Annotated in this window: 49 protein-coding genes (2 of these 49 cut by a window edge); 39 read left to right on the top strand and 10 right to left on the bottom strand. The window is 44.8% G+C overall.

Annotation, left to right across the window (positions count from 1 at the left end):
• Both ACN6MV_RS25425 and ACN6MV_RS25420 read left to right on the top strand, forming a co-directional pair.
• Nucleotides 1-1,637, top strand: the 3' portion of a protein-coding gene (locus ACN6MV_RS25425; protein ID WP_419885120.1) for a response regulator transcription factor. 46 nt of this gene lie to the left of the window's left edge; 1,637 of the gene's 1,683 nt are visible here — the last part of the coding sequence; its start codon lies beyond the left edge, outside the window; its stop codon occupies nt 1,635-1,637.
• A 92-nt stretch (nt 1,638-1,729) separates the two neighbouring features.
• A complete protein-coding gene (locus ACN6MV_RS25420) occupies nt 1,730-3,013 on the top strand; it encodes a Gfo/Idh/MocA family protein (protein WP_419885119.1) in 1,284 nt (427 codons plus the stop codon).
• Between the two features lie 218 nt (nt 3,014-3,231).
• Here the strand turns inward: ACN6MV_RS25420 and ACN6MV_RS25415 are convergent, their stop codons facing one another.
• Entirely contained in the window at nt 3,232-3,417 is a 186-nt protein-coding gene (locus ACN6MV_RS25415) for a hypothetical protein (protein WP_042130754.1), read from the bottom strand.
• Nucleotides 3,418-3,947: 530 nt separating this feature from the next.
• Here ACN6MV_RS25415 and ACN6MV_RS25410 point away from each other — a divergent pair.
• The 18 genes from ACN6MV_RS25410 to ACN6MV_RS25325 all read left to right on the top strand — a co-directional run bounded on the left by ACN6MV_RS25410 (nt 3,948) and on the right by ACN6MV_RS25325 (nt 20,980).
• A complete protein-coding gene (locus ACN6MV_RS25410) occupies nt 3,948-4,859 on the top strand; it encodes a dihydrodipicolinate synthase family protein (RefSeq protein WP_339287902.1) in 912 nt (303 codons plus the stop codon).
• Between the two features lie 4 nt (nt 4,860-4,863).
• A complete protein-coding gene (locus ACN6MV_RS25405) occupies nt 4,864-5,505 on the top strand; it encodes an SGNH/GDSL hydrolase family protein (protein ID WP_375103902.1) in 642 nt (213 codons plus the stop codon).
• Nucleotides 5,506-5,586: 81 nt separating this feature from the next.
• A complete protein-coding gene (locus ACN6MV_RS25400) occupies nt 5,587-6,993 on the top strand; it encodes an ABC transporter substrate-binding protein (protein WP_419885118.1) in 1,407 nt (468 codons plus the stop codon).
• Nucleotides 6,994-7,078: 85 nt separating this feature from the next.
• Entirely contained in the window at nt 7,079-7,954 is an 876-nt protein-coding gene (locus tag ACN6MV_RS25395; protein WP_042130747.1) for a carbohydrate ABC transporter permease, read from the top strand.
• 13 nt (nt 7,955-7,967) lie between these two features.
• Complete coding sequence (locus ACN6MV_RS25390) at nt 7,968-8,810, top strand: carbohydrate ABC transporter permease (RefSeq protein ID WP_081390001.1); 843 nt, start codon at nt 7,968-7,970, stop codon at nt 8,808-8,810.
• A 24-nt stretch (nt 8,811-8,834) separates the two neighbouring features.
• Nucleotides 8,835-9,524, top strand: a complete 690-nt coding sequence (locus tag ACN6MV_RS25385) for an N-acetylmannosamine-6-phosphate 2-epimerase (RefSeq protein WP_042130746.1) — start codon at nt 8,835-8,837, stop codon at nt 9,522-9,524.
• A gap of 23 nt (nt 9,525-9,547) precedes the next feature.
• Nucleotides 9,548-10,420, top strand: a complete 873-nt coding sequence (locus ACN6MV_RS25380; RefSeq protein WP_042130744.1) for an ROK family protein — start codon at nt 9,548-9,550, stop codon at nt 10,418-10,420.
• A gap of 23 nt (nt 10,421-10,443) precedes the next feature.
• Nucleotides 10,444-11,298, top strand: coding sequence for a MurR/RpiR family transcriptional regulator (locus ACN6MV_RS25375; protein WP_042130742.1), 855 nt, complete (start codon nt 10,444-10,446; stop codon nt 11,296-11,298).
• A 221-nt stretch (nt 11,299-11,519) separates the two neighbouring features.
• Entirely contained in the window at nt 11,520-11,993 is a 474-nt protein-coding gene (locus ACN6MV_RS25370; protein ID WP_419885117.1) for a YhcH/YjgK/YiaL family protein, read from the top strand.
• 401 nt (nt 11,994-12,394) lie between these two features.
• Nucleotides 12,395-13,507, top strand: coding sequence for an amidohydrolase/deacetylase family metallohydrolase (locus ACN6MV_RS25365; RefSeq protein ID WP_375103897.1), 1,113 nt, complete (start codon nt 12,395-12,397; stop codon nt 13,505-13,507).
• Nucleotides 13,473-14,576 carry a DgaE family pyridoxal phosphate-dependent ammonia lyase gene (locus tag ACN6MV_RS25360; RefSeq protein WP_375103896.1) on the top strand — a complete coding sequence of 368 codons (1,104 nt, stop codon included), beginning with the start codon at nt 13,473-13,475 and terminating at the stop codon, nt 14,574-14,576. Before ACN6MV_RS25365 ends, ACN6MV_RS25360 begins: the two co-directional genes overlap by 35 nt.
• 1 nt (nt 14,577) lies before the next feature.
• Nucleotides 14,578-15,333, top strand: a complete 756-nt coding sequence (gene dagF, locus ACN6MV_RS25355; RefSeq protein ID WP_375103895.1) for a 2-dehydro-3-deoxy-phosphogluconate aldolase — start codon at nt 14,578-14,580, stop codon at nt 15,331-15,333.
• Nucleotides 15,326-16,342: a sugar kinase gene (locus tag ACN6MV_RS25350; protein ID WP_076120798.1), complete on the top strand. Its 1,017-nt coding sequence runs from the start codon at nt 15,326-15,328 to the stop codon at nt 16,340-16,342. Before dagF ends, ACN6MV_RS25350 begins: the two co-directional genes overlap by 8 nt.
• Nucleotides 16,343-16,350: 8 nt before the next feature.
• Nucleotides 16,351-17,064 (top strand): GntR family transcriptional regulator, encoded by a 714-nt coding sequence (locus ACN6MV_RS25345; protein WP_375103893.1) that lies wholly within the window; start codon nt 16,351-16,353, stop codon nt 17,062-17,064.
• Nucleotides 17,065-17,310: 246 nt separating this feature from the next.
• On the top strand, nt 17,311-18,303 hold the full coding sequence (locus tag ACN6MV_RS25340) for an ABC transporter substrate-binding protein (RefSeq protein ID WP_042130732.1): 993 nt from the start codon (nt 17,311-17,313) through the stop codon (nt 18,301-18,303).
• Complete coding sequence (locus tag ACN6MV_RS25335) at nt 18,284-19,060, top strand: ABC transporter ATP-binding protein (protein ID WP_341114763.1); 777 nt, start codon at nt 18,284-18,286, stop codon at nt 19,058-19,060. The genes ACN6MV_RS25340 and ACN6MV_RS25335 overlap by 20 nt, the downstream gene beginning before the upstream one ends.
• Nucleotides 19,061-19,110: 50 nt before the next feature.
• On the top strand, nt 19,111-19,806 hold the full coding sequence (locus ACN6MV_RS25330) for an ABC transporter permease (RefSeq protein WP_249923615.1): 696 nt from the start codon (nt 19,111-19,113) through the stop codon (nt 19,804-19,806).
• Nucleotides 19,807-19,891: 85 nt separating this feature from the next.
• Nucleotides 19,892-20,980 carry a low temperature requirement protein A gene (locus tag ACN6MV_RS25325; RefSeq protein ID WP_042132430.1) on the top strand — a complete coding sequence of 363 codons (1,089 nt, stop codon included), beginning with the start codon at nt 19,892-19,894 and terminating at the stop codon, nt 20,978-20,980.
• Between the two features lie 211 nt (nt 20,981-21,191).
• On the opposite strand, the gene ACN6MV_RS25320 is transcribed toward ACN6MV_RS25325, so the two are convergent.
• Nucleotides 21,192-22,025, bottom strand: a complete 834-nt coding sequence (locus ACN6MV_RS25320; protein ID WP_419886815.1) for a serine hydrolase domain-containing protein — start codon at nt 22,023-22,025, stop codon at nt 21,192-21,194.
• A gap of 285 nt (nt 22,026-22,310) precedes the next feature.
• Here ACN6MV_RS25320 and ACN6MV_RS25315 point away from each other — a divergent pair, with 285 nt between their 5' ends.
• Nucleotides 22,311-24,674 (top strand): YcdB/YcdC domain-containing protein, encoded by a 2,364-nt coding sequence (locus ACN6MV_RS25315; RefSeq protein WP_419885116.1) that lies wholly within the window; start codon nt 22,311-22,313, stop codon nt 24,672-24,674.
• An 81-nt stretch (nt 24,675-24,755) separates the two neighbouring features.
• On the opposite strand, the gene ACN6MV_RS25310 is transcribed toward ACN6MV_RS25315, so the two are convergent.
• The 3 genes from ACN6MV_RS25310 to ACN6MV_RS25300 form a co-directional block, all read right to left on the bottom strand.
• Nucleotides 24,756-25,577, bottom strand: a complete 822-nt coding sequence (locus ACN6MV_RS25310) for a TerC family protein (protein WP_042130725.1) — start codon at nt 25,575-25,577, stop codon at nt 24,756-24,758.
• Nucleotides 25,578-25,932: 355 nt separating this feature from the next.
• On the bottom strand, nt 25,933-26,823 hold the full coding sequence (locus ACN6MV_RS25305; RefSeq protein ID WP_081954172.1) for a carbohydrate ABC transporter permease: 891 nt from the start codon (nt 26,821-26,823) through the stop codon (nt 25,933-25,935).
• A gap of 25 nt (nt 26,824-26,848) precedes the next feature.
• Nucleotides 26,849-27,649, bottom strand: a complete 801-nt coding sequence (locus ACN6MV_RS25300) for a carbohydrate ABC transporter permease (protein ID WP_419885115.1) — start codon at nt 27,647-27,649, stop codon at nt 26,849-26,851.
• Nucleotides 27,650-27,687: 38 nt separating this feature from the next.
• Between ACN6MV_RS25300 and ACN6MV_RS25295 the strand changes: the two genes are divergently transcribed.
• Nucleotides 27,688-28,959, top strand: coding sequence for an IS110 family transposase (locus tag ACN6MV_RS25295; RefSeq protein ID WP_094873128.1), 1,272 nt, complete (start codon nt 27,688-27,690; stop codon nt 28,957-28,959).
• A 367-nt stretch (nt 28,960-29,326) separates the two neighbouring features.
• Here ACN6MV_RS25295 and ACN6MV_RS25290 read toward each other — a convergent pair whose 3' ends face one another.
• Together ACN6MV_RS25290 and ACN6MV_RS25285 are read right to left on the bottom strand one after the other, a co-directional pair.
• Nucleotides 29,327-29,506 (bottom strand): hypothetical protein, encoded by a 180-nt coding sequence (locus ACN6MV_RS25290; protein WP_419885114.1) that lies wholly within the window; start codon nt 29,504-29,506, stop codon nt 29,327-29,329.
• A 254-nt stretch (nt 29,507-29,760) separates the two neighbouring features.
• Nucleotides 29,761-31,137, bottom strand: coding sequence for an ABC transporter substrate-binding protein (locus ACN6MV_RS25285; protein WP_419885113.1), 1,377 nt, complete (start codon nt 31,135-31,137; stop codon nt 29,761-29,763).
• A gap of 338 nt (nt 31,138-31,475) precedes the next feature.
• Here ACN6MV_RS25285 and ACN6MV_RS25280 point away from each other — a divergent pair, with 338 nt between their 5' ends.
• The 5 genes from ACN6MV_RS25280 (at nt 31,476) to ACN6MV_RS25260 (ending at nt 38,672) form a co-directional block, all read left to right on the top strand.
• Nucleotides 31,476-33,290 (top strand): sensor histidine kinase, encoded by a 1,815-nt coding sequence (locus ACN6MV_RS25280; protein WP_076120788.1) that lies wholly within the window; start codon nt 31,476-31,478, stop codon nt 33,288-33,290.
• The gene (locus ACN6MV_RS25275) at nt 33,291-34,940 is read left to right on the top strand and encodes a response regulator (protein WP_419885112.1); all 1,650 of its coding nucleotides are present in this window, start codon (nt 33,291-33,293) and stop codon (nt 34,938-34,940) included.
• A 71-nt stretch (nt 34,941-35,011) separates the two neighbouring features.
• The gene (locus ACN6MV_RS25270; protein WP_042130716.1) at nt 35,012-36,709 is read left to right on the top strand and encodes a glycoside hydrolase family 13 protein; all 1,698 of its coding nucleotides are present in this window, start codon (nt 35,012-35,014) and stop codon (nt 36,707-36,709) included.
• 148 nt (nt 36,710-36,857) lie between these two features.
• On the top strand, nt 36,858-37,592 hold the full coding sequence (locus ACN6MV_RS25265) for a class I SAM-dependent methyltransferase (RefSeq protein WP_419885111.1): 735 nt from the start codon (nt 36,858-36,860) through the stop codon (nt 37,590-37,592).
• Nucleotides 37,593-38,672, top strand: coding sequence for an MBL fold metallo-hydrolase (locus tag ACN6MV_RS25260; protein WP_419885110.1), 1,080 nt, complete (start codon nt 37,593-37,595; stop codon nt 38,670-38,672).
• Between the two features lie 273 nt (nt 38,673-38,945).
• Here ACN6MV_RS25260 and ACN6MV_RS25255 read toward each other — a convergent pair whose 3' ends face one another.
• Complete coding sequence (locus ACN6MV_RS25255) at nt 38,946-39,554, bottom strand: phosphatidylglycerophosphatase A (protein WP_042130715.1); 609 nt, start codon at nt 39,552-39,554, stop codon at nt 38,946-38,948.
• Between the two features lie 272 nt (nt 39,555-39,826).
• Between ACN6MV_RS25255 and ACN6MV_RS25250 the strand changes: the two genes are divergently transcribed.
• The 3 genes from ACN6MV_RS25250 to ACN6MV_RS25240 all read left to right on the top strand — a co-directional run bounded on the left by ACN6MV_RS25250 (nt 39,827) and on the right by ACN6MV_RS25240 (nt 42,530).
• Nucleotides 39,827-40,948, top strand: coding sequence for a GerMN domain-containing protein (locus tag ACN6MV_RS25250; RefSeq protein ID WP_419886814.1), 1,122 nt, complete (start codon nt 39,827-39,829; stop codon nt 40,946-40,948).
• Nucleotides 40,949-41,113: 165 nt separating this feature from the next.
• On the top strand, nt 41,114-41,872 hold the full coding sequence (gene rph, locus ACN6MV_RS25245) for a ribonuclease PH (protein ID WP_042130710.1): 759 nt from the start codon (nt 41,114-41,116) through the stop codon (nt 41,870-41,872).
• 1 nt (nt 41,873) lies between these two features.
• Nucleotides 41,874-42,530 (top strand): XTP/dITP diphosphatase, encoded by a 657-nt coding sequence (locus ACN6MV_RS25240; protein ID WP_042130708.1) that lies wholly within the window; start codon nt 41,874-41,876, stop codon nt 42,528-42,530.
• A 214-nt stretch (nt 42,531-42,744) separates the two neighbouring features.
• On the opposite strand, the gene ACN6MV_RS25235 is transcribed toward ACN6MV_RS25240, so the two are convergent.
• Together ACN6MV_RS25235 and ACN6MV_RS25230 are read right to left on the bottom strand one after the other, a co-directional pair.
• Nucleotides 42,745-45,177 (bottom strand): glycosyl hydrolase family 18 protein, encoded by a 2,433-nt coding sequence (locus ACN6MV_RS25235; protein WP_419885109.1) that lies wholly within the window; start codon nt 45,175-45,177, stop codon nt 42,745-42,747.
• 77 nt (nt 45,178-45,254) lie between these two features.
• A complete protein-coding gene (locus tag ACN6MV_RS25230) occupies nt 45,255-47,189 on the bottom strand; it encodes a glycosyl hydrolase family 18 protein (protein ID WP_419885108.1) in 1,935 nt (644 codons plus the stop codon).
• A 601-nt stretch (nt 47,190-47,790) separates the two neighbouring features.
• Between ACN6MV_RS25230 and ACN6MV_RS25225 the strand changes: the two genes are divergently transcribed.
• From ACN6MV_RS25225 to ACN6MV_RS25185, 9 genes are all read left to right on the top strand, one after another.
• Nucleotides 47,791-48,219, top strand: coding sequence for an NfeD family protein (locus ACN6MV_RS25225; RefSeq protein WP_419885107.1), 429 nt, complete (start codon nt 47,791-47,793; stop codon nt 48,217-48,219).
• Nucleotides 48,219-49,154 carry an SPFH domain-containing protein gene (locus ACN6MV_RS25220; protein ID WP_042130704.1) on the top strand — a complete coding sequence of 312 codons (936 nt, stop codon included), beginning with the start codon at nt 48,219-48,221 and terminating at the stop codon, nt 49,152-49,154. Before ACN6MV_RS25225 ends, ACN6MV_RS25220 begins: the two co-directional genes overlap by 1 nt.
• A 102-nt stretch (nt 49,155-49,256) precedes the next feature.
• Complete coding sequence (locus tag ACN6MV_RS25215; protein ID WP_042130702.1) at nt 49,257-49,712, top strand: cupin domain-containing protein; 456 nt, start codon at nt 49,257-49,259, stop codon at nt 49,710-49,712.
• A gap of 231 nt (nt 49,713-49,943) precedes the next feature.
• Nucleotides 49,944-50,894: a carbohydrate ABC transporter permease gene (locus ACN6MV_RS25210; protein WP_419885106.1), complete on the top strand. Its 951-nt coding sequence runs from the start codon at nt 49,944-49,946 to the stop codon at nt 50,892-50,894.
• Nucleotides 50,895-51,710, top strand: a complete 816-nt coding sequence (locus ACN6MV_RS25205) for a carbohydrate ABC transporter permease (RefSeq protein ID WP_042130701.1) — start codon at nt 50,895-50,897, stop codon at nt 51,708-51,710.
• Nucleotides 51,711-51,741: 31 nt separating this feature from the next.
• The gene (locus tag ACN6MV_RS25200; protein WP_419885105.1) at nt 51,742-54,102 is read left to right on the top strand and encodes a glycoside hydrolase family 65 protein; all 2,361 of its coding nucleotides are present in this window, start codon (nt 51,742-51,744) and stop codon (nt 54,100-54,102) included.
• Nucleotides 54,086-54,778: a beta-phosphoglucomutase gene (pgmB, locus tag ACN6MV_RS25195; protein WP_156114861.1), complete on the top strand. Its 693-nt coding sequence runs from the start codon at nt 54,086-54,088 to the stop codon at nt 54,776-54,778. Before ACN6MV_RS25200 ends, pgmB begins: the two co-directional genes overlap by 17 nt.
• 152 nt (nt 54,779-54,930) lie before the next feature.
• Nucleotides 54,931-56,727: a sensor histidine kinase gene (locus ACN6MV_RS25190; RefSeq protein ID WP_339287881.1), complete on the top strand. Its 1,797-nt coding sequence runs from the start codon at nt 54,931-54,933 to the stop codon at nt 56,725-56,727.
• A protein-coding gene (locus ACN6MV_RS25185) for a response regulator (RefSeq protein WP_419885104.1) crosses the window boundary here: on the top strand, nt 56,724-57,671 show its 5' portion. It continues 657 nt past the right edge of the window; the window shows 948 of its 1,605 coding nt (coding positions 1-948); it begins with the start codon at nt 56,724-56,726; the stop codon falls past the right edge of the window. Before ACN6MV_RS25190 ends, ACN6MV_RS25185 begins: the two co-directional genes overlap by 4 nt.

The raw sequence follows: 57,671 nt of genomic DNA, 5'->3' as shown, positions 1-57,671 counted from the left end.
GTCTTCTGGAGCTATTCGATGAGACCGATCATTTGCAACTCGAGGTTATGAAGGCGTATTCAGGTGAAGAAGCACTGGAGGTACTGTCTCATCATCGTATTGATATCGTGATTTCCGACATTAAGATGCCTGGACTGGAAGGGATTGAGCTGCTTCGGGAAATCAAATCCCAGTGGCCGGCCTGCAAAGTTATTTTCTTAACAGGATACAATGATTTTCATTATGCAAAGAGCGCAATTACGTACGGTGGGTTCGATTATATTCTGAAGGTCGAAAGTGATGAGAAAATTATTCAGTCCGTAGAACGGGCGATTGAGAAAATTGAAGAAGAAAATAACCAAGAACAGATGATCGCTAGAGCGCAATCCAAAATGAGACTGGCATTGCCCTCCCTGCAAAAAGAGTATGTGTGGGAGCTCTTTCAAGGCAAGCATGTATCGGATAGCCAATTAAAGCAGGCGTTCAAAGAAATCGATATCCGGCTTGATGCGACATTGCCGGTTTACTTGCTCATAGGCAGGGTAGACGCATGGAAAGAAATGTTCACGACGCCGGATAAAGCGTTGTTGACTTACGCCGTACAGAACATTTGCGATGAGTATTTGTCCATGCAGGTCAGATGTTATTCCGTTGTATTCGAGTTATCCAAAATCGTCTGGATGATTCAACCGAAAATCCCGGATGGATCGTCTACCGAATATGGGGATCAGGATTGGATCAGAGCTCATCGGTATACGAGCGGTATTCTGGAGACCGTGCAGGGAAATTGCAAGAGGTTGCTGAGTTTATCGGTTTCTTTCCTTCTTGGAAGTGAAGCAACGACATGGGATAACATATCTGATCGGTTTCACTCGATCAAATACGGCCTGGTACAAGGACATGGATTATTTAATGAGGTCATATTGACCGATAAAGACATTCAAAGAGAAGTGAACGGTGATCTGAGTGGGAACTACCACGATGCCTTCTATCACGCCCGTGTTCAATTGCTGATGTCTTGTCTCGAGAATAATCATCGGGAGCAATTCAACAAGCTGTATGCTGAACTAACGTTCATTTGGAATGATAAGGAGTCGCCGAATGAGCGGAAGATCGAACTGTATCATTCGCTTTCAGCTATTTTTCTGTTCTATATCCATAAGAATCGGGAAATTCGGGATTACATCAATACGCTGATGGATCTGGATAAGTTATATCGCTATGGAGATTCCGCATCATGGTCGGAGCTGATTCAATACTTCTCGCAAATGGCGGAGTGCTTCTTCGAATGGAATGCGCTGCGGGGTACGCAATTGCCGACAGAGGTCGTGAATAAGGTACATCGATATATTGAAGAACATATTTCCACTGATATTTCCTTAAATGCGCTGGCTGATTACGTGAGCTTGAATCCATCGTATTTGTCCCGGCTTTATAAGCAAATCACTGGAATAGGGTTATCTAAATATGTGAACGACTATCGTAATCTGATCGCAAAAAATATGCTGCTCAACACATCGATGAAAGTGAATGAAATTGCTGCTGCCCTGGGGTACAACTCAGCGCTTGCATTTATTCGCTTCTTCAAGAAGCAGAACGAAACAACGCCGCAAGATTTCCGTATGACAAGGACCCATATACAGAATCAAGGTCAATAAATGTATATGAAATGTCAGTAACGATCTCTTTTGCCTCCGTTCCTACCGCCTTACAATGGAAGTACATTAGGTGCGCAAGAGGAGGAGTAGTCTTGAGAACATTAACAGCTGTATTACTTGGCGCTGGCAGTCGAGGGAGATATATTTATGGGCCCTACGCGGAGAAGTTCCCGAATGAATTAAAGATTGTTGCCGTAGCTGAGCCGGATGATGAACGTAGAAATCGATTTGCAGAAATTCATAGAATTGCCCCAGAGCATGTCTACAATTCTTGGGAGAAAGTATTCGATCAGGGACAAATTGCGGACGTGATGATAATTGCTACGCTCGATCGGATGCATTATATTCCAGCGATGAAAGCGATGGAGCTAGGCTATCATGTCATGCTAGAGAAGCCGATGTCTCCTTCCATGGAAGAATGCATCGAATTGGAGCAAGCTTCGCTTCGGTATAAGCGACTGCTCGTAGTAACCCATGTCCTGCGATATTCCCCGTTCTGGTCTGGGATCAAAAAATGCATCGAAGACGGTGAACTCGGAACGATAGGTACGATTCAATTAACCGAAAATGTGGGCTACCTGCATATGACACACAGTTATGTCCGCGGGAATTGGCGCAATTCGGAGGAGACGAGTCCCATGATCCTGGCCAAATCATGCCATGATCTGGATCTCATCTCATGGCTTATGAATCAACCGTGTACAAGCGTGAGCTCGTACGGATCATTACTGCATTTCAGGGCGGAGAACGCTCCGGAAGGCTCCGCGGATCGCTGTATCAACGGCTGTGAGGTTGAGAAGGAATGCGCCTTCTCGGCGATGAAAATATATATTCAGCCTCCGGAACACCCTTGGGCACGCTATATGACGAATGATTTGTCGCAAGAGGGGATCTTGAAGGCGCTTAAGGAAGGACCGTGGGGTCGCTGCGTGTATCGCTGCGATAATAATGTCGTGGATCACCAGGTAGTCAACATGGAGTTCGAGAACGGAGCGAATGCATCGTTCATCATGTCAGGGCTGACACAGAGCGGCACACGTCGGGTTCAAATTATGGGAACACAAGGCGAGATCATCGGGGATATGGACAAAGGATCCTTCACGCTGTACCGCTATGTATCGGGTGAGAAGGTTGAGATTGGCTGCAATGTGGAAGGCGATGGTCATGGAGGCGGCGATGACCGTATGGTGAGCTCATTCCTGCGGATTGTGCGTCAATTTGACAGCAATCCATCGCAAGGCTTGACCTCGGCGACGGCATCCCTGCAGAGCCATTTGATCGCATTCGCGTCGGAACATTCGAGATTGAACGCAGGTCAGACGGTCAAGCTTTCGGACTTGCAGAAAAAAGAAGAAATGTCGTATAAGATAAAATGATGCTAGGAAGCCTCTTTCGAAGTGATGGGATGCTGTCATGGAGAGGGAGGTTTTTTGGTATGGATTTGATTCAAGTAATTGAGTCAATATGGAAAAGGTTATTCGTTGCATAATCTCAAGACATAATAAAAGACCGCTCTACTGGAATGACTTCCGGATCTGGCGGCCTTAGGACAAGATTCTATTATAGGGTCAATCTGTATCTAAATGTAGTGAGATTAATGGAATTTAACTGTCTTGATACGAGCTTCTTCTTCATAGGTAAGTGGTTTTGGGGATCTTGGAGTGTGCAAATGACGTTGCACGGAATATTCCATTTTTTGATAATCCTCATTACCTGAATTCATCGTTGGATTCCAATTTTCCGTTACCCAATTTTTAAGTTCCTTAAGACCTGCTAGCATTTCCTCCAGCCTCCTTTGGCGAAGAAACAATATATTTTATATTGTTTTGATTACGCTTTCATTATAACATAGATATTAGTTTTTTAAAGATATGTCCACCGTAAAAACACAGTTTTATTAGTGAACATTGTGTGTTAATTAGGTTTTGTATGCCGTTGAAAGAGAAGTGTCTCCCGGATAAGGACATTTTTGGCGGGATCAAATAAATAGAACATTATCCATAAAAGATATACTTAATATCCAATAAGCACCAAATAGGAAAACTGACTTTTAAGCTGCAGATAGTGATACTCTGATAATAACTAGGGCCGCATATATAGTACGATAATCTATTTATATAAAGGGAATAAGATCTTATTTTTGAGAAAGTTCACTTAAAAGAAAATGTTTTTCTATTAATAAACGTTTTCTGGTGGAAATAAATTTTATTTTATAAAAAATAGAGAAAATAATTTACAGAATTAAATTTAAGTGATATCTTGAATATGTAGAACAGAAACCGCTCACATCTTAAGGGGGATTAATAAACAATGACACTAACCAAGTTCCACGGAATTATACCTGCCTTCTATGCTTGCTATGACGATCAAGGGAATATTTCTGAATCCCGTACGCATGCCTTATGTGATTATTTATTTGAAAAAGGTGTTCAAGGTGTTTATGTGGGAGGCAGTTCTGGAGAATGTATCTACCAGAGTCTGGACGAACGCAAAGCGGTACTTAGCTACGTAGCTAACAACTTGAAAGGTAAAATGACGCTGATCGCTCATGTAGGTGCGCCTTCTACAAGAGATAGTATCGAATTAGCAAAACATGCGGCGAGCTTAGGATATGATGCACTATCCGCAATTCCCCCTATATATTTTAAATTACCAGATAGTGCAGTAACTAAATATTGGAGCGATATTATGGAGGCAACTCCTCTACCGTTCATCATTTACAACATCCCTCAGACTACGGGATATACACTAACCCCAGCTTTATTCGAGAAACTGCTTGCTAATAAAAAGGTTATCGGTGTTAAGAATTCTTCTATGCCACCTATGGATATTGAACGCTTCAAAAGAGTGGGCGGAAAAGATGTAGTGGTATTTAATGGACCGGATGAACAATATGTTGCGGGAAGAATTATGGGAGCTGATGCAGGTATTGGTGGCACTTATGCTGTTATGCCGGAGCTGTTCTTGCAAGCTAATAAATTTGTTCTTGCCGGCAAGTTTGAGGAAGCAGGACAACTTCAAAGTGATATCAACGATATCATCATCGCGCTTTGTTCCCTCAAGGGTTCTATGTATGCGGAAATTAAAGAGGTTCTGAGATTAAGAGGCGTAAACGTTGGTAGTGTAAGAGCACCACTTGAAGGGATAGCCGCTGAAGATGCTGGTCCAATCGCAGACATTATGAAATTGATTGATCAAGCGATCGAAAAATATTGTGGTTAATGCAATGAAGAGAACGATCGTATGCTTTGGCGATTCCAATACTTGGGGCTACGACGCAGAGACTGACCAAAGGTTTACGGATGAAATCCGTTGGACAGGACTTCTGGATACAGAACTGGGCAACTCTTATCGTGTCATAGAAGAAGGGCTTCCCGGTAGAACCAGTGTCAGTGAGGATCCGTTATTTGAAGGGTTAGCCGGAATTTCTTACCTCTATCCATGCCTCATGTCACATGCACCGCTTGACTTGGTTGTGATCATGCTTGGAACGAATGATACGAAAGAAAGATTTGCACTCACTTCATATAACATCGCTCAAGGTATCGTTAGACTTGCTCTTAAAGCTAAAGGGAGCGGGGCAGGACACGCGGGAAAAGCTCCAGAAGTGCTTGTGATCGCTCCTCCCCCTATTGGGGCAGAGTATATCCATACTCCCATTGGTAAGCCGATGGGAAGTAATTGTAGCGAGAAATCTATGGAGCTATCGCAGCATCTTGCAGCGTTGCTTAAGGGCACAGATATCCACTTTATGGATTCCAGAGAATATGTATCGATGAATGAAATTGACTACATGCATCTTGATATACAAGGACATCGAAACATGGCTGATCTGGTGCAAAATCATGTCAAACGGATTTTAGATTAGGATTTGTTTCTGGACTGGCTTATAAAACACGAAGCGATTCAGAAAAAATAATACTAACAAAACTTTTAGGGAGGATTATTAATGAAGAAGAAACGTTTACTCTCGACAATGGTTGCATTAATGGTAATTATTTCAATAATTTCAGGATGTTCTGGTAACAATGCAGCAAGCTCTAATAAATCCGATAATGCTTCTACATCAGGCAAGGAAAAAGTGGCAATTAAAGTATGGCTGACCCCTCAGTGGAAGGGTGTTGTGGATGCAACCGAAAGCGGTGCTGACTATGATAGTTTCCTTAAAGCCGCTGCTGAGAAGTTCAAAGCGCAATACGACAAATATGATGCTGACATTCAAGTCGAAGTCATTGCCGGGGATCAGCGCGACCAACTCCTCAATGTTAACTTGAGCGGAGGTACGCCGCCGAATGTCTTCTTTGAAAGCGTATTCCCTATGGGCGATTATGTTCACCGTGGTGCGTTGGAGCCTTTGACAGACATCATCGATGATAACGCAAAAAGTGATATCGCACAAAATTACTGGGATGCAGTAACGTTCGGAAAAGATGTGTACTTCTATCCATTCCAACATAATCCAGGTACTTTGGTCTATAACGCAGACATGTTTAAAGCGGCTGGTTTAGAAAAGTTCATCGGTGGAGAGTCCGAAATTAAGACTTGGAACTTGGATGAATATCAACAAATCTTGGACGGTCTGAAAAATGATCTTCCGAAGGATAAATATTCTAATGCTTATCCAATGGCACTGTACGCTGTGAATAACCAAGGAGATACTTGGAACCTTGCATACTTAAGAATGTTCGGCAATAAGTTCTTTGACGATCAAGGAAACATTATTCTGAATGATGCGAATGGTGTTAAAGCTGCTACATGGTTGAAAAAACTATATGACGGTGGATATACAAATCCAGGTGCAGAATCTGTATCCTCCAATGACGCCAATGCCATGTTCCAGAATCAGCAGCTAGCGATCAGTTTCACCAATCCAATCTTGTTCAATGGCTCAAAAGCAAATATGGAATCCGGCACTTCTCCTAAATTTGATATGCGTCTTGCTAATATTCCGTCTGAAAGCGGAGATCCTCTATCCTTTACTTATGTAGTGGGTGCTAGTGTATTTAAGTCCAAAGATGCGAAGAAGACTGAAGTCGCTAAAGATTTCGTGAAGTTCTTTTCAAGTGATCCTGAATTAGTTAAATCCTCTAAGAATGGTATCCCTGTGAGAAGCTCGGTGGCCGAAGAACTGAAGTCAGAGAATCCACTCTTTGCTGCTTATGACGCCAATTCAAAATATTTGTTCAACTTCACGGGTAACGTTCCAGGATATAGCCAATTAAGAGAAGTTTTGTACCCTGATCTGCAGGCGCTTTACATGGGAGCAAAGACACCAGAACAGTTTGTACAAGATTATCAGACCAATGGTAATAAAGTGATTGATACGAATAAAGCTAGCTCTGTCATTTTCCAATAATCTAAGAACAGGTAAACAATAAACGATTAACAGCCTTTAGAGTCTGAAGAGGCTCCAAGGGCTGTTAATTAGAAAGGTAAACGATATGAAACTACGTAGTAATTACCTAAAAGAGAATATTACAGGTTATCTGTTTATTTTACCTCAGATGATAGTATTCTTAGCCTTTCTTGTCTATCCGATCTTAGAAGGGATGCGCCTGAGTTTATACCAAATTAATTATGATAGTGAGAAGTTTGTGGGTCTGGCTAACTACACCACATTGTTTAATGATCCGGTATTCTTTAAAGCTACCTTTAATACGATTATATTCGTAGTCTTTATCGTTCTACTTACCGTGGGCTTTGCACTATTCGTTGCCTCGGCTGTATTTGATAAGAACGCTAAGTACGTCTCCTTTATAAGAGGAAGCTATTATATTCCGGTCATGGTATCCATGGTTGTTATGAGTATGGTGTGGAGCTTCCTGTTGAATCCCGCTAACGGACTTATTTCTTTTATCTATAAAGATATGGGTTTTGGGACGATCAATCTTCTAGGAAATCCAAAGACGGTTTTGCCGGTGGTTATCTTTGTGACCTTCGCAACGAACGTAGGCCAAGCCATTATTCTGTATATAGCTTCGATGATTGGTGTATCTAAAGAGCTTTTTGAAGCAGCAGAAATCGACGGTGCAAGCAGATGGCAAGTGATTTCGAAGATCCTCATTCCTTCTGTAGGACCTACAACGACCTATATTACGATTATCAATATTATTGCTGTTCTAAAAATATTTGTAGTCATCCAGCTATTAACCGGCGGCGGACCGAACAACTCATCGGTAACCTTGATGTACTACCTTTACAATAATGCATTTAAGTACAATCAACTCGGTGTAGCTTCTGCGGTAGGCGTTATCATGTTCGTGATTACATTATTATTATCTGTGCCTCAGCTGCGAAGCATGATTAAGGTGAAGTGAGGGGGAATACAACATGTCGAAAATTAGAAACAAGAAGAAGAGAGAGAAGTTTGATGTGATATCGAATGTTATCATTGTCCTCTTCGCGCTCCTTAATCTTTTTCCATTGTATTGGTTATTCACAAGCTCGCTCAAGAACAGTTCAGATGTTGTGAAGATGCCTCCAGACTGGTGGCCTAAATCGATTACATTCTCCAACTATGTAGATGTGTTTCAGAACCAACCGGCTTTGAGATGGACGTTTAATAGTATTTATGTCTCAGGTGTATCTACGATTATCGTTATTATTGTAGGCGCTATGGCAGCTTATGCTTTCTCAAAGATCAATTTTAAAGGTAAAGATATCATCTTCATTATCTTCATATCGAGCTTGATGATCCCTAAAGAAATTATGATTGTGCCTTTATTCCGGATTACACAGCAATTTGGAATGGTGAATTCCTATAACGGTATGATTTGGCCGAACGTCGCGGGTGCATTTGGAGTGTTCCTGTTAAAAGGATTCTTCGATTTAACGCCTAACGCTTTAAGAGAAGCTGGGAGAATAGATGGTGCAAATGAATGGAGAATCTTTACTCGCATCATGGTGCCAATTATTAAACCTGGTATTGGAGCCTTATTTATTCTGAATTTCGTGCAAGTCTGGAATGATTACTTGTGGCAGCTGGTTATAGGCCAAGAGAACAAAATGAAAACATTAATGGTTGGTACTGCGACCTTAATGCAGGATTTGAATCCTAATTTCGCATATAAAATGGCCGGAGCCACCATTGCTGCAATTCCGATGTTGCTAGTGTTCATGTTATTCCAACGGTTCTTCACCAATGGGATTACTGCAGGAGCAGTTAAAGAATAAATAAAAAAGTGGAGTGGGTTACTGATGAATACTGAAAATAATGTACTTAAAAAGATAAAACATAAACTAGTCGTCTCTAGTCAAGCCTTACCCGAAGAACCACTGCATAGTCCGTTTATTATGGGGAGAATGGCATATGCAGCATACTTGGGCGGTGCCTCCGGCATTCGGGCTAATAGCGTAGCTGATATTCAAGAAATCAAGAAAACAGTGAATCTACCCATCATCGGGATCATCAAGAGGGTATATGAAGGTTCAGAAGTATTTATAACACCAACCCTGAAGGAAGTAGATGAGCTTTACCGCGAAGGCGTAGATATCATTGCTATGGATGCGACGGACCGAATTAGACCAGATGGATCTACCATTTCAGAACTATTTCCTAACATAAGAGAGACCTACAAAGATCAGCTGTTTATGGCAGACTGCTCTACATTTGAAGAAGCGGCTAAAGCTGTCGAGCTGGGATTTGATCTTGTGGGAACGACCTTAAGCGGATATACAGCATACACTAAAGACCGTTCACTCCCAGACTTCGAGCTAGTCAAACAAATCGTAAGCAACTTCTCTGTGCCTGTGATAGCTGAAGGTGGCGTTTCTACGCCCGAAGAACTGAAGACGATGTTTGATTTAGGGGTCTATTCAGCGGTAGTTGGCTCAGCGATTACAAGACCAATGGAGATTACAAAAAGGTTTGTGAGCGCTATTCAGTAGAATGCCAGAGAGGGTAGATGGGAATGAGAATTGTAGCCGTAGATATTGGCGGTACCAACACCAAAATGTGTATTTGCGATGAGTATGGGAATGTTGATAATTTTAAAGAGTATGCAACAGAAAGTGATTTGGGCGGTCCGCATGTAGTCGCAAGATTGCTTGTGAAAATTGCAGAATATGATGATTTTGATGCCATCGCTATAAGCACGGCTGGTCAAGTCAATGCTGAAGAAGGATTTATTGTCTATGCTAACGAAAATATACCTAGATATACAGGGATGAAGATTAAGGAAATTGTAACAAATCATTTTCATAAACCTGTTATGGTAGAGAACGATGTGAATTCAGCAGCATTAGGTGAAGCTCATTATGGTGCTGCCCAGAACTTTAACAATTTCTTATGCTTGACGTTTGGCACGGGCATCGGCGGTGCAATTGTAATGAACCGCCAAATCTATAAAGGAGCAGATGGAGTGGCGGCCGAATTTGGCCATATCCTTACACATCCATTGTCAGATGCGGTGGAGGGACTGCCTTTTTATGAAAAGTATGCTTCAACCACCGCTTTAGTCAAGATGGCTCAGCAGGCAGATCCCGAATGTGTAGACGGGAAGGTTCTTTTTGATAAAATACACAACGGGGACGAAGCTCTGAAACAGATCTTGGATTCTTGGATAACTGAGGTGTCTGCGGGCTTAGCCTCTATTATTCATATTTTTAATCCATCCGCTATAATCATTGGGGGTGGTGTTATGGAGCAAGAAGATTTAGTTCAAAGGGTAGAAGAACGGACAAAGTCTTTAATTATGGAGAGTTTTGCAGGTGTAAGAATTGTTAAGGCCTCACTTGGGAATAAGGCAGGCTTGCTAGGAGCTTCCTCTTTATTCGCATATTAAACCATTGTAAAGGAGGGGCTTATTTGCGAACAATCAGTATTTTTACTTCTATTCATTCCAAGTACAATAATTTGACGAATACGGAGAAGAAGGTAGCGGACTACGTCCTGGAGAACACGAGAAGTGTTGTCTACATGTCCATTACTGATCTTGCAGATGCGTGCGATGTAGGGGAATCAAGTATCTTTCGATTTTGCAAATCTTTAAGTTATAAAGGGTACCAAGAGTTCAAGATTGCACTAGCTCATAGTATCACTGTGGAGAATGAGATCCCGCAGCTTACGGATCAAATTCTAATGGACGACACGACTGAAGCAGTGGCTTCCAAAGTGCTGACCACAAATGTAAGTGCACTGAACGAGACCTATAATTTAATTGATATAAAGAAGATCAATGAAGCTATTGATTATATGATTAACGCTGAACGTGTATTATTCTTCGGCGTTGGCTCTTCTCTAATCACGGCAATGGAAGCCAAAATTAAATTTATGCGCATTACAAACAAAACAGAATGTTTGATGGACTCACATCTTCAGATGATGTCAGCAGCGCTAATGTCTGAGCGAGACGTCGCTGTAATCATTTCTTATTCCGGCTCAACGAAGGATAGTATTGAGGTCGCAAGAAAGGCGAAGGAACGAGGCGCTAAAGTGGTGTCCATTACGAGATTTGAAAAGTCACCTTTAACATCGTATTCGGATCTAACCTTACTATGTGGTGCTAATGAGGGCCCTCTGCAGGGCGGTTCATTATCTGCTAAGATCTCACAGCTCTATCTGCTGGATATTTTATATGTGGAATATTTCAAAAAGACTAGCGAGCAGTCCATTATCAATAAAGAAACAACTGCTGCGGCAGTTAGTGAAAAGCTCCTATAAGTGCGAGCTCAAAAAGTATGGTTTTCAGCACCGAGAAGATTGGATGAAGGTAGAAACTGAGGAACGTAGCGTAGTGGAAGTGGAAGCTACGTGAGCACCGGAAGATTCGCCTGAATTCAATATTCGATGTCGAGTAAGCTTCTTAGGCTACTTCGTGGTCAAAAGCGGACTTTTTGAACAACCTCTGTAAGATAATTGAGATGTGGGGAGAATGAGACATTATGATCTTAGGTTCATTGTCATCTTGGGAAGAGCATAGCAGATATGAGAATTCAGTCATTGTAGAGGCTATTGAGGAATTGAAAGTCATCTTACAACACGAACCGGATCTCGGGCGAATCGAGATCCGCGGGAACGAGATCTATGTTTCGATTATGGCGCTTGAGGCGAAGTCGCTGGAGGAACAGGTTGCTGAAAAGCATGAGGCTTATATTGATGTGCATTATCTGATCGAAGGTGAAGAAACGATCGGTTGGTCCCCCCTGCAAGAAGGGATCGAGGCTACTAAGCCTTACGATGCCGATGCAGATTATGCGCTTTATCCTCCCTCAACTGAAGAAATTTTGTTAACTTTGAAGCCGGGTATGTTCGCTGTCTTTTTCCCGCATGATGTACACAGACCTGGGATGGGTCAACCGGGTATGAAGATTAAGAAGGCTGTTATTAAGATACATGTAGGGTTATTAAATTCATAGATTAAGAAAGCAGCGATTCTCCTTTGTATTGGAGGATCGCTGCTCTGCGTTTTCGGTCATTTGCAGCTTACCTCAGTAGATTGTGGGCAAGAGATGGCCAAACTGATAGATAATTAGGGAAAATCTCCCTCTAATTTATCTGATTCGGTGGTGAATATAGATATTACCCCGATTTTTAGGGAGGAATTCCCTAATTTTTTTCATTTAAAGCAATCATCGGCTATAATCAGGGAGATTTTCCCTAATTACTCTCAAAAAGAATTCTTCACATAAGTAGGCTGCTCTAATTTTGTGACAGTCCCGTCTATTTTTATCCATAAACATTATAACGTTATATTTACTTCCTGTACTATTCGTGGTATTTTAAACATTATAATGTTATATGGAAAAAGGTGAGAACAATGGATGAAAGATACGTGCTTCGTCAGGTGAAACGAGTTAGCGGAGAAGAGATCGACATTGTAATCGAGAATGGAAGAATCGCTGAGATCACTCCGGCAGATGAGGGTCGTGGGGGGCAGATGTGGGAAGGCTCAGGTGCATACGTATCCAGTGGTTGGATTGATATGCATGTGCATGCTTTTCGCGAATTTGATCCGTATGGCGATGAGATTGATGAGATCGGTGTCCGGCAAGGGGTGACAACTCTAGTAGATGCCGGTAGCTGTGGGGCGGATCGGATAGGTGATCTGGTTCAGGACGCATCTCTAGCTAAGACGAATGTGCTGGCGTTCTTGAATATCTCGCGGATTGGACTACTAAGAATTGATGAGTTATCCAACTTGGAATGGATTGATAAGGAGAAGGTTTTGGAGTCTGTCCGAACTTACGGGAAGATGATCGTAGGATTAAAGGCTAGGATCAGCAAGAGCGTTGTCGGGCCTAGCGGAATTGAGCCGCTGCATATTGCACGAAGCCTATCATTGGAGACAGGGCTGCCCTTAATGGTACATATCGGTTCAGCACCGCCAGATATCAGAGAGGTTATGCCTCTTTTGCAGCAAAAGGATATTGTTACCCATTATCTCAACGGAAAAGAGAATAATTTGTTTGCTGCAGACGGTCAGCCGCTTCAAGTACTGACTGAGGCTATCGAACGAGGAGTTCATCTAGATGTGGGGCATGGAACAGCAAGTTTCTCTTTTAAGGTAGCTGAGGCTGCTAAACGTAACGGCATAGGACTGAATACGATTAGCACGGATATCTATCGAGTGAACCGGATGAAGGGACCTGTCTTTAGCATGTCTAATGTACTTTCCAAGTTTCTATGTTTGGGCTATGCTCTGGATGAGATTATGGCAGCGGTTACTTCAAATGCGGCAGAATGGCTGGGCAGACCGGAGCTAGGCCGAATACAGGTAGGTGATCCTGCTAACCTGACCCTGTTCACCTTGCAGCATGAACCTACTGTACTTATTGATTCTGAAGGGGAAGAAAGAGTGGCGGATAAAGTAATTCACGCAAAAGGAGTGGTTATAGGTGGGGAATTCATTAAATGCGAAATACGGGCTTAAACGCGTAATTAATGCTAGCGGTCGAATGAGCATTCTGGGGGTGTCGGCTCCTACTGATACTGTGATGAATGCGATGAAGCAAGGTGGACAGAATTACGTAGAAATAGCGGATTTGGTAGATAAAGCCGGAGATTACACGGCGCGTATTCTCGGTGCTGAAGCAGCGATTATCGTCAACTCAGCCTCCAGTGGTATTGCGTTGTCCGTTGCGGCGCTAGTGACCCAAGGTAACCGCCGCCGCAGTGAACGTCTGCACCAAGAGGTCATTCCGCGCAATGAAATCATCATTCTAAAGGGTCATAATGTACAGTACGGAGCTCCGGTGGAAACGATGGTCTATCTAGGTGGAGGTAAACTAATTGAGGTAGGCTATGCGAATGAAGGCCGGGCTGAACATATAGAGGACGCTATTGGTGAGCAGACTGCTGCTATTCTGTATGTGAAGTCCCACCATGCGGTGCAGAAAAATATGTTGTCTGTTGAAGAAGCATGGGAGATCGCCAAGCGTAAAGGGGTGCCGCTAATCGTTGATGCTGCAGCGGAAGAAGACCTCTGTAAATATGTGAAATGCTCTGACCTGGCGATTTATAGTGGGTCCAAGGCCATTGAAGGGCCTACTTCCGGAATCATTGCCGGTAAACGTAGTTATGTGGAATGGGTTAAGGTCCAATTGTATGGAATAGGACGCAGTATGAAAGTGGGTAAAGAAACAACCTTTGGTCTGCTGCAAGCTTTGGAGGAATACATGGTGAAGGAAGACAGAAGTGACATCGAGCAAGCGTCTTTGCAGGCACTGATGGTGCTGAATGATCTTCCTGGTATTCGTGTAACCATTGTGCAGGATGAGGCGGGACGTGCCATCTATCGCGGCCGAGTTCAGGTGGATCCACAGCAGGCCGGTATTACGGCGAAGGAATTGGTAGAGGGGTTGCAGCAAGGCGAGGTTGCGATCTATACCCGCGACTATGGAGTGAAGCAGGGATATTTCGATATTGACCCACGGCCGCTTCTGGGGGATGATCTGCTCGTGATTGTAGACAGTATTCGTAAATTAATAGGGGGACAATAAGATGACGACGATTTCACAACGTTTTTATAAGGGCCGCACCGCATTAAATGTACTCGCAAAAGATATCGCTAATGCTAAAGCGATTTATGAAGCGGCGGAAGGATATGTGCTGGTCGGTGTGCTCTCTAAGGATTATAAGACAGCAGAAGAAGCCGTAACAGCCATGAAGCAGTATGGTCAAGAGATTGAAGATGCGGTATCGATTGGCTTAGGTGCAGGAGATAATCGCCAAGCGGCAATTGTTGCCGAGATTGCTAAGCATTATCCGGGGAGTCATATTAACCAGGTGTTCCCGGTGGTTGGAGCTACGCGCGCTAATCTTGGCGGGAAAGACAGCTGGATCAACAGCATGATCGCCCCTTCCGGTCACGCTGGTTATGTGAATATCTCTACAGGACCTTTCAGCGCTGCGCAGAGTGAAGCGGCGATTGTACCTATAGCATCAGCAATTGCGCTAGTTCGGGATATGGGTGGTAATGCACTGAAGTATTTCCCGATGGAGGGTTTAAGCCGTGAAGAGGAATACCGCTCTGTCGCTAAGGCCTGTGCTGAGGCAGGGTTTGCACTCGAACCTACCGGTGGGATTGATATGGACAATTTCGAGGCAATATTGGAAATTGCGCTTGAAGCAGGGGTGCCACATGTGATTCCGCATGTCTACTCATCCATTATCGATAAAGAATCGGGCCAGACCCGGATCCAGGATGTGCGTGATTTGCTTGGAATTATGAAAAGGCTGACAGATAAATATGCCTAAACGAATCGGGGCATTCGGAGAAGTGATGATGCGTCTGCAGGTGCCGGGAGTTCAGCTGCTATCACAAGGAAACAGCTTAAACTATTCATTCTCTGGCACCGGGGTTAATGTCAGCTCTGCACTGGCACGCTTCGGGCATGAAGGTGCTTTGGTTTCCCGTTTGCCGAATACTTCTTTGGGGGAAGCCGCTGCGGCGCATTTGCGTAAGCTGGGGATTTCTTCAAACTTCGTTATGCGAGGAGGAGAATATCTAGGCTTGTACTTCTTGGAGAATGGATTTGGTGCACGTCCAAGCAAGGTGACTTACAGCAATCGTCTGGAGAGCAGCTTCAACACGGCTCCTGAGGAAACATATCATTATGAAGAGATTGCGCGAAGTCTCGATGTGATCCATTTCTGCGGCATTACGCTGGCTATGAACGAAAGTGTGCGTCATCACATGAAATCTTTAGCTAGAGCGGTCAAGCAGCAGGGTGGAACAGTGATCTTTGATTGCAACTATCGTCCGTCCTTGTGGGGAGCGGAAGGATATTCACTAGCGAAGCCGCATTACGAGGAGATGCTGCAGCTGGCCGATATCGTAATGATGAATGAGAAGGACGCGATCCATATCTTAGGGATGAGTACTGCACAAGCTGAACGTGAAGAGCAATTGCTCGAACTTATTCCGGTAGTTGCGAAGCAGTACGATATCTCGGTGATCGCTGGCACCCATCGCAGTATTCATGGTGACAACTCACATTCACTGCGTGGTTTTCTTTATAAGAATCAGAGCTTCTTCTTTTCGGATACGCTGAGATTTCTCGTCTATGATAGAATAGGGGCTGGAGATGCCTATACGAGCGGAATTGTGCATGGCGAGCTAACAGGATTTACACCTGAGCAGACCGTACAGTTTGCCGCTGCCGCTAGTATGCTAGCTCATACTGTCGAGGGCGACACTCCCATGGCTTCAGAAGCGGATGTCCTTCGAGCTATGACTCTATCCGTAGGCGATGTAGAAAGGTAGTGAACCTCTTGAGTTTGTCCCGAAAAGATAAGCCCTTATATTTGCAAATCGCAAATATTATAAAGGATCGGATTCTACACGGAGTCTATCCTATAGGATTAAATATTCCTTCCGAACCTCAGCTAGAGCAGGAATTCAATGTCAGCAAGATCACAGTACGCGGTGCCATTCAGGAGCTTGTCCAAGAAGGATTTCTGGAGAAAGGGAGCGGCAAGGGGACGAAGGTGATCCGTAATACCTCATCCTCCAAGCTGTCCAAATGGAAAAAGTTCACGGAAATTCTGGTGGATGAAGGGCACCAAATTCGGAAGCAATGGCTGAAGGCGGAGCGAGTATTTAATGAGGTCGGAAGTGAACCTTACCGTTTATTCGGCGAACATTGTTTACGCTTGGAACGCATATACACTCTCAATGATATTCCATACGTTCATTACACGCATTATTTAGTAAATGGTATGGATGATTTGGATCTACTTGATTTGAATGCTCAGTCCTTGTATGAGCTGCTTGAAGAGCGGAGTGTTTCCCTTGAGAGGCTACGTGATGAATTTTCTGTTGCTGTCCCTCCGCCTGAGGTAGAAGAGATCCTACTATTGGAAAAGAAGTGTCCTTTGCTGAAGCGAACACGTTATTCTTATGATGAGCTGGGCAAGGTGACGGAGTATAGTATTGGTTTCTATAATACGGAGCTACAGAATTATGTAGTGAACTATGAGGTGTAGTTAGCGAAAATCCGGAGCAATTTGCAGGGGAGATTCCTTGCAGAATGGTTCGGATTTTTTGCATCTTAGTATGTGATAAATATAACTATTTAAATTTATGAATATACAAGATGTGATGACTGATGTAAAATTACAATACCTGAAGCGTCCTGGAACAGCTTAAGGGCTTTTTGCATGCTCTTTTGCAGATTGCAAAGAATAGAGGCATGTCTACTATAGAAAGATTAATGGAGGTAGGAGAGTTTTATGAAGAAAAAATCTTTAAAAAAGATGTTAATGTTGTCGATGATGGTCGTTGTCATTGCTGTACTTGCAGTAGGTTGTGGTTCAAAGAATAACACGAATACAACATCGACAGAGGGAAACGCAGCAGAGGCTTCAAAAGAACCTGTTACTTTGTCGCTTGGCTTACTGCCTTCGATTGATGCTATTCCTTTTGTGATTGCTCATGAGCAAGGCTTTGATAAGAAACATGGAGTGAACCTAGACATTCAAACGTTCAAGAGTGCAAAAGATCGTGATGTCGCTTTTCAAGCTGGTAAGCTAGAGGGGATCAGCGCTGATCTAGTTGCGATTTCTATCTACAATGAAGCTGGGCTGGATGTGAAGATCACTAGTACAACTTTTGGTGAATTCGATTTATTGACTGGGAATGATGCCATCCAAGATGTGAAGGATCTGAAAGGCAAAACCGTGATTTTGTCCAAAAATACTTCCACACAATATACGGTGGCGATGATGCTGAAACAAGCGGGTTTGACAGAAGACGATATTACGGTAACTGAGGTTCCGCAAATCCCTACCCGTTTAGAATTGCTTAAGAACAATAAGGCGGATGCAGCTATTTTGCCTGAACCATTTGTAACTATGGGTAAAACCTCAGGCTTGCGCGTGCTTAGCTCCACGCATACCGCGGGAGTGAATCCATTTGTATTGGCTTTCCCACAAAATGCTATTGATGCTAAGGCAGATGCGATTCGGAATATGTATGCTGCTTATGACGAGGCTGTAGCGTATATGAAATCTCATGATCAATCCGAATATATCGATCTTGTGATCAAAGAAGTTGGCTATCCAGAAACGTTGAAAGATGAGATTAAGGTGCCTGATTATGTTCCTGCCAATCAAGTGGATGTGAAAGAAGTAGAAGCTGCATTTGCATGGGCACGGGAAAAAGGTTTGCTTAGCAAAAATATCTCGGCTGAAGATGTGATTTCTGATGTCCAATTCAAAAAATAAGGGACTCGTCATTAAGGGTCTTAAAGTAGAGTACAAGACGGGTCAACTGGCCTTAGGACAGATGGATTTATCTTTGCCAGAGCATGGGATTTACACGATCATCGGACCCTCTGGCAGCGGGAAATCCACGTTACTACGGGCGATCGCAGGTTTGCTGCCGAGCTATAAGGGGCAAATACTTTTTAATGAAAAATCCGTGCATGATAAAGAAACTCTGATCGGTCTGGTACCACAAAACTATGGGCTTCTCCCATGGAAGACTGTACATGATAATATTCAAATCGCAATGAAAATCTCGCATACTGCGAGCACAACCAAGCAAGAACGGGAGAACCAGATTAATCAGTGGCTTTCATCAATGGGAATCTCTGATTTAGCTGATCGTTATCCTCTATCTCTCAGTGGAGGACAGCAGCAAAGAGTGGCAATCGCTAGAGCCTTCGCTATTTTGCCCACCATTTTGCTGCTGGACGAGCCATTCTCCGCACTGGATGCGATTACGCGGGAAACGCTGCAGCTTCTCTTTTTGGATAACTGGTTGACGCATCCGGCGACTACCCTATTTGTTACCCATGATGTGGAAGAAGCTATTCTGCTGGGACAGAAAATTATTGTCATGCCATCTAACAAAGAAGAAATACCGGAAATTATCGATAATCAATTGGTGTTTCATATGAAGCATGAGGATAAGCGGGACAGTGTAGATTTCTTTGAGCAGACTAAGCGAATCAGAAAGGTAATGCAGGAGATATGGTGAGAAAAAGTCGGATTCATCACATAATAAGACTGGTATTTGTGTTCTTTTGTATGAATGTGGTTTGGTATATTGCCTATTTGCTTATGAATCATTCGATTTTGCCTAGTCCATTCGCAGTGTATAACGCTATGTTTCACTTGGGTGCACAGGATATTGCTTTGAATGTGGGGTATAGCTTGTTCAGAATTTTTGCAGGTGTAGTGCTTGCGTTAATCATTGGGCTGCTCATTGGTCTTCTGATGGGACGTTCGCTGACTTGGAATAAGCTGCTGGACCCTGTGGTCTATTTAACCTATCCTGTTCCAAAAATTGCTCTGCTTCCCGTTGTGATGTTATTCTTCGGGCTTGGAGAAACATCTAAAATCTTAATGATTATGCTGATTCTCTTGTTCCAGATTATCATTTCGGTTAGGGATGGTGTGAAGGCTATTCCTGAGAATACCTATGATGTCTTAACGAGTATAGGGGCAAGTACAGTACAGAAATTCTGGCATGTGACACTGCCGGGTGCACTGTCAGTCATTCTGAGTACGATTCGTATTTCGCTTGGAACGGCGATATCTGTCCTCTTTTTCACGGAGATTTATGGTACCGAGCATGGCATGGGCTTTTTCATTATGGATGCTTGGTTAAGACTGGATTATCCGGAAATGTATGCGGGAATTATGCTGTTCAGCTTGGTGGGGTTTGTCCTCTTCTTGCTTGTTGATTTTCTGGATTACAAGTTTATGAAGTGGCGGAATTAGCTGTGTCAGGGATCCAACACATCCAAACCAAGGGAGCAAAACGATGAATAAGAGCACATCGGGAACTGAACACAGATCAACATCAATGGCTGAGAAGAAAGTGACCTGGCTGGAACTGTTTTATGATCTACTGTTTGTAGCTGCAGTTTCAAAAGCGAGTCATGTCTTATTGCATGTAGAGACGGGTACAATTCCACTTGAATACTTATCCAAGTTTATCTTAATCTTTGTTCCGATCTGGTGGGCTTGGGTGGGGCAATCGGTTTTTGTTAACAGGTTTGGACAAGACATTTTTTCACACCGAATATTTCTGATTCTACAATTATTCTTTGTATTAATCATGACAGCTAGCTTATCGGTTGATTTTGATCAACATTATGTACCATTCTTAGTAGGTTATGTTGGTTTAAGAGCCATGACAGCCATTCAATATCTTACGGTACATAAAAATGAAGAGGACGATAGAAAGAGCACTGCCTGGTATTTGGGAAGTCGATTTTGGATTGGTATAGTAATCTCTTCTTTATCACTTTTCTTCGATTCTTGGGTTCGTTATGCAGTGCTGTATGCAGGAATTACTGTAGACATCTTGCTCCCCTTAATCGGTCGGAAATACTTGGTGAAAAGTCCTATAAACACTCATCATTTATTAGAGCGCTTCTCATTGTTCACGCTCATTCTGCTTGGTGAATCAGTGGTCAGTATACTTGCAGTGCTGCAGTCCAGCCACTGGACCTGGCAATCTATTTTATTTGCATTATTAACTTTCTTATTAATTATTGCGATGTGGTGGCAATATTTTGATAATGTTGAGAAGAAAGTGGACAAGAGTATAGAGACTGCCGGGCAGACCATAATTTATGGACATTTGTTTATTTATATCTCCTTGAGTATGATCGCTGCTTCGATCCAATTGTTATTTCTGGAACAACTGGATTATATATTTATGGTGTTTTTTATTTTTGGGTCGGTGTTGCTCTACTTCTTCTCTACTTCGTTGGTCTTCCATAAATATAGACGTTCACAGCAAAGATTAGGGATGTTCCATTTAGTGTTATTATTAGGTTTACTTGGAGTGTTTTTCGCAGTAGATTTGCTGTTCCTTATACCTAATTACCTGATCATCGGAGAGATGATGTTGTTCTTTGGTGTATATGCCAAAGTAACGACTTGAGCAGCTTTACATCGCAGCTGAATCATAAGAAGAAGGAAGCCGGTCCATGTGATCGGCTTCCTTTTTGTTTAGATCCATGAAATATAATCTATTTAGTTAAGAACGAAATTAGTTCAAAGAAAACAGAGACAGCCTAAGACTTTATCCGTCTAGGGCTGCTGCAGCTCTATAGGTGGTATCCACACATAAAGCTGCATATAATCCCCTGTCCCTATCGCCCAAGAAGAGCAGGTACAATAAATCGGCCGAAGACATTTGCAGGTGAGCGTTTCTTATATTTATCCGCAGTGATGACTGCAACCAGCTCGTAGGCTGGAACCACAATAATGTGCTGACCCATGAAACCAAGCGCAAAATAATAAGGGATCTCATTCGGCTGCTGCTCTGTGCCTGCATTGAATGAGGATACCCACCAGTGCCAGCCGTAGAAGCCCTTCTGTGGAAGTGTGGCTTCAACATATGGGTGAGTGGACTTCTGAACCGTGTCTGAAAGAATAAGCTGCTGAGCCTTCCAGCGCCCCTCTTGCAAATAAAGGAGACCGAATTTCTGCATATCCTCTGGCTTCAGATAAAGGCCAAAACCACCAGTATGTATGCCTTGCGGATCACTATCCCAGCGATAGCTTTCGATGCCAAGCGGCTGAAACAGCTGATCTTCGGCAAAGGCAGCCACGTCTTGTCCAGAACAATCCCGCAGAATCGAGGATAAGAGCTGAGAGCATCCGGAGTTATAAGTCATCACGGTTCCAGGCGTATGCGCAAGCGGCTGCGCGAGCACAAACTTTATCCAGTCTGCGGTTTTGGTCATGGTCGGAAAAGAATTCTGCCCCCCAAACTCCGTCCAGTTAAAGCCAGCTGTCATTGTTAATAAGTGACCGATCGTGATCTCTCTTTTTCGGGGGTCCTGATCCTCTTTTAATAAAGGGAAAAAGAGTGAAATAGGGGTATCCGGTGGTGGAACGATTTGTTTATCTATGGCTATGCTGACTAGAGCGGCGAGTACACTTTTGGTGCATGAGTTAATTTTGCCAAGCTCTACTGCAATTTTAGGCTCGCGATAATGCTCCAGTATGGGTTTTCCATGTTGAACGATTAGACAACTGCGAATATCTAGGCCAGTAATACCGTCTATAAGCGGCTGAAGGTTCCAGTCAGTGATGTGGGTGGCCCCCTTTCATAGATGAGTTGAAGCTGTAGCTGCCTACCATTATAGCTTATATAGCATACATTACATAAATGTCGTAATTTCCTGTCGTTAATTAAATATGGAAAATATAAGAAATTATCTGTATAATGTTATGAATCACGTGTTAGAGGAGGATGAATTCTTTTGAAAAGCAATAACACGCACTTTGTTCATCAGACAGCTAAAACGGTATTGATTACTTCAGTGGCAATCGCATTATTGTTACCACCAAGCTTGGCTGCTGCCGATTCTACATCTGTTAGCAGCAACACTGTGGTAACCCAGGTTAGCGCACAAGCCCCGACTACTACAACGACGTCCGAGGCAGATATTACAAAAGTGAAATTCACGCAGGAGCAAGCGATTGCAAAGCTAAGAGAACTATTCCCATCCCTAAAAAATGCAACGGTAAACAATGTTCAACTGGGATCTAACCAAAGCTACCCCGCTCCAGCAAATCAAATGATCTGGAATATTCAGTGGCAAATGCAAGAAGGGAATATGGGATATGGCTTTAGCAGCGAGATAGATGCGATTAATGGAGATATCATCAGTACGTATATTTCATATCCACGTGAGAATAACGAATCCTATTATCCACCGAAAATATCGCAGGCGCAGGCACTGGAGATCGCCAAGGCTTTTGTGGCTAAGGCAGCTTCATCGGTTAAGAGCAGTGATCTGCAATTAAATGAAAATGTTGGTTATAATTATTTTTCGAGCGCTTTATTCGGTCCTATTCAATATGGCTATTTCTTCAATATCATGAAGAATGGTCTTCCCTCTGGATCGGATAGCATTAACATAGCTGTGGATGGGAACGGAGATGTAATTCAATTCTCTAAGTCTTCTCAAGGGCTTGAGTATCCGTCCGCACAGCCTAAGATTACCTTGGAGCAAGCACAGAAGCAATTTGCGGATCAGCTTGATGTAGGTCTTTTTTACATTCCTATTTATAAGAACGGAAAACCTAACAACTGGATTCTAGGCTGGCGTCCGGTGGATCAATCACTATATCCTATCGATGCATTGACCGGCAAGAGAATAGATTATGAAGGAAAAGAATCCGTATCCACTCCAGTCGTTTATTCAGATATTGCCAAGAGTAAGGATGTCTTTCAAGCAAGAAGCTCTACTACAGAGCTTTCTGCAAAAGAAGCGGAACAGCTTGTAAAGAAGGTAGCTTACATTCCAGCAGATCGTAAATTGATTTCTCAAAGCTTGAGAAATGACTATCAGGATACGAATCGGAAGATCTGGCAGTTATACTGGGGTGGTAATGGAAATGAACGTTTCATTGGTGCTGGTTTTCCAGAACAATCCTCTGCTGAAATAGATGCAAAGACCGGTGAAATATTGCAGTACCAAGTTCAAACCTATGGTGTTACTCAGGATAAAAAAGAAGAGCCGGCTCCTGTTGGAGGGAAGAAGCTTAGTGAGGCTGAAGCTAAGTCTAAAGCGCTTAGTATAATTAATAGCCTATATCCTCAGGCGAGCGAGAAGCTAAAGCTTGTTGAATATGGAGCTAATTCAAGCGTGACTTCAGACGGATCTGCATTCAGATACCAGTTTATTAGATATCATCAAGGGATTCCTGTGAGTGACAGCAATATTACGGTAAGCTTGGATCTTTACGGCAGACTGATTTCTTACATAGGGAATCGGATAAGCGGTATCGATGAGATCACATTATCGCCAGATGCTAAAATATCCAAGAAGGAAGCACTCGAAAGTTATAAACCCAAATATCAGACTAAGCTAAGATACACTCAGGTTGGCGGATACAATACTTATAGCAGTTATGTCGCGCCAAAGGTGAAGCTGGTATATGATACAACCTTTGATGAATCTAACGGATTGTATCAGGTTTTAGATGCAGCCACTGGAAAATGGACTGCGGTTTATGATTATCTCGGTCAGCAAGATACTCAAATATCTGCGACGGATATCAAAGGCCACGCAGCAGAACAGCCATTGTCAGAATTAGTAAAGTATCATGTGCTTACTCCGGATGCCGATGGTAAAGTGAACCCGGATCAAGAAATAACTGTTGGTGATTGGATAACCTATCTTGTTAAGGCTTCTAATCCGAATTTCAGCAATTATTATAATAATAATGAACGAAAAACTGTGGCTGGCGTGAAGCCTGAAAATTCATATTATGATGCTGTTACTTATGCGGCAGATCGTAAGTGGATCAATAAGGATGAAAGCCTCCAAATTGATAGTAAATTAACCCGGGAACAGCTTGCTGTTCTGCTGGCTAATTTTTTGAAATACAACAAACTCACAACCTATCTTGATAAAGATGTGACTGTAAGTCAATTTAGCGATAGTTCATCTATTAACAAAAAGGGTGCAGTGGCTCTTGTTGTGAAATTGGGAATCTTAAAGGATGACAACGGCAAGTTTAATCCGCAACAGACGGTATCGAAAGCGCTGGCGGCTACGGTGATTATGAAGCTGGTGGAGCTGCAAGGAAAGACCGATCAGATTATAGGTCAATAAGAAAATAACCCGAAAGACAAACACCTTTACAGTTCAGGGTATGTCTTTCGGGTTATATTTTTTTTTACAATACAAATACAATTAATGGAGCTGTTTATCTACTTCTTTAACTGGATTCTCTCCAACATTCTCTTCTACCTTGCTGCTCATAAACCAACCGATTGCAGCGATGAGCACGAGTACAACATAGAAGGTAACCTTCCAAATGGTACTATGCGCGAAATCCTCGGAAAGAACACCAAGTGAAGGGTGTGCCAAGGTAATGACTGCGAGCTTAACGCCGACCCAGCCTACGATGAAGAAGGCTGCAATTTCAAGACCTGGACGGGTGTGAAGCAGCTTAACGAAGAAGGAAGCTGCAAAACGCATAATAACCAATCCGATAAATCCGCCGGCAAAGATGACGAGGAATTGTCCGCCGTCAAGGCCTCCGATTTTTGGAAGACCACTTGCAGGAAGTGCAACCGCAAGTGCAACTGCGGCTAGGATGGAATCTACCGCGAAGGCGATGTCAGCAACTTCTACTTTAAAGACAGTAAACCAAAAGCTTGATTTCTTTTTGTTGACTGCGCCGTCCGTACCGCTTTCAGCTGCCTCATCCGTAACTGGTTTCTTGATTAATAGTTTTCGGAAGATATGGTTCCCCGCGATAAACAGTAAATAAAGTGCGCCGATGGCTTGTACTTGCCAAATATCAACCAGGTAAGAGATGACAAATAGTGAACCGAAGCGGAATACGAAGGCTCCGGCTAATCCGTAGAATAGTGCTTTTTTTCTTTCCTCATCAGGAAGGTGTTTAACCATAATTGCCAATACCAGTGCGTTATCTGCGGCTAGTAGTCCTTCAAGTGCTACAAGAACTAGTAATACCCAGCCGTACTCTAATAATAATCCCCAATCCATTACTGTTGTCCTCCCTTTTCTTATGCAAATATCTACTAAAAGATACTTACCTTACCATTTTAACCAATTTTATATAAAAAAGACCTTTACCAAACAGATTAGCCTTTGGAATAAAGGTCTAACCTGATTGGTAAAGGTCTCGCTAACAATGTTGAATTGCCAATAAAGCCGGAGAATATCCTCATATTCTCGTATTGACGACTTTATTTAACAGCTACTCCCCTTTACGGGATATATTAAATTTTTGATTTAATTCGTTGTGATTTTGCCTAAGGAGATCATATACGAGTTGAAAGTTAATGTCAATAAAATGTTGGAGAAAGAAGAGAAGCTAGAGTTCTCCGTGTTTTTTGTGTTATCCCTTAACCGCTCCGGCGGTAATTCCCTTGGTCATCTGTTCTGTGAAAAGCAGATAGATTAGGATGGTCGGGATGGCAATGATCGTCATAACCGCGAACTGAGCACCATAGTTGGACGAATATTCTCCGGCGAATTTCATAATGGAGAACGGAATGGTTTTGAGATCCTCTGAGGTGAGGAAGGTGTTCGCCATAATGAATTCATTCCAGGTGCTGATGAAATTGAGTACACAGATGGTAGCGAGTGCGGGTTTCGTAATTGGCAGGATGATGCGGAAGATCACACCGTAAATGCCACAGCCATCGATAACCGCCGATTCTTCAATCGCGCGAGGGATGGTCTCAAGAAAACCGGTCATAATGAGCACGCTCATTGGAATGACAATAGCCGAATAAGGCAGAATCAGCGTGTACATATTGTTCAGCATTCCGAGCTTGTTAAACAGGATAAAGTTCGGCAGCAATGTCGCATGAATAGGAATGATCATGCCCATCATGATGAGTGACAACACAATACCACTCAGCTTCCATTTCATGCGTGTGAACGCATATCCCATCATCAGTGACACTAGTGCGGACAGCGCAACGGTAATTACTGTAATGATAAGACTGTTGGCAAAATAGCGTGGTACACGCCCATAGGTAAAAGCGTTTCTATAATTCTCCCATTGCGGTGGCGATGGCCATTTCAGAAAAGAGCTTCCGAAGAAATCACCACTCTTTAGCAGGGAGTAATCGATCAGCCAGATGAGCGGAAATAACTGAATCAAAGCGATGAGACAAAGAAACACCATCATTAGGATTTTGCCAGTTGTAGGTTTACTGCGCTTCTGTTTATGAAGCTTCAGATTGGGGGGCGAAGCGGCAGGTGCTAATGAATTATTCATATGATTTCCTCCGGTTACAGGGATTCTAAAACTCTCCGATATCTTTCTTCAGAACCTTGTTGAGTATTACGGTCAGTACAAGGCAGAACACAATGAATAGGATGGATATGGCATTACCGTAGCCGTATAGCGACGATGAGAAGGCGGTTTTGTAAAGGTAGTTCCCTAAGAATTGCGTGCTGTTCGCCGGGCCGCCGTTAGTCATTAAGAACACGGTTTCCATTTGCTTAAGACAGGTTGTAACCGCGATGATAATGGCAACTCGCATCATAGGCGACAGAAGCGGAATGATGATGCGCGTGTAGAGGGTGTAGTTGTTCGCACCATCGATCTTTGCGGCCTCGCTTAAGTCACTTGGAATGCCTTGCAGACCTGAATAATAAAGCAGCAGTGCGTATCCAAAGCCTTGCCACATAACAACAATGATGATGCACCAGATCGCTGTCTTCGGATCTCCAAGCCAATCATGTGTGAGTGAATCCAGTCCAACGCCGCTTAGCAACTTGTTGAGCAATCCGTAATTGGGATGAAAAATCCCGCTCCACAGCTTGGCTGTAACCACAACAGAAATTACGGCTGGGATAAAGAAGATCGTCCGGAATATTTTTTCGTATTTGCCGGAATTGGTCAGGAAAATCCCTATGAGAATAGCAAAGGGATGCTGTAAGAATACAGTGGCAGCAGTCAGTAACAGGGCATTGCCCAGCGAAGTCCAGAATACTTTGTCATGAAATAGGATTTCACGATAGCATTCCTGTAGAGCGTTAATTATCAGCTTTGCAAAAAAACAAGCGCCTCGGTACGATGGGAGTACGCAACGGGTCATAGCCCTTTAAATCCCATCATCCAGGAGGACGCTCTACTATGAAGTTTAAATCGCAGGACAGACAAAATCAACTCATTGAAAAAATTACCGCCCAGCATCTAGTCGTAGGAATCGACATTGCTCAGCAAACGCATGTCGCTCGTGCTGTTAACTTTCGAGGAATCGTGGTCGGTAATCCTCTATCCTTTTCTAATGATGAAGAGGGTTTTCAATTCCTTCTTCGTTGGATTCAAACGTTGCAATCCACACACGCTTTAACGGAGGCTATTGTTGGTATGGAGCCTACCGGGCACTATTGGTTTAGCCTATCCAACTGGCTTTCGGATCGCCAGTTTGAAGTCGTTCTAGTCAATCCACATCTCGTGAGAAAAAATAAGGAGAACCGCGACAATACGCCATCCAAGAGCGACAAAAAGGATGCTCTGGTCATCGCTGATATGGTCAAAAACGGCTATTATTTGTTCATTCGCAACACACCAGAAGCCTTCGAAGAATTACGTGTCTTTCTCTCAAACCGCGACTCTGTCGTAACGAGACTCGTTAGTGCGAAGAACCAAATCCATCGCTGGGTCGACGTTGTTTTTCCTGAGCTGCGACAAGTCTTCAAAAACATCATGTGTACAGGTTCACTAGCCACACTTCGTCTTTTTCCTACACCCGAAGAATTGTATAAACTTCAGCCTCAAGACGTCCTGCAAGGTTGGAAATCGGTTATGAAACGGCATTCTGGTGAACCAAAGGCCAAAGCTCTTATCTCTTTTGCTAGCCGTTCTGTTGGCACTAAGCAAGCATTGCATGCCTACAAACTTCACTTGAAGCAACTTCTCGATGAGTACGACCTTGCTTGCCTGCAACTAAAAACGGTAGAGACAGAGATTGTTGCCGTTCTAAAACGTATTCCATTTGCTGAATCCATGCTTGCTGTCAAAGGGATAAGTGTTATTTCACTAGCCGGTATTCTAGGTGAGGCAGGGGATTTAAGCGGATTTGTGCACGGCAATGCCTTGCTGCGCCATGCTGGGCTAAACCTCGCAGAAGCTAGTTCAGGCAAATGGACTGGACAAATGAAGATTAGCAAACGAGGACGATCTCGTCTCCGCCGTTTCATCTTTATGATGACCATGAGTTTAGTAGCAAGTAATTCGGAGTTTAAAGCCATGCATACCTACAATGTACAAGTAAAGAAGATGAAGAAAATGAGGTCTATTATGAAACTGTGTGGAAAGTTAGCTCGAATACTTGTAGGGATGGCCCGCAGTGGCGAAGCTTACAACCCTCCAAAAACAATGCCTATTCAGCTCGCAGCTTAACCTATAACCTACCGTTTCGTAGCACGAGTATTGGCTTATTTGCAGGATTTCAAAGAAAGCACGGAGTACCGGATATATTTAACCAAAGGGCACAGACCCGTAACGATAGCAAGACCGGCCTCCACCCCTTGGACAGGCGTAACGAAGGAATGAGAGGGCACAGACCCGTTGAGACATGGGAGTGAAAACCTCCAAGGGAGGCGTGGAGAAAGCGTGCAGTAAATGGAATTATATGGGGCAGGATATGTTCCCCACTATTCCCGTGCGTCTTCATGTTGCCGAAGTCTAACACGGAGTTCCCCTTCTGATCTTTCACCCCTTACCCACCGGGCGAAATCCTGCGAATAAGCGAGTATTAGTGAGAAAACTATATCGTATCGAGGGAGTTATCAAAGCCGATAAAATTGTACTTCCCGATTCCGCCCCAGTCTGTAGAGCCGTAATAAGCGCTCATGAAGATAGGGATGCAAATCATAAAAGCAAACAGGAATAGCCCGGGTGCGATGAGTAGGAATATCGCTTTTTTGTCGCTTAACACTCTGTGCATGGAAATCTCCGTCCTTTGAAAGAGTAATCTATCTACTACCATCGTAACGGGAAGCCAGACCCTGGAACATGCCGTATATTTCAGATGATTGTACACATTTTTTAAATTATGGAATGATAATTTTCTCTGACGTCGAAGGCGCTTATGCCCGAACAACAAACCCCCGACCTCTGGGGGAAGTCGGGGGTTGTACGCCACTATTTATGATGTTAAATCAGAAGCGCCGTCATTCATATACCTAGTAGTATTAGTGTTTATTTACCAGCCAATTTATCGGACGCAGCGTCAAGCGCTTTGGCGAATTCCGCTGTATTCATAGCGCCGGAGAGCAGGCTTTGGTGAGCCTCCATTACCTTTTGCTTGAACTCGTCGTTACCAATATCCTGCAGCGGAGTTCCGCTGGAAGAGGTCATTGAGCTGAAGACATCTACTAGTTCTTTTTGGAGTTGAGTTTCATTACCCGTTAAGAATTCATCGAATTTTTGCGCAGGTGTACCCGCGCCAGCTTGCCATAACATCTTGGACCAGTTCTCAGGCGCGAAGAAATATTTCAAGAAATCAACAGCAGCATCAGGATGCTTGGAGTTCTTACTTACTGCATACCCACCACCGTACCAAGCAGCATCATCCGTTGATTTACCTTTATCTGAACCAGGGAAAGCGAATGCGCCTACATTATTACGGAATTCTTCAGAGAAGTTCATATCTGTAGCTAGGCCGGACTCCCAAGCGCCCATAAAGAACATAGCGGCTTGTCCTTGTCCGAACAAGTTACGTGCTGCGCCATAATCAGCGGTTAACCAGCCATCGGCAAAGCCTTTAGCATTTGCGAAATCTTGCATTTCCGTTGCAGCTGCAACAAGGCTAGGATCATTAAAGGATATTTTACGTGCAACAGCTTCATCCATCTTATTGAAATCACCATTTTGACGTTGAGCAACGAACTCATACCAGATTGGCAGCGTCCATGCATCCATACCATTCATAGCAATCGGGTTAATTTTGTTGGCACGCAATGTTTTGACAGCTGCCAGCAGGTCAGCAGTAGTCTTTGGAACCTCGATGCCGTTGTCAGCAAAGATTTTTTTGTTATAGAACATGACCATATAGTCGGCACTGCGTGGCAATCCATACAGCTTGCCATCTTTGCTGAAGCCGTCCATGGAACCGGAAACAAATTGATCGCCTTCGAAGTCAGCGCTGTTCAGCTCAAGCAGCAAGTCATTATCGAGTAGTGGACTCAGGAAAGAAGGCTGACCCCAAGCTTGAATGATATCAGGCATCTGATTGCTGGAAGCATATACTTTAATTTTTGATTTATAAGGCTCATCTTGAAGCGCTTCCACTTCTATCTTGACGTTAGGGTGCTCTTTCATATAAGCGTCGATAATGTCTTGCTCCACCTTGCCTGAACCGTTTGCCCGATCCGCAAGTGCGGTAAAGAACTTCAGTGTAATTTTTTCGGCTGGTGCGTTTTCCGCTGCGTTCGCTGTTGCCTCGGCAGTAGCTTCGGCTTTGTCATTCGCAGGAGCGTTTGTAGCTTTCGCATTGTTATTTCCGCCACCGCAGCCTGCAAGCAGAGCTGGAAGCATTAGACTCATAAGCATTAGCTTGATTCCTTTATTTCTCATCAAAAACCCACCTTTTTAGAATGATGTATTTTGAAGAAACGATTGTTATCTATCGAGGAAGCCGACAACGTCGTTTCTTCTTGAAATATAAGAATGTATAAGTTTCACGCTATACATTATCCTTATATTTCTCGCATAAACGCTGACCGTCTATAAGAGACGTCGAAGGCGTTTTTGCTTGCATCCTCATCTTAAGAGTTTCTAGCTAATAGAAACATGGTCCATATTTAAGAATAATGTAGGCATTTTTTAGCGAATGTAAAAAGCCGGTTCAGGGCTGAATGATTTCAGTTATACTTGGTTTACACATCTTTCTAATATAAATGAAGGTGGTTCTCATGAATCGGAATTTTCGCTTACTCAGCCGTTATCGCCATCTTCCGCTCCAATTTAAGCTGTTGTTATGGTTCGTTCCTCTGCTTCTGGTGACCATATTTGCTATGGGTTGGAACTCTTATCAGATCTCTTCGCAGCAGGTTGTGGAGAAAATGAAGCAGTCACAGGATCATCTTACCAAAAAAACAGCAGAGCAGATCGATGAAATGGTGCGAGGCATGATATCTTTTTCGAATACACTCTTTCTGGATGAAAGTGTGCAGCGGCTTTTAGCATCGTCTGAAGCGCAAAAGGAACGTAATTCTGTATTTAAGACCGTTACCAATCTTATGGTTGCAGGCAATTCTATTCAATCTCTGATTCTATACTCTTTAGAAGATAACAATGGAGCAGAGCCTTTTGCTGCGAATCAGGCAGGATTGACGACAGGTATGAAGTACTCGGATTTTATCAAAACCTCGTATTATCAGGAAGCTATTAAAGCAGCAGGGAGCCCAACCTTTGGTCTCTCCAGACCCACGGACGGTATTTTTGTAGGCGATCATTATCATAAGATTGTCCTTTCCAGAATCATCAAGAATATTTACACCTTAAAGCCGGCAGGACTCGCTGTGATCGGTGTAGATGCAGGGAAGATTGGGAGTCAATATCTCGACAATGCTGAAGATGATGTGGATATGTTCGTGATTGATCGGAACGGGCTGATTATTACGGCTTCGAACCCGAGCTGGATTGGCAAAAGAGATCTGGAACTTCCGTATTTTGCAGACAGCGATCCTAATCTGACTGTGAAGAAAAGGCTGGAATCTACAGCGGATCATAAGCAGTGGATTGTGTCGCATCTTCAGTCGGAGACGACGGGCTGGTATGTGGTGGTGGCTCATTCCAAGCGGCAGCTTGTTAAAGAGCTTGGTCAGATTTTACAGGTCACAATGACGATCGCTGTTCTGTGTTTAGTAGTTAGCCTAATGGTTACTTGGCTGGCAGCTGCCGCTATTACGAAACCGCTGAAGAAGCTTTCCCGTTCGATGCGCAGACTGCAGACAGGTGATTTTACGCAGCGGGTATTTTTTGAAGGAAATGACGAGATCGGCTTACTCGGGCATGGTTATAATCTAATGGTGCAGCGGATCAAATCGCTCATCAATGATGTATACGCCTCAAGAATGAAGCAACAGGAAGCAGAATTGAAAACGCTTCAAGCTCAAATTAGGCCGCACTTTTTATATAACACGTTAAATACAATTTGTTGGGAAGCCGAGAAAAAGGGAGATAAAGAAATTGCCGATATGGTGTATTCTCTCTCTCAAGTGTTTCGGCTGAGCTTAAATGATGGACGCGATACGTTTACCTTGGAGCAGGAAGTGGAGCTGGTGACCAATTACTTGTTCCTGCAGAAAAATCGCTTTAAGGAGCGTTTTGAATTCGAAATTTCTCTGGATGAGAGTATCAAGGATTTTACTGTACCAAAGCTGCTGCTGCAGCCACTAGCCGAGAACGCAGTGATTCACGGGATTGAGCCGTTGTCTGGCAGTGGACTGATATCGGTTCGTGCTTATCGTATAGAGAAAACTATTGTGCTTGAAGTGCAGGATAATGGTGTGGGGATCACAGCAGATAGACTTTTAGAGCTACATCAACGTTTAGCGAGGGGAAACTCTTTAGCTGAAGAAGAGAATGTTGGACGTACAGGATTTGCGCTCATGAATGTGCAGGAACGACTGTCCTTATTTTTTGCGGGAGCCTCTTTGCAACTGGAGAGTGTAGAAGGGGCTGGCACACGTATTATTATTCATATCACGGTGGAGGGTCCATAAATGATGAAGCTGCTGATTGCCGAAGACGAAGATACGATTCGTGAGGGCATCGTAAATATGATTGATTGGAAGTCTCATCAGATTGAGGTAATGGGTGAGGCGGGGAACGGAAGTGAAGCGCTGGCTTTGATGGAGAAAGAACAGCCCGATCTTTTGTTAACGGATATCCGTATGCCGCAAATGGATGGTCTGGAGCTGATTGAAGTCGCGCGGCGCAGAGGGTACGGCTTCCGGTCGATTATTTTATCCGGCTATAATGAGTTTTCTTATGCGAAGCAAGCGATCTCCCTAGGCGTTGTTGATTATGTGCTGAAGCCCTGCCGCCCTGAGGAAATTTTGAAGACGGTACTGAAGGCCAAGGAACTCATTGAAAGACAACGCAATCAAGAGGATGAGCAGCTTAAACGAGACCGTTCCTGGCATAAAAATGCACCGCTTGTCAAAAGCCAGGTCCTTTCCCAATGGATTTATCATCCACCGGTTCCGCTAGAACGGCGACAGGAGCTGATCGGAGAGTTATCGATGGCGATTGGCTTTGAAGGGCCGCAAATTGGTCTCGTCAGCTTTGATTTTGACCCGCCTTCCGCTACAGGCACAGCGCAGGATTTTGTACTTTTGCGTTACGCAGCATTAAACATTATCAGTGAGACATTGTCACCCATCTATCGAGGAAAGATAGAAACTTTTCATGACGGCAATAATTTGCTCTGGATCGGCAGCTGCTTAGCCGGAACGGATTCTCGCAAGCTTTACCGAGCGCCCCTCCAGTTGAAAGAGCAAATTGAGAAGCTGCAGTGTAATCTGGAGAAATACCTCAAATTATCAATCAGTATTGCCGTTGGCTCCTGTCGTTCGGATATTTCTGAAGCTCATCTGTCGTATAAAGAAGCACTTCAGGCGATGGAATCGCGATTTTTAAACGGAAAAGGCGGTGTCTATTACTATACAGAAGGAACGGGAGTAATAGGTGGCACTCCGCAGGAAATCGGGATTTTAGATGATTCTGAATTAAATGTGCTGGAGGATGAAATGCTTGTGGCGGTGGGTGCTGGGAGCAATGAGCTCGCACTTGATCTGCTGGAGAAATGGCTCGATCGTTTTCGCAGCAATCCGGGATGTCTTAAGCAAGAGGTGAATATTCGAGCCACGGCTTTTGTAGTTCGATTAAAGAGACTCGCGCAAGAGAAACAAGTCGCTGGCTTCGAATGGAAGCAGCATTTGGTCAATTGGATGGAGCAGGCACCACAGATAGAAACACTCGAAGAGTTGTCTACGATTCTGAATAAGGTTATGCAGAATGTGGTAGAGGCTTTTTCCAACCATCGACCGCTGCATCGCACAGTAGTCACTGCAATGGAGATCATTCGTAATAAATATAATACCAATCTGACACTAGAGTATGTCGCGAAGGAAGCCTATGTTTCTAATACTTATTTAAGTTCACTATTCCGCCAGGAGCTTGGTGTGAATTTTCTCGATTACTTGCATCAATACCGGGTAGAAGAAGCGAAAAAGCTGCTCCGCCAAAATCTTAAGATGTACGCAGTTGCCAAATTGGTGGGGTACGGTGAAGAGCGCCACTTCAGTGCTACTTTTAAAAAATGGACTGGACTTACGCCCTCGCAATATCAAAAAGGACTAACCAAGTAGGGGGAATTTGTTATCTACTAGGCTCTGTGTGGTTAAACTCTACATATAGCTAAATAGGAGGTAACCGAGTTATGAACCCCAAATGGTGGAAAGAAAGCGTCGTGTATCAGATTTATCCGATCAGCTTCATGGACAGTAACGGAGATGGAATCGGAGACTTACAAGGGATTATATCCAGACTGGATTATTTACAGGACCTAGGTGTAGATGTGATTTGGGTCTGCCCTATTTATAAATCACCTAACCATGATAACGGGTATGATATCAGTGATTATTGTGACATTATGAAGGAATTCGGCACGATGGATGATTTTGACCGGTTGCTCAGGGAACTGCACGCACGTGGAATGAAGCTGATGATGGATTTGGTGCTGAACCACACGTCACATGAGCATCCTTGGTTTGTAGAATCCAGGTCGTCGAAGGACAATCCTAAACGGGATTATTATATATGGCGAAAAGGTAAAAATGGCGGTCCCCCGAACAACTGGGAGTCTTATTTCAGCGGCTCGGTCTGGGAGCTTGATCCTCATACGGATGAATATTATCTTCACCTCTACTCTAAATACCAGCCCGATCTGAACTGGGAGAATCCGGTGGTTATTGATAAGCTGCATGAGATGGTGGAGTGGTGGCTGAAGAAGGGCGTGGATGGATTTCGTTTTGATGCGATTGCACATATCGTGAAGACGAAAGGCTATCCAGATGCAGACAACCCGAACGGAACACCTACTGTAAGGGCTTATGGTATGTTCTCTAATCTGGAGGATGTACACACCTTGCTGCAAAATCTATACGATAAGGTGCTATATTTCTACGATATTATGACGGTAGGAGAGACTTCAGGACTCGGACCAGAGCAGGCGCTGGATTATGTAGGTGACGGACGGAGGGAGCTGAATATGACTTTTCAGTTTGAGCATATGTTTCTGGATGCCGCTTCGCCGGGTAGTGGGAAATGGGATGTGGTCCCTTGGAATCTACTAGAGCTGAAAAAGATCATGAGCAACTGGCAGACGGTTCTGCATGACAGAGGCTGGAATGCGAATTATTTATGTAACCATGATCAGCCGCGCTCGGTATCCCGGTTTGGGAACGATCTCTTCTACCGGATTCCTTCGGCCAAAATGTTGGCGACCTTTATTCATATGTTGGAGGGCACACCTTATATTTATCAAGGAGAGGAAATCGGCATGACGAATGTCTGTTTCGATTCCATTGATGAATACCGGGATGTGGAGACCCTTAATTATTATGAAGAGAAGCGAAAAAACGGTGTTCCAGAAGAGCAGATTATGTCTGCGATTCATCATAAAAGCCGGGACAATGCCCGTACCCCTATGCAGTGGGATGATGGACATGCAGGTGGTTTTACAACGGGGACGCCCTGGATTGAAGTAAATTCCAACCATATGGAGATCAATGCTGGCAATGCGGTAAAAGATCCGGATTCTATCTACAACTACTATAAACAGCTGATTGCGTTAAGAAAAAAATACAAGGTGATCGTATACGGATCGTATGATCTACTGCTAGCAGAGCACACTGAGATTTATGCGTATACCCGAACTTTAGAGAATCAGCGACTGTTGGTCATTTTGAACTTTTTTGATGGAGAGCCTGAATTCGAATGGCCAGCGGGGTTCGATTCAAATCCAGATCATCTGGAGCTATTAATCAGTAATTACACGCAGTCAAAAGATCAGGATATTCGTTCTTTCAAGCTTCGTCCTTATGAAGCAAGGGTCTATTTACAGCAGCTTGTGTAAAGGAAGTTACAATAAGAGTTGTCATTAAAGGCCGAGAGGTCACGATGATGACTCTTCTTTGAGTTTGTCAGCAAAAGACTGTACAATGGCGTTACATAAGCATACATAAGAGGAGTTGCAGAATGACGTCTGTAGGAGGAGAGACAACATGACTGAATGGTATGAAAAGAGCTTCGGAGAGGATTATCTGATCGTATATAGACATCGGGATTTCGGTGGTGCACGTAAAGAAGTGGATCAAATGATCGCCTGGCTGAGACTACCTCCAGGTTCGAAAGTGCTGGATTTATGTTGTGGGATGGGACGTCATTCTCTGGCACTTGCGGAGGAAGGATACGAGGTTACGGGAGTAGATTTGTCGGAGGTCTTGCTGCGTGAAGCTCGATCTCAAGTCGGGGCGGAAAAAGTAACCTGGATCCGTTCCGACATGCGTGATTTACCACTAGATGAAGGATTCGATGCCGTAGTTAATCTGTTCACTTCTTTTGGTTATTTTGAAAAAGATGAGGAGCAAGTAAAGGTTCTGCGTGAAATCTATCGTCTGCTGAAGCCAGGTGGCAAGTTCGTTATTGATTTTTTGAATCCTGCGCATGTGATTCGTCATCTGGTGCCGCATTCTACGCGTGAGGACGGAGAGAATTTGATAGATGAGTCACGCCGGATTGAGGATGGTTATGTGAAGAAGGACATCATTCTAACCACTAAGAATGACCCTACGCCTCGTCAATATCATGAGCGTGTGAAGCTTTATTCACTGGAGGAGTTCAAGGAAATGATTGAGAAAGCGGGCTTGCAGCTCGAAGCTGTACATGGCAGCTATGAAGATGAGGTTTATGATGCAGAAAGGTCCACGCGGATGATCTTTGGTGGAACACGTCCCTAAATGGTTTCCGGAAAAAGATTTAAAGGTGGTGAACGCTCCATGTCTAAGGCAGAGCTTACTTCATGGGACAAGAACATTCTCCAAGTCTCGGTACCCATGGACTCGCCTCTTCGTCAAGTGAACAGCTATATTCTTTCGGACGAAGATGGGAGAGTGACTATTATCGATCCGGGTCCGCGCAGCCCGGATACAGAGAATTGCTGGCTCGGGATTTTGCAGGAGCTGGACTTGTCGTGGATGGATATACGGGATATCGTCGTTACGCATCACCATCCCGATCATTATGGATTATCCGGCTGGCTGCAGTCGCAGAGTGGCTGTAAGGTGTGGATGACGGAGCGTGCCCATGCGGAGGCTAGATTGATGTGGGGCGATGGCTTTGGTGATGATCGAGGCAATGGCGCTGAGGAAAATGCAGGGAAAGACAATAGCAAAGACATCAATGAGATATTACCGGTTTATTTCATCCGGCATGGGATGACAGATGAGTGGTCGAACGGGATTAAGGCCCACTTGGAAAGCTTTAATTCCCAGGTGGAGCCGCAGCCTGTCGTTTCTTATTTCGATGTGGCGGAGCCCTTCAAGATGGGCGGCCGTAAATGGCAGCTCATTATTACCGGCGGACATGCACCGGGGCATGTGAGCCTGTATCATGCTGACAGCGGGCTTATGATCTGCGGGGACGCTGTGCTGCCGCAGATCTCGCCCAATGTCAGCCTGCTGCCAGGCAGCGATCCCCAGCCGCTGCAGACGTTCCTTCAGGGGCTGCGGGAACTGGGCAGCTACCCGGTCAGCATGGCATTCCCGGGGCATCGCGAGCCCTTCGCTGGCTTCGAGCACCGGGTGAACAGCCTGCTCGCTCATCATGAGGAGCGGCTGGATACAGCGGGTGCCCTGCTTGCAAACGGTCCGCTAAGCGCGTTTGCGGTGTGCGAAGTTCTGTTTCGAAGCCGGGTAACCACCGTTCACCAGATGCGCTTTGCGATGAGTGAGACCCTAGCGCATTTGGCGGAGTTAGTGCGTCGGGAGCGGGCGGTGATGCTGGAGGTAGACGGCGGTTTCTTGTTCGACGGAGCTTAAAGTGTTGAAGAGCATATCAGTTAGAGTATGTTGCAAGATCGACGTGGAATAGATGATGTATAACGCTGTTATAGAGCAGTCTTCCTTTGTGAGGACTGCTCTTTTTGTATTTGAGTAACTAAATGTTGGTAGTGATTAAATTATAGGAATTCATAGAACCCATCAAAAAAAGCGATTGTCCCAGCAGCCCGCAGGGCTTGTGAAACAATCGCTTTTTCCTCAGAGTTACATTTGATGTATTAGAAACTCACCTTCTGGTGCATCTGAAACTCCTCACTCCGGAGTTTCATCATATTCCGCAAGTTTTCTAGCGGCTTCTTCACGATCCTCCGGTGTATGAGGCAGTTCAAGCTCAATTTCTCGCTCCGCTTGCTTGCGGTGTGCGATTCGGCTACTGGCTGCTGCCGCCACGGCTCCGACGATGTCGTCGAGATAGGTGTGGATCTGTCCCGTGCTTTTATCATTTAACCGTTTAAGAACGCCAGGCTTCAGCTTGTCTACATAGCCATAGTTCGTAAATCCGATACTGCCGTATACGTTCACGATAGAGAAGGCAAGAATCTCATCTACGCCGTACAATCCCTCATCATTCTCGATCATATCCTGAAGGGGGGAGAACAGCTTGCCCTCTTCTGCCAGTACATCTAATTGAATACCTGTTAGCACAGCATTCTGCACTTCTCGCTTGCTAAGCACCATCTCTACATTATGGATACATTCATCCATCGTTAAATTCGGATAGTATTTCTGTTGCAGAAACATTACGAGTTCCGCAATTTCCTCCAGAGTTACTCCACGCTTGTTCAGCCAGAATTTGGTCGCATCTGCGACGGCCTTGCTGTTCAGACTGTACGGTATTTTTGCGATTTTTTCATCAGCCATGTTCAGTCACCTCGTTGTTTAGTAAGTCATTTCATTACAGCAAACGTTAGTATGATGTTAAGGACTGTTGTTACCTCAGATTGTACGTTTACCGGAAGTATTTGTCCAGAGAGGGAAGTTTCAGTGACCTGAAATCCAGGTCCTACTTGAGATGAAGAAGTAGTTCACAGGCTTTTCCAACAATTTAGGATAAGCTGTTGTTATTTTTTGGACAAAGGTCTCGTATACATAGCAGTACAAATGATATCTAACCTTGAAAGGGGTAATAAATGATGAAACCTATGCAACAAATCCGCGGAATCTCCGCAGTCTGCTTACTCGCAGTTCCACTGGCACTGTCCGGCTGTGGGCTGTTTGGTTCAGAATCGGCATCGATTGATGCTCCGCCACCAGAGGTTGAAGCGCAAATGTTACAGACTAGTGGAGGTACTACTTTGGATTCAGGTGTATTTGGTCCGGTGACACAGGAGGATACACAGACAGCAACTAAAGGCAGCACCAAAAGCGCTCAAGGCACTGCTTCCGGAGATCGGACAACTGTATTTTTGGAAGATGGTAATGGATTACTTGCTCCTGTATCCCTAAACTTGCCAAAGAGCAAAGATGCTTCCTCCGCACTCAAAAACTCGTTAATGGCTCTAGTGAGCAAAGGAGAATATGCCTCATCAGTGCCTAAAGGATTCCAAGGCGTTCTTCCAGCAGGAACAGAAGTAAGTGTTACGGTAGACAAATCTAATCTTGCGGTTGTGGAATTTAATTCAGAGTTCAATAACTATGATCCTGCGGATGAGCGTAAAATCCTCGAAGCTATCACTTGGACGCTGACCGGTCAAGATGAGATTAAAGGCGTACAGCTCTGGGTAGATGGTAAAAAGCTCACAGAGATGCCGCTACAAGGAACTCCGCTGGATCGTCCATTATCCCGTACAATGGGCATTAACTTGCCGAAGCAAGGTCCACTTCTGATGAACTCAAGTGCGGTTACTGTTTATTTTTCCACAACATCCCCTGACGGTATCCAATATTATGTTCCTGTAACCCGCTTTGTACCCGCCGGACAAGAACAGCTGACTGCTGCTTTGAACGAATTGATTGCAGGTCCTGAATCCGGTAATGGGCTGGAAATGGTCATGACACAGGGAACGATTCTTGATTCCGTTGATGCTGGGCAGAACGGCGTAGTTACCGTGTCCTTGACTGACGATATGTTCACAGACGGTAAAGGGGTACCCGCTGAGATGCTGGAATCGGTTGTGTTGACGGTTGCGCAAAATTCAGATGATTCTCTGGTGCAAATTCGCTTGAATGGCAAGGAATCGATTACTGACACGGATAATGTGGACTACAGTAAACCTGTTTCCGCACCAGAATATTTGAATGAGATCCCGTTATAGAATGACCCTTTAAGGTTTAAAAGATGCTTTTGTGCCTCCTCTTTGGTAGAATAAAAGTTGCTCAAAAAGACGTTACGTCCCAAGCATTGTGCTACTCAGTATTTATGACGGGGGAAATGGGACTCACGCTAAACTTTTAGCTATACGATGTAGGAGGCAGAAAAGATGAGATCAAACGGGCGAAACGACGACCAATTACGGCCGCTGACAATAACGACCCAAACGAATAAATATGCTGAGGGCTCCGTGATCATTGAAATGGGAGATACCAAGGTCATTTGTACGGCTACTGTGGAGGAAAAAGTGCCTCCATTTCTTAAAGGGCAAGGAAAAGGTTGGGTAACCGCTGAATATTCGATGCTTCCTCGGGCAACTCAATCCCGTAATCAGCGTGAAGCTGCACGCGGTAAGCTTACCGGACGGACTATGGAGATCCAACGGCTGATCGGACGAGCGCTTCGTTCCGTAGTGAATTTGCAAGCGTTAGGCGAGCGTAGTATTACGCTGGATTGTGATGTGATTCAGGCGGATGGTGGTACGCGGACCGCTTCGATTACGGGTGCTTTTGTTGCTATGGCTTTTGCTATTAACAAAATTGCACTTCAGCACAAGCTGCCTGTGTTTCCTATAACAGATTTCTTAGGGGCAATCAGTGTCGGTGTTGTAGGGGATAAAACGCTGCTCGATTTGAATTATGAAGAAGATTCCAAAGCAAAAGTAGATATGAATGTAGTTATGACTGGCGGCGGTGCTTTTGTTGAACTTCAGGGCACTGGCGAAGAAAGACCGTTCACGCGTCAAGAGCTTGATCTTTTGCTAGGTCTAGGTGAGAAGGGAATTTATGAACTGATTGCTGCGCAGAAAGAAGCGCTGGGAGCAATTGCTCTCAAAATCCCTTCCGGCCAGCCGGGCCAAGAGGTGTAACATGAGGTCTGACGGCGGCATTCTCATTGTTGCGACGAAGAATAAGGGGAAAGTGCGCGAATTCGAGCATGCTTTTGCTCCGCTGGGGCTGACAGTGAAAAGTATGTACGATTATCCGGATCTGCCTGATGTGGTAGAAGACGGAGCCACTTTTGCCGAGAACGCCTTTAAAAAATCCAAAGCTGTAGGTGATGCCCTTGGAATCCCGGTCCTCGCTGATGATTCGGGTCTTTGTGTAGACGCTTTGGATGGCAAGCCGGGTGTGTACTCTGCGCGTTATGCAGGGGAAAATGCTACGGATGGAGAGAATAATCTGAAGTTGCTTAGCGAGCTGGAGCGATTGAAGCAGGGGGAAGACACGGACCAGCCTTTGCTGAGCACAGCAAGGTTTGTCTGCACTTTGTCGCTGTATGATCCGGTTTCTAAACAGGAGCTAACCGCAGAAGGCGCGGTGGAGGGCTGGATTACCTCAGAACCTTCCGGTGCTGGCGGATTTGGTTATGACCCACTCTTCTATCTCTCGGAGCATGAAAAAACTATGGCCGAGCTTACGCTGGAAGAGAAGCAGCAGATCAGCCATCGAGGTGCTGCATTGCGAATGCTGACAGCGAAGCTGGAGAAGAAGCTGGCAGCTGAAGGCGAACTAGCTGAGGAATAGAGTATTTTTATACAAAACAGGGTATCCAAAAGCCATTGGCTGCTGGACACCCTGTTTTTTTGCGTGTTCGTGTCCATTACCGGACACAGCTGATCTTAAAAGTGGCTTCATTTATGATTTTAGAATTTAACGGACTCCAAAGTCGCTATTAGCACTAGACTCAGAGGTTGTAAAATACTCGGAAATATTAATGTAGAGCTTTTTATTGGCTGGATTATAACAGCTTCCAAAGAGCAGGCGTGGAACCTGGTTCCCACCCTTGAAGGGAAGTGTGAGGCTGCAAGCATGAATATGTTTTTCCATTATAGGTGACGACGTCGCCTACTTTGTAGGCTACCCCAGTTACCCAAATAGAGCCTCCCGAAGTAGGTGTAATGGTAGGCAACGGAGTTGACGTCGGTACAACGGTAGCTGTAGATGTTGGTACAACAGTTGATGTTGGTGCCACCGTAGGTGCCAAAGTCGGCGTCACTGTTGGAGCTACAGTTACCGCAGGTGTAGATGTTGCGGTTTCGCATGCGCTGATGAATTTCCAGACACCATTAGCGCCGCTCAGATCTGGACGATCTCCTTGCGTCCACCACTTGGCTTCATAAAGTGAACCGTTGTAGGAAACGCGCTGTCCGCCAGTGTACACGGTTGTCGCACTCCACGTCGCTGCCGAACATTGTCCCGGTGTAGGTGTTGGAGTCACGGTTGCAGTCGGTGTTGGAGTAGGAGTCACGGTAGCTGTCGGCGTTGGCGTTGCAGTAGGCAGCGGTGTTGGTGTTGCTGTTGCTGTTGCAGTCGGTGTCGCGGTTGGGGTAGCTGTTGGTGTTGCTGTCGGTGTAGGAGTTGGCGTCATGCCTCCATACAACTTCTCGTACTCCTGCTGGGACGAGCTTCCGTTCAGCGTAATGCGTTGCGGCCCGCCCGAGAAGTTCAGCTTCATCATACCCGGAACTTCCAGCGTGGCTCCGTTTGCAATCGTTTGGGAAGCCGTCCCGGTAATCCGGTAGCGATTAAAGTCCCAAGCCGTAGAGATTTGCTCTACAGTACCAGCTCCCCATGCAGAAGTCAGGGTGGTGGTTGTCGGTAGATCGAATTCAAGCTTCCAACCACCGGCGATATCTGTACCTGTGTTATTCGTTATTTTCAGGGAGTAGGTATAATTCGGATGATCGTAAGCGCCACTGAAGCTAAGACTGAAGTTCGTAGGTGCAGGTAGTTGTGGCTTCGGAGTTCCACCTGGCAGAGAGGCTGTCTTAAGCTGGTCATAGGCAAAATCGGTCAACGAGTTGCCATACGTATAAGTGCCATCACTCTTTTCAGAGTAATCGCCTGTCAACTCCCAGAACATCATCCCTCCCAATCCTTTTTGCTTGATATAATCCAGTTTGTAGCCGAGTGACTCCTTATCTTCATACGTAAGAAAGACCTTCTTGTCTGCGTTGAACAAGTATGGAGTTTTGGTAACGGGATCGAAATAACGTTTGTTCGCTGGATCTTTGAGCAGGTTCAGCACATGCCAGATAGGATTTGCGCCAGCAGGCTGCTCTGGTGCAGGATCGTTCCAGATTCCGTAAATGCCGTCTGCTCCGCCTCCGGTTGTAGGAGCTGTACCGTAAAGACCGGTGTTGTTGATGCCTCCATTCACATTCTTCCAGCCACGTGAGTAGTAAGGAACTCCGATGACGATTTTTTCCGGAGGAAGCGTACCCAAATAGTATCGAACGGCCCAGTCGGTATTCAGAACCGGAGTGCCTAGTGCAGCTGTTTCGGTATCGCGAGAATCTGGATACAGGGCGGAATGCGGCCCTACATAGCCATTCCACGCGCCGTGGAAATCATAGGTCATAAGATTCGCCCAGTCCAAATACTGGTTAGCTTCTCCGAGCTTCATCCCGCCTAGAATCCAGGAGGAGGCGGTTGCGGCGACGGTTAGGTCATATTTTTGATTGTCCTGTGCGCCTGCCTGATCCAGCTTTTCACGAAGCTTTTTCATGAGGAGAACATAGTTGTTGTAATTCACTGTGCGCAGTGGCTCAGCCACACCGAAGTCATTCGGGTTGCCTGATTGTCCGGTACCGGATGGGTACTCCCAATCAATGTCTACACCGTTGAACTGGTAGGTTCGTAGAAAATCTACGACACTATTCGCAAACGTCTCGCGGCCAGCTTCCGAATTGGCCATGTTATAAAAACCACCAGAACCCGACCAGCCACCAACCGAAATCAGGGTGCGGACATCGGGATATAACTGCTTATACTTTACGAGTTGATTAAAATGTCCTTTATACGGCAAATTAGTTAGTTGGCCGGGATAATCTTTTTCGATAGCTGCTGTACGGTCCATCAGATCAATCTTGTTCGTTTGAGCGTTTACCTTGGCGAACGCATAGTTAATGTGAGTGATTTTGTCCCACGGTATTTTGTCGACAGTATAAAATCCTTTATTCTCCTGATCTCCCCACTCCGGGAAGTAAGCAACAATTTTACGTGGATGATCTGCAGCGGGAGCGGGAGCAGTAGGCGTTGTCCCTGCTGCTAAGGCTACTTGCGACGATCCACCTGCACTTGTATATAGCGGAAGCAGAATGATGGCGCTCATTAAAGCCGCAATGTAGCGTGCAGATTTACTTCGCCTATTACGTGTACTTATATTCATTTAACATTCCTCCAAAAGGGATAATATGACTGCGAGAGTAGATAGAAACGGTGATCCTTTCGCGTTAATAATGAGTCTTAATTCAGCTTCCAGAGTGCGGGTGTAGTCGCCGGTTCCCAGCCTTGAAGTGAAGTATGGGGCTGGAGGCAAGTATACGTTTTGGCGTTGTAGCTAACGATATCACCCGTTTTGTAAGCGATTCCTGCAATCCAGCTAGAACTCCCAGGGGTCGGTGCTACAGTTGCGGTTGGTGCCGGAGTTGCTGTCGGTGCTACAGTGGCCGTTGGTGTTGGAGTTGCTGTCGGTGTTACAGTGGCCGTTGGTGTGGGAGTTGCGGTTGGTGCCACTGTTGCCGTCGGAGTCGGAGTTGCTGTCCCGCATACGTTGATGAATTTCCAGACTCCGGTAGCACCGCTAAGGTCGGGACGATCGCCTTGAGTCCACCATTTAGCTTCATAGACTGAACCATTGTAAGAAACTTGCTGACCGCCAGTATATACAGCTGTCTGGTTCCATGCCGCTGCACATTGACCCGGAGTAGCCGTCGGCGTTGGGGTTACCGTCGGTGTCGGTGTCGGTGTAATGGTTGGAGTTGCCGTAGGTGTTGGCGTTGGTGTAGTGGTTGGAGTAGCCGATGGAGTCGGAGTCGGTTGCACTACTCCGCCGCCCAGATCGGCGTTTAGTTTGTTGGTCAGCGTTTTGTTCCTGTCACCGCTTGTCTCCCAGAACATGGCGCCTGCTAGGCCTTTTGATTTGAGATAACTGATTTTATGGCCAAAGGATTCTACGTCGTCATAACTGATATAGGTTTGGTTCGTTGGATTATAGAGATAGGGCACTTTAGAAACATCATTCCAATAACGGGTATAGCCGTTTTTGTTAATATAATTAGCTTCGAGGTCGTAGAAATCATAACTGCCTTTCTCCCATGTACCCGTGGACGAAATGCCAGCAGACAATTGATATTGGCCATTTCCTGCTGCAGGAGCGCCGCCCCAACCACGGCCATAGAATCCCATGCCAAGCACTAACTTGTTCGCGGGTACGCCATTAGCTAAATAGCTGGTTACCGCTTTGTCGATGTTGAAGTTTTGCGGTTCGGTTAGGCCTGACGCAGAAGCGGCAGGATCATAGTACAATGGAGCATTGTGACCTGTAGTCTTATTCCAGCTTCCGTTGAAGTCATAGGTCATAATATTGATCCAATCGACAACGGAAGCAATACCTGCAAGATTATTGTTATTCACGTATGTCGGGCCTGCGCCGGAAGCAATGGTCAGCAGGTAGGTTTTGCCGTCGGTCTGACCGGCAGCATTTAGCTTCTCACGGATTTTTTGCAGAAGAAGGACATAGTTCTCCTTGTCTTCGGGACGGTAGCTGTTGCCTGCGAGCCCACCGCTAACTGGGTACTCCCAGTCGAGATCGACACCGTCCATTTTATATTTACGAATGAAGTCTACCGCTGAGTTGGCAAAAACCTCACGGGTTGCAGCCGTAGCCGCCACATCAGAGAATCGGTTCGACCAGGTCCAGCCTCCGACGGAGATCAACGTCTTCAGGTTCGGGTTCTTTTCTTTCAGCTTCCACAGCTGCTTCAGGTTACCTTTGATGGGGTCATCCCATTTGTCATCCCCAAAGCTCTTACCGGTATCAATCCACGGGTCACCGAGCACAATTGTACCGTTCGGAACGTTAATGGGCTGTGCTTGTTCATTTTGACAGCTCCAGGTTACTGGATTCGGGCCAGTTGGGTCGGGGTTGCCGTGAATGCCATTCCAACAAATATCTGCGAAGGCGTAGTTAATGACATTCATTTTGGTAGGATCAATATCGGATACATTGTAAGCCCGTCCATAAGCGGCCCAAGAAGCGTAATAACCAACCAGTTTATAATCCTCTGCAGCGTTGGCCGTTTTAGCACTACTACCTAGGGCTGAAAAAAGGGTCAGAACAAGCGCGGCGATCATCGCGATCGCAAAGGTTTTGCGTGATCTTTTTTTCATGAATATCATTGATTTTCTACCTCCGAGGTTTAATGTGTAGTTCGAAATCTTTTCGGCAAGAAATCCCGATGTTCACCTCCCGCAGTTTAAAATGGATCTGTACCTTCACCTGTGCGTATCTCTCATTCTACCGACATCCAATTCATAGATTTAGCAGCAAAAAAATAGCGTCTTCATGAAGCATCACACAACAAGTAAGCGCTTTCTAAATTGCTGTTCTAAGAATTCCTTTTCTGATAAACTTGTAGATATAACAATGCTGGTAGAGGGTAAGATGGGTAGAAGAGTTGGTTGGAAGTTGAATAATTAGGATTAATTTCATATATATGGGTGGAGGCATTTCTTATTTTCAAGCATAGAGAGCGATTAAGCTAGGGATAAAATTCGGTAATGTAGGGGGACATTTTTATAATTATTGGGTGCTTAATGAGGGGAACTTTGATAGAAAAGGTGCCTGTCCTCTTTTTCAGGAAACTCATGCAGAACACATAACCTCAGATGTAATGAATATAAATTATATACATGCCTGCAATTATTTTACGGAATTACGCAACGCATCGCTGTTTCTTTTCGTTATAGTAGTATCATACGGAAGGTGGTGGGTTCACCGATGGTTGTGTTTTGGTTGATCGCAGCCGGTGTCCTGTTTGTTGTAGAGATGATGACGCTTACTTTTTATCTGCTATGGCTTAGTATTGGTGCGTTGGCTGGAGGCGTGGTGTCGTTATTCGTTCCCGAATCTATTTTGCTTCAGGTGGTGGTCGGCTCACTGGTCGCGCTTGGTTTGACCTTATTCTCGAAACCACTGGTTTCTAAATTTCGTAGTTCACGTGGATTCAAGGATACAGGTACGGAAATCGTCGGCAGGCAAGGTGTCGTTATTGAGCCGATTGAGCAGGGGCGTTACGGGCAAGTGAAGGTAGGCGGAGATACGTGGAGCGCGAGCTCTGACGAGTCACTGGGTAAGGATGAAGTGGTAAGAGTAGTGAAGAGAGGCACGACGATTATTGAGGTAGAACGATGGGGGGACATGAACTAATGGAATGGGCAATAATTACAATTATTCTGGTGGTAGTCGTAGTGTTTGTGGCATTAACGGTCAAAATCGTACCACAACAGCGGGTAGGCGTAGTGGAACGTCTGGGTAAATTCAATCGGCTGCTGACACCAGGGCTGAACATTCTGATTCCTGTAATTGATCAGGTGCGTACGTACCATGACCTGCGGATTCAACAAGCGAACGTACCTCCGCAAACGGTAATCACGAAGGATAACGTGCAGGTGCAGATCGACACGATTATTTTCTATCAGGTCGTCGGACCAGAGGAAGCAACTTATGGAATTTCCGATTATGTATATGGGGTAAGAAACATCTCGACGGCAACGATGCGGCAAATTATCGGTAAGCTTGAATTGGATGAAACACTGTCAGGGCGTGAAAAAATCTCGACTGATATCCGCTTGGCGCTTGATGAGGCTACTGAGAAGTGGGGCGTACGGATCGAGCGTGTGGAAGTTATCGATATCAAGCCACCGCTGGATATTCAAGAAGCGATGGATAAGCAAATGAAAGCAGAGCGGAGCAAACGTGCGATTGTTTTGGAAGCGGAAGCTGCCAAGCAGGATATGATCCTGCGTGCTGAAGGGGATAAGCAGAGCAAGATTCTGAAAGCGGAAGGCGACAAGGAAGCACGAATCCGTCAAGCAGAGGGTTCACGGCAAGCTCAGGAGCTGGAAGCTCATGGTGAAGCGAAAGCGATTCAAGCGGTGGCTGAAGCGGAAAAATCACGCATTGAGCTGATTCGCTCAGCAGGTCTGGATGAGCAGGTGCTCGCTTATCGCTCCTTCGAGGCTCTGGCTGAAATCGCCAAAGGTCCTGCGAATAAAGTGTTCTTGCCAACAAGTGCTGTTGAAACGCTGGGAAGTCTTGGCGCGATTGCTGAAGTATTCAAAGCGAGTAAGGACAGTAAATAGATTTTACAATTCGGGCTTCTTCCGTTAAAGTAAAAAGCAAAAACAACCTTATGCATACGAAGCTATTGTTGCTTATGCAAACTTTGAAGGAGAGAAGCTACCGTGACACAAAAAGAAATCTCACCGCTAGTTGAACTGCTCGGACTACAGCCTCACGTTGAGGGCGGTTGGTACAAAAGACTTTGGAACTCCGAATTTGAAATATCGCAAGAAGTGCTCGGCGATAGCTACTCCGGATCGCGTCATTCGGCCTCTTCAATTTATTTTCTGCTTCACGAGGGCGAACAATCTGACTGGCATACTGTATTGTCCGATGAAGTCTGGTTATGGCATTCCGGTAGTCCTATAGTGCTTAGTCTCGGAGGTAGTGGAGATAAGCCTGAGGATGTGCAGGAGGTTATTCTGGGTCTCGATATTGCTGCAGGTCAACAGCCTCAGGTTGTCGTTCCAGCAGGCGTATGGCAGGCAGCTCGCACGTTAGGCAAAGAGCCGACGCTAGTATCCTGTATTGTTTCTCCAGAATTCCATTTCGATGATTTTAAACTGATTGAGAAATAAAGCGTCCTCCTGTCTAAACGTTAAAGAAGCAAAAAAGTAGCGAGTCTCCGTTCATGGGGCTCGCTTTTTTTGCGTCCGGTCGTTGGCAGCCTGCCTTATGTCATAAATGCACAATGTAAAAATCCTCGGAGTCTTGTAAATATCCTCTATTCCAGTAGAATCGGGCAATTTATATGATGGAGTTACTAAAAACATACGAACAAGGGGTTCGTAAGTGGAAGGAGTAACACCATGACGCCAAATTTAGAAACTAAGCGCATATCGCCCAATCCAAAGCGCGGATTCGGGTCAAGACTGACTGGACTGGGAAGTTCATCAACGTTCGTAGGCTACTTGTTTGTCGCCCCCATCTTGATTCTGATGGGGATCTGGTTCTATTACCCACTGCTGCAATCTTTAATCTACAGCTTCCAGGACATCAGCTTCTTAAATCCGGATGCAGCGAAATTTATCGGATTCGGAAACTATGTGGAGATTGTCCAGGATAAGGAATTCTGGACGGCCTTGAGCCATTCCTTATTGTTGACAGTAGTAGCGGTACCGCTGCAAGCGATTATCGCCTTGGTGATTGCAGTTAACTTGAACAAGGTGATGCGCCTTAAAGGTGTGTTCCGCACACTGTATTACATGCCATATATCACCTCAACTATTGCAGTGACAACTGTATTTATGTATTTGTTCATGCAGAATGACGGGATTGCAACCCAGTTGCTGACATGGTTTGGTTTCCCGGACGTTTCCTGGTACGCCAACGTCAAGTATGCACTCCCATTTTTGATGATTCTAACCGTTTGGACGTATGTGGGATTCTACATGGTAGTGTATTTGGGGGGATTACAAACCATTCCAAACGATATTTATGAAGCGGGTCGGGTGGATGGAGCGAACGGATGGCAGCAGTTCTGGAAGCTTACGGTTCCTATGTTGAAACCAGTGACCTTCCTTGTCATAATGTCCGGAATTATTAACGTTATGCAACTGTTCGACCAGCCTTATGCCTTGGCGAGAAACGGTTCGCTCGGAAGTCCGGCCGGCGCAACGAGCACGATCGTTACTTATTTCTACAGCCAGGCATTCAGCTTCAACCGTTCCGGTTACGGTAGCGCAGCTGCATTTATTATTTTTGCCCTTATTATTGCACTCTCCATGCTTCAAAAACGCTTTCTTAAGGAGGAGATATAGATGATGCATAGCCGGAGAACTCAAATATTACGCTATTTTCTACTGTTCGCATTTTCTATTTTCTTCATCGTACCGTTTGGTTACGCCATCTATACTTCGCTTTTGTCTAAAGCAGACATCGGCCATCTTGTGCTGCCAAGCCAGTGGACATTTGAAAACTACAGGGACATTTTCGAAACGTCCGATATTTTGATTTGGTATAAGAACTCGATCATTGTAACGTTCGGAATTTTGATTGGTAACTTATTTGTCAACACGACGGCTGCCTATTCCTTGGCTCGTATTAATTATCGGGGCAGAGGCGTAGTGTTTTTCCTGGTGATCGGGATGATGATGGTGCCTTACCAAGTGATGATTATTCCGATTTTCTCCATGATCGTTGATTTGAAATGGCTTAACAGCTATCAGGGTCTCATTATTCCATTTCTATTTCAGGGCTTCCTTGTCTTTCTGATGCGTCAATTCTTTTTGACCGTGCCGAAGGAGCTTGAGGAAGCGGCAGAGGTTGACGGATTGAGCAAGATCGGGATTTTCTACCGAATCATGCTTCCGCTATCTAAAGGTGCAATTGGTACACAGATTATATTCAGTTTTACTGGCACGTGGAACTCTTTCGTATGGCCGGTGACCTTGGTGAATGACAGTCGTTGGTATGTAATGACTGTTGGTCTGAACACACTTAAGAATCGTTATTTTGAATGGCCAAACCTCACGATGACTGGTGTTGTACTCTTGACCCTGCCAATCATTATCGTCTTTTTGATGTTCCAGCGCCATATGGTGCAAGGCATTGCGACTACAGGACTGAAAGGTTAATACAGAATACGTTCAGACAGGAGGATGTAAAGTGATTGAATATACAGGATTGAATGCGCTCGATGACGGATGGGTGATTGCGGAAACAGAGTTTGATGCTAGATTTTTAGGGAAGTTTGAAACAATTTTTTGTCAGGGTAACGGATATCTTGGTCTAAGAGCTGCTACAGAGGAGTCCTATCCGGGTGAACGCCGCAACTTGTTTGTTGCAGGAGCTTTTAACCGCTTTGCCAATCAGGAGGTTACTGAGCTTCCGAATGCCGCAGATATGGTGCAGCTCGATATCCGTCTGAACGGTAAACCATTTCATTTAGAAAAAGGGAAAATTCACAGCTACCGTCGGGAGCTGGATTTACGGCAAGGAGAGCTCCGGCGTGACATCCTCTGGGAGGACGAGAACGGCGATCAGTTTAAGATGACTTTCTTGCGGTTCGTATCGCTACAGGACCGGCATCTAATGGGTATGCGGGTGGAAATCACCCCGCTGACGAAATCCGCGGAAATTACAATTCGTTCCGGTATCAACGGGCAGATGACAAATTCGGGCGCACAGCATTTTATAGAAGGTGAGCGGAGGGTGTTTGATAAAGAGGTGCTCCAGCTTACCGCAACGACATCGGAGTCGAATATTGAATTTGTACATACGTGTGTCCATCAGATGTATGAGGGGGGCGTACGTCTTACAACTGCGCCAGCTCCGAGCATGGATCGCAGAAGAGTTTCACTGACTTACAAGCTTAAAGCGGAAGTAGGCAAGTGCATTACGCTGGATAAAGTGGCTTCGGTGCATACGAGTTATGATAAGGAGTGGAGAGATCGGGGGGCCGCGCATCAAGCTTTGCAGGATACCGCCCGGGAATATCTCAGCAAGAAGGCAGAAAAAGGCTTTGATGTACTATTCAATGAAAACGAGCAGGCTTGGAAAAGTGTATGGGCTAAAACGAACATTGAGATCAAGAGCAGCGACTCCTTTGATCAGTTGGCTATCCGGTTTGCACAGTATCATTTGCTTCTGATGACACCTGCCCATGACAGTCGTTTCTCTGTAGGAGCCAAGGGACTGACAGGAGAGGGATACAAGGGACATGTATTCTGGGACACAGAAATTTTTATTCTGCCATACTTTTTGTATATGAACCCGCAAACAGCCCGCAAGCTGGTGGAATATCGTTACCACACCTTGAACGGTGCGAGAACAAAAGCGCGTGACAATGGTTATCGCGGCGCGATGTACCCTTGGGAATCCGCAGCAACCGGCGAGGAAGAGACGCCAGAGTGGGGCCCTGTAGATATCGTTACCGGAAAGCCAACCTTTATTTGGACAGGCAAAATCGAACAGCATATTACAGCGGACGTGGCATATGGCGTGTGGCATTATTATCAGGCTACCGGTGATCAGGAATATATGGACCGGTACGGATATGAGATTATATTCGAAACAGCGACCTTCTGGGCAAGCCGGCTAGAGTGGAGCGATAAGGAACAGAAGTATCATATCTGTGATGTGATTGGTCCGGACGAATATAAGGAACATGTCTCTAACAATGCATTCACCAACTATATGGCCTACTGGAATATGACAAAAGCAATTGAATGCTCCCGCAAGCTTATGCAAGCGCAAAGCGATGTTTATTTGACTTTGGAAAGTAAGTTGGCTCTAACCGAGCGATTGAAGGAATGGGAGGATAAATCCAAGCAGATCTATCTGCCGCAGCCGGATATGCATTCGTTCATCATTCCGCAGGACGATACTTATTTGAACAAGCAAATTATTGATCTGAAGAAGTACCGTGATCAGGAGCAGGTGGCTTCCATTCTTGCCGACTACAGCATGACCCAGCTCAGTGAAATACAGGTTTCGAAGCAGGCGGACATTCTCGTTTTGTTTTACTTACTGGAGGACTGGTTCTCTAAAGAGACTAAAGCGGCGAATTGGCATTATTATGAGCCGAAAACGTTGCATGACTCTTCGCTCAGCTTATCCACGCACAGTATGCTGGCTAGCGATGTCAATGAACTGGAATTGGCTTACGATATGTTTGCCAAGGCAGCCCGCATTGATTTAGGTACGAACATGCATAGCTGCGATGAAGGTATTCATTCTGCTTCGATTGGCGGCATTTGGAAGACAGCGATCATGGGTTTTGGCGGGGTTCGTTCCTGGGAGGGCTCTCTTCGCCTGAACCCAAAACTTCCACAGGCCTGGGAGCGCTTGTCTTTCCCACTTGCCTGGCAGGGTGAGCGTCTGCAGGTGACGGTTACCCGTAGCAAGCTGGAAGTGGAGCGCCTAACTTCAGGATTTGGTGAGCTTACCTTGCTCATTCATGGCCGGGAATACGTGTTGAAGGATCGTATCGTTACAGACATGAAGGAGGCTGAGCGAAGTGAATAAAGAACATCAGGAGATTCAAGCCTTTATTTTTGATCTGGACGGAGTAATAACCGATACGGCGAAATATCATTATGAAGCGTGGAAACAGCTGGCAGATGAGCTGGGTATTCCCTTTGACCTGGAATTTAATGAGCAGCTCAAGGGGATCGACCGCATGGCTTCCTTGGAAAAAATACTGAGTCAACTACCGGATGGCGGTGCAACCTTCACTTTGGAACAAAAAAAGGAATGGGCTGATCGGAAGAACAACAATTATAAGCAATTGATTCAGACTGTGGATAAATCTGAAATATTGCCAGGCATCCTGGATTTGTTCCATGATCTCGAGTATGCCGGAATACCGATCGGGTTGGCTTCGGCCAGCCGTAATGCCGGCACACTGCTACGGCAGTTGAAGGTAGATTCATATTTTCATGTGATTGCGGCTCCGGAGAGTGTGGCTCATGGAAAACCGGCTCCGGATATTTTTCTGAAGGCAGCGGAGGAGCTGGGGGTTGACCCCCGTTATTGTGTTGGAGTAGAGGATGCAGAGGCTGGAGTTCAGGCGATAAAAAGTGCGGGGATGTTTGCTGTAGGGGTTGGTGATGCTAAGATTCTGTCAAAAGCGGACTATATTGTCTCGGAAACATCGAAGTTATCTCTGTCCGAGATTCAGCAGCATATGGCCGGACGCTAATTTAAAAGTTAAATCACAAAATACTATGTAAGTTGAACGAATTCGTATGAATAGTTCAGCTTACATAGTTTGCTATTGAAGCAAACTAGGATATGGAATAAGATTGATTCGTCATAATACAACAATTTTCTACAGTGGGAAGGGATATCTTCATGCGGAAATGGAGTCGGTTTCGGGATCGCAACATACGAGAAAAGCTGTTATTGACCTACACGCTGTTGATGATTGTCCCTCTCGTGGTGATTAGTATTTACTTTTACATTTACGCCATGTCCGTTTTTGAATCTCGTATTGTGAAATCGTTTCAAGAGACCAATCAGCAGATGGTATCCACTGCGGACTCGTTTGTTAGCAGTATGTTCAAATCCTCGGAGCAGCCTTTTTATGATGAAAGGCTTATGCAAATTTTGTCGAAAGATTATTCTGCTGTAACCTACGAGACTTTTGAAAAAAGTATGGATTTCCGTTACATAAGCGATAACGTTTTTAAAGAGTTGATGACATTTAATCCCGATATTGATTCCATTCTCATCTACCCTGTAAACAATTCATTAATCTATCGTAGGGGTTATGATACGACATTCAATTATAATTACAGTCCGGTGACTGAACCGTGGTACCGAACGATTGTGAATAATGCAGAGAGACCCATTCTAGTAGGCATGCATGAGGAAAAACAGATGTATGCCAAGCCCCGCTCTGTGCTATCTGTAGGTCGTGTATTGGTCGATGTGGGTACCTATCAGAAGCTTGGTGTGCTGCTCGTTAATTTCCGTATGGATAAGCTTGAGAAGCTATTCAGCGGACTAGGTGACAAACAGGATGTAAACCAGTTCATCGTGGATGAAAAAGGGACGGTTGTGTTCAGTTCAGATCCGGCCATGATTGGGATGAAATATAGTCAGGTTATGGAAAAAATGAAGCCGGACGATGAGAACTACTATGTTGTTCACGATGAATCCAATGTGTCTGGATGGCACTTCTACAGCATCGTTCTCCGTGACAAACTGCTCGCTGAAATTAACCAAATACGCAATTTTTCTACTCTGCTTCTTCTTTTGTTGATTGTGCTGGGTTTTGTAACAGCTTTCTATGTATCTGGTAGCATCTCCAATCCGATCCGAAGACTCAATCGACTGATGCGAAAGGTAGAGAAGGGGGATTTTGATGTTACCGCTCAGCAGGATAGTCTGGATGAAGTAGGGCATCTGTCGCGTACCTTTAACCGAATGACTGTCGAAATCAAAGATTTGATTGAGCAAACCAAGATTGAAGAGAAGAAGAAGCGGAGTGCAGAACTTAATGCGCTGCAAAATCAAATTAATCCGCATTTCATTTATAATACGCTCTCCGTGATTAAGTGGATGGCGCAAGCTCAAATGGCGAACAACATTACGGAAACAGTAGATGACATAATCAAAGTTCTATCCTTTTCCACACGTAATACTCAGGAGTTTGTTTCTATTCAGGAAGAAGCGGCCTTTATACACAGTTACCTGGAACTGCTGCAGCTCAGGTATTTCAATGTGTTTGATTATGAAATCGATGTTGCGCCGGATGTTCTGGAATGCAGAACGTTAAAATTTATGGTGCAGCCTTTTGTAGAGAATGCGGTGTTTCACGGCTTTGCAGAAGATTCCCGTCAATATAACTTGAGTGTACGTGTGCAGAGGAAAGGCAGCGATATTCAGTTTACGATCTCGGATAACGGGATGGGGATCTCAGAGGAACAGCTAAGTAGGCTCTTGCAACAGGAAATGTCAGACGGTCAAACGATGAATTCCATTGGTGTGGGCAATGTCTCCAGAAGATTGAAGCTTCATTTTGGAGAAAAGTATGGGGTGACTATCAATAGCGTAAAAGGGGAAGGAACTACGGTTCTTATTCTGATCCCTAGCTTGGAGGATTCTCAGAACCACGATGGAACAAGGAGAGAAGGATACGCATGAAAATCATGATTGTGGACGATGAGTCCTTTATCCGAATGAATTTTAAGACATTTGTGGACTGGAAGCATCATGGCTATTACCTAGTAGGCGAAGCCGCTAACGGCAAAGAGGCTTTGGAGAAAGTGGATGAGCTTCATCCGGATGTAGTTTTTCTGGATATCCGAATGCCTTTGATGGATGGGCTGGAGGTTCTCCGTCAGCTCCGGCATACCAATCATGCCTGCAAAGTTATTATTCTGAGCAGCCATAATGAGTTTGAATATGCCCAAGAGGCGCTTAGGCTAGGTGCATGCGATTATATTCATAAACCGAATCTGACACAGTCCGCTGTATTTGAAGCGTTGAGCCGCGTCCGGACACAGTTGAATCACCAGCCTGTGGGAGATCATTTTGTTTCTCTGCAGCAAAATATGGAGAAGAACCGCAATGAGTTGAAAACGCTTTTTTTACGGGATTTAGCGGTCGGTGTTGTTCGCCATGAGTGGGAAATTGAGCAAAAGACAAAGCTGTACGATTTGAATCTGAAGCAGCCTAATGTGCTTTGCATCGTCATGTTGATTGATCAATATGACAAGGTGAAGGAACGTTACAATAAGGGAATGGAGCATTTACTCGGCTTTTCGATCCTCAACATTTTGCAAGAGGTGCTGCATCGGTACAGCGAGCTAGAGCTGTTTCTGATGAGTCCGAACGAGCTGGTTATTATAAAAACGTATTCCGGCATCAGAAGTATGAATGAAATTCTTGAAGAACGCTGGGGACTCATCCGTAAAATTGAAAAGACATTAAAACAGTTTTTGAACATACAAGTTAGTTTTCTTATCAGCGGGCTGCATGCCCGTCTGCTTGATATTCCCAAAGCCTATCATGAAGCTCAGGAATCTGCTGAAATGCTATTTTATGAGGATCGCAGCAACGTTGTTGTCTACGAACCAGGCAGCATC

Origin of the sequence: Paenibacillus sp. B-A-8 (genome assembly GCF_048572915.1) — a bacterium.
Lineage (GTDB): Bacteria > Bacillota > Bacilli > Paenibacillales > Paenibacillaceae > Paenibacillus_AQ.
The sequence above is the reverse complement of the archived record's forward strand: the minus strand, read 5'-3'. Positions and strand labels throughout refer to the sequence as shown.

What these genes read in the sequence shown, in the direction of transcription:
- ACN6MV_RS25415 (WP_042130754.1), bottom strand. Translation starts at nt 3,417, where the DNA reads ATGCTAGCAGGTCTTAAGGAACTTAAAAATTGGGTAACGGAAAATTGG.
- ACN6MV_RS25410 (WP_339287902.1), top strand. Translation starts at nt 3,948, where the DNA reads ATGACACTAACCAAGTTCCACGGAATTATACCTGCCTTCTATGCTTGC.
- ACN6MV_RS25405 (WP_375103902.1), top strand. Translation starts at nt 4,864, where the DNA reads ATGAAGAGAACGATCGTATGCTTTGGCGATTCCAATACTTGGGGCTAC.
- ACN6MV_RS25400 (WP_419885118.1), top strand. Translation starts at nt 5,587, where the DNA reads ATGAAGAAGAAACGTTTACTCTCGACAATGGTTGCATTAATGGTAATT.
- ACN6MV_RS25395 (WP_042130747.1), top strand. Translation starts at nt 7,079, where the DNA reads ATGAAACTACGTAGTAATTACCTAAAAGAGAATATTACAGGTTATCTG.
- ACN6MV_RS25390 (WP_081390001.1), top strand. Translation starts at nt 7,968, where the DNA reads ATGTCGAAAATTAGAAACAAGAAGAAGAGAGAGAAGTTTGATGTGATA.
- ACN6MV_RS25385 (WP_042130746.1), top strand. Translation starts at nt 8,835, where the DNA reads ATGAATACTGAAAATAATGTACTTAAAAAGATAAAACATAAACTAGTC.
- ACN6MV_RS25380 (WP_042130744.1), top strand. Translation starts at nt 9,548, where the DNA reads ATGAGAATTGTAGCCGTAGATATTGGCGGTACCAACACCAAAATGTGT.
- ACN6MV_RS25370 (WP_419885117.1), top strand. Translation starts at nt 11,520, where the DNA reads ATGATCTTAGGTTCATTGTCATCTTGGGAAGAGCATAGCAGATATGAG.
- ACN6MV_RS25365 (WP_375103897.1), top strand. Translation starts at nt 12,395, where the DNA reads ATGGATGAAAGATACGTGCTTCGTCAGGTGAAACGAGTTAGCGGAGAA.
- dagF (WP_375103895.1), top strand. Translation starts at nt 14,578, where the DNA reads ATGACGACGATTTCACAACGTTTTTATAAGGGCCGCACCGCATTAAAT.
- ACN6MV_RS25350 (WP_076120798.1), top strand. Translation starts at nt 15,326, where the DNA reads ATGCCTAAACGAATCGGGGCATTCGGAGAAGTGATGATGCGTCTGCAG.
- ACN6MV_RS25340 (WP_042130732.1), top strand. Translation starts at nt 17,311, where the DNA reads ATGAAGAAAAAATCTTTAAAAAAGATGTTAATGTTGTCGATGATGGTC.
- ACN6MV_RS25335 (WP_341114763.1), top strand. Translation starts at nt 18,284, where the DNA reads ATGTCCAATTCAAAAAATAAGGGACTCGTCATTAAGGGTCTTAAAGTA.
- ACN6MV_RS25330 (WP_249923615.1), top strand. Translation starts at nt 19,111, where the DNA reads ATGAATGTGGTTTGGTATATTGCCTATTTGCTTATGAATCATTCGATT.
- ACN6MV_RS25325 (WP_042132430.1), top strand. Translation starts at nt 19,892, where the DNA reads ATGGCTGAGAAGAAAGTGACCTGGCTGGAACTGTTTTATGATCTACTG.
- ACN6MV_RS25310 (WP_042130725.1), bottom strand. Translation starts at nt 25,577, where the DNA reads ATGGATTGGGGATTATTATTAGAGTACGGCTGGGTATTACTAGTTCTT.
- ACN6MV_RS25305 (WP_081954172.1), bottom strand. Translation starts at nt 26,823, where the DNA reads ATGAATAATTCATTAGCACCTGCCGCTTCGCCCCCCAATCTGAAGCTT.
- ACN6MV_RS25300 (WP_419885115.1), bottom strand. Translation starts at nt 27,649, where the DNA reads ATGACCCGTTGCGTACTCCCATCGTACCGAGGCGCTTGTTTTTTTGCA.
- ACN6MV_RS25295 (WP_094873128.1), top strand. Translation starts at nt 27,688, where the DNA reads ATGAAGTTTAAATCGCAGGACAGACAAAATCAACTCATTGAAAAAATT.
- ACN6MV_RS25290 (WP_419885114.1), bottom strand. Translation starts at nt 29,506, where the DNA reads ATGCACAGAGTGTTAAGCGACAAAAAAGCGATATTCCTACTCATCGCA.
- ACN6MV_RS25285 (WP_419885113.1), bottom strand. Translation starts at nt 31,137, where the DNA reads ATGAGAAATAAAGGAATCAAGCTAATGCTTATGAGTCTAATGCTTCCA.
- ACN6MV_RS25280 (WP_076120788.1), top strand. Translation starts at nt 31,476, where the DNA reads ATGAATCGGAATTTTCGCTTACTCAGCCGTTATCGCCATCTTCCGCTC.
- ACN6MV_RS25275 (WP_419885112.1), top strand. Translation starts at nt 33,291, where the DNA reads ATGATGAAGCTGCTGATTGCCGAAGACGAAGATACGATTCGTGAGGGC.
- ACN6MV_RS25270 (WP_042130716.1), top strand. Translation starts at nt 35,012, where the DNA reads ATGAACCCCAAATGGTGGAAAGAAAGCGTCGTGTATCAGATTTATCCG.
- ACN6MV_RS25265 (WP_419885111.1), top strand. Translation starts at nt 36,858, where the DNA reads ATGACTGAATGGTATGAAAAGAGCTTCGGAGAGGATTATCTGATCGTA.
- ACN6MV_RS25260 (WP_419885110.1), top strand. Translation starts at nt 37,593, where the DNA reads ATGGTTTCCGGAAAAAGATTTAAAGGTGGTGAACGCTCCATGTCTAAG.
- ACN6MV_RS25255 (WP_042130715.1), bottom strand. Translation starts at nt 39,554, where the DNA reads ATGGCTGATGAAAAAATCGCAAAAATACCGTACAGTCTGAACAGCAAG.
- ACN6MV_RS25250 (WP_419886814.1), top strand. Translation starts at nt 39,827, where the DNA reads ATGAAACCTATGCAACAAATCCGCGGAATCTCCGCAGTCTGCTTACTC.
- rph (WP_042130710.1), top strand. Translation starts at nt 41,114, where the DNA reads ATGAGATCAAACGGGCGAAACGACGACCAATTACGGCCGCTGACAATA.
- ACN6MV_RS25240 (WP_042130708.1), top strand. Translation starts at nt 41,874, where the DNA reads ATGAGGTCTGACGGCGGCATTCTCATTGTTGCGACGAAGAATAAGGGG.
- ACN6MV_RS25235 (WP_419885109.1), bottom strand. Translation starts at nt 45,177, where the DNA reads ATGAATATAAGTACACGTAATAGGCGAAGTAAATCTGCACGCTACATT.
- ACN6MV_RS25230 (WP_419885108.1), bottom strand. Translation starts at nt 47,189, where the DNA reads ATGATATTCATGAAAAAAAGATCACGCAAAACCTTTGCGATCGCGATG.
- ACN6MV_RS25225 (WP_419885107.1), top strand. Translation starts at nt 47,791, where the DNA reads ATGGTTGTGTTTTGGTTGATCGCAGCCGGTGTCCTGTTTGTTGTAGAG.
- ACN6MV_RS25220 (WP_042130704.1), top strand. Translation starts at nt 48,219, where the DNA reads ATGGAATGGGCAATAATTACAATTATTCTGGTGGTAGTCGTAGTGTTT.
- ACN6MV_RS25210 (WP_419885106.1), top strand. Translation starts at nt 49,944, where the DNA reads ATGACGCCAAATTTAGAAACTAAGCGCATATCGCCCAATCCAAAGCGC.
- ACN6MV_RS25205 (WP_042130701.1), top strand. Translation starts at nt 50,895, where the DNA reads ATGATGCATAGCCGGAGAACTCAAATATTACGCTATTTTCTACTGTTC.
- ACN6MV_RS25190 (WP_339287881.1), top strand. Translation starts at nt 54,931, where the DNA reads ATGCGGAAATGGAGTCGGTTTCGGGATCGCAACATACGAGAAAAGCTG.